General features: G+C 64.2%; 41 protein-coding genes and 6 tRNA genes. 25 read left to right on the top strand and 22 right to left on the bottom strand.

Annotation, left to right across the window (positions count from 1 at the left end; translation table 11 throughout):
- Positions 1 to 64: 64 nt before the first annotated feature.
- From KVP70_RS31400 to rnr, 4 genes are all read right to left on the bottom strand, one after another.
- Entirely contained in the window at positions 65 to 742 is a 678-nt protein-coding gene (locus KVP70_RS31400) for a YceH family protein (protein ID WP_020706131.1), read from the bottom strand.
- An 11-nt stretch (positions 743 to 753) separates the two neighbouring features.
- Positions 754 to 1,500, bottom strand: coding sequence for a serine O-acetyltransferase (cysE, locus tag KVP70_RS31395; RefSeq protein WP_217946302.1), 747 nt, complete (start codon positions 1,498 to 1,500; stop codon positions 754 to 756).
- 135 nt (positions 1,501 to 1,635) lie between these two features.
- Positions 1,636 to 2,382 carry a 23S rRNA (guanosine(2251)-2'-O)-methyltransferase RlmB gene (gene rlmB / locus KVP70_RS31390; protein ID WP_070359161.1) on the bottom strand — a complete coding sequence of 249 codons (747 nt, stop codon included), beginning with the start codon at positions 2,380 to 2,382 and terminating at the stop codon, positions 1,636 to 1,638.
- Positions 2,383 to 4,896 carry a ribonuclease R gene (gene rnr, locus KVP70_RS31385; RefSeq protein WP_217946301.1) on the bottom strand — a complete coding sequence of 838 codons (2,514 nt, stop codon included), beginning with the start codon at positions 4,894 to 4,896 and terminating at the stop codon, positions 2,383 to 2,385. It abuts the gene before it with no gap.
- Positions 4,897 to 5,239: 343 nt separating this feature from the next.
- Here rnr and KVP70_RS31380 point away from each other — a divergent pair.
- Positions 5,240 to 5,324 (top strand) — tRNA-Leu (locus KVP70_RS31380).
- Between the two features lie 90 nt (positions 5,325 to 5,414).
- Here KVP70_RS31380 and KVP70_RS31375 read toward each other — a convergent pair.
- Together KVP70_RS31375 and KVP70_RS31370 are read right to left on the bottom strand one after the other, a co-directional pair.
- The gene (locus KVP70_RS31375) at positions 5,415 to 6,518 is read right to left on the bottom strand and encodes a serine hydrolase domain-containing protein (RefSeq protein WP_229225219.1); all 1,104 of its coding nucleotides are present in this window, start codon (positions 6,516 to 6,518) and stop codon (positions 5,415 to 5,417) included.
- Positions 6,519 to 6,644: 126 nt separating this feature from the next.
- Positions 6,645 to 8,249 (bottom strand): ATP-binding protein, encoded by a 1,605-nt coding sequence (locus tag KVP70_RS31370; protein WP_217946300.1) that lies wholly within the window; start codon positions 8,247 to 8,249, stop codon positions 6,645 to 6,647.
- Positions 8,250 to 8,447: 198 nt separating this feature from the next.
- On the opposite strand from KVP70_RS31370, the gene KVP70_RS31365 reads away from it, so the two are divergent.
- The 3 genes from KVP70_RS31365 to KVP70_RS31355 all read left to right on the top strand — a co-directional run bounded on the left by KVP70_RS31365 (position 8,448) and on the right by KVP70_RS31355 (position 9,056).
- A tRNA-Leu gene (locus KVP70_RS31365) sits at positions 8,448 to 8,532 on the top strand.
- Between the two features lie 175 nt (positions 8,533 to 8,707).
- Positions 8,708 to 8,792 (top strand) — tRNA-Leu (locus KVP70_RS31360).
- 179 nt (positions 8,793 to 8,971) lie between these two features.
- Positions 8,972 to 9,056, top strand: a tRNA-Leu gene (locus KVP70_RS31355).
- A gap of 78 nt (positions 9,057 to 9,134) precedes the next feature.
- On the opposite strand, the gene KVP70_RS31350 is transcribed toward KVP70_RS31355, so the two are convergent.
- Positions 9,135 to 9,983: an NmrA family NAD(P)-binding protein gene (locus KVP70_RS31350; protein WP_217946299.1), complete on the bottom strand. Its 849-nt coding sequence runs from the start codon at positions 9,981 to 9,983 to the stop codon at positions 9,135 to 9,137.
- A gap of 125 nt (positions 9,984 to 10,108) precedes the next feature.
- Between KVP70_RS31350 and KVP70_RS31345 the strand changes: the two genes are divergently transcribed.
- The 11 genes from KVP70_RS31345 (at position 10,109) to KVP70_RS31295 (ending at position 21,247) form a co-directional block, all read left to right on the top strand.
- A complete protein-coding gene (locus KVP70_RS31345) occupies positions 10,109 to 10,546 on the top strand; it encodes a winged helix-turn-helix transcriptional regulator (protein ID WP_217946298.1) in 438 nt (145 codons plus the stop codon).
- A gap of 63 nt (positions 10,547 to 10,609) precedes the next feature.
- Positions 10,610 to 12,805 carry an ATP-binding protein gene (locus KVP70_RS31340; protein ID WP_217946297.1) on the top strand — a complete coding sequence of 732 codons (2,196 nt, stop codon included), beginning with the start codon at positions 10,610 to 10,612 and terminating at the stop codon, positions 12,803 to 12,805.
- A 134-nt stretch (positions 12,806 to 12,939) separates the two neighbouring features.
- Positions 12,940 to 14,061, top strand: coding sequence for a GGDEF domain-containing protein (locus KVP70_RS31335; RefSeq protein WP_217946295.1), 1,122 nt, complete (start codon positions 12,940 to 12,942; stop codon positions 14,059 to 14,061).
- A 3-nt stretch (positions 14,062 to 14,064) separates the two neighbouring features.
- The gene (locus tag KVP70_RS31330; protein ID WP_217946293.1) at positions 14,065 to 14,274 is read left to right on the top strand and encodes a hypothetical protein; all 210 of its coding nucleotides are present in this window, start codon (positions 14,065 to 14,067) and stop codon (positions 14,272 to 14,274) included.
- 68 nt (positions 14,275 to 14,342) lie between these two features.
- On the top strand, positions 14,343 to 14,906 hold the full coding sequence (locus KVP70_RS31325; RefSeq protein ID WP_217946292.1) for a phasin family protein: 564 nt from the start codon (positions 14,343 to 14,345) through the stop codon (positions 14,904 to 14,906).
- A 60-nt stretch (positions 14,907 to 14,966) separates the two neighbouring features.
- Positions 14,967 to 15,734 carry a hypothetical protein gene (locus KVP70_RS31320; protein WP_217946291.1) on the top strand — a complete coding sequence of 256 codons (768 nt, stop codon included), beginning with the start codon at positions 14,967 to 14,969 and terminating at the stop codon, positions 15,732 to 15,734.
- Positions 15,731 to 15,967, top strand: coding sequence for a hypothetical protein (locus KVP70_RS31315; protein ID WP_217946290.1), 237 nt, complete (start codon positions 15,731 to 15,733; stop codon positions 15,965 to 15,967). Before KVP70_RS31320 ends, KVP70_RS31315 begins: the two co-directional genes overlap by 4 nt.
- Before the next feature lie 218 nt (positions 15,968 to 16,185).
- The gene (locus KVP70_RS31310) at positions 16,186 to 16,899 is read left to right on the top strand and encodes a hypothetical protein (protein WP_217946289.1); all 714 of its coding nucleotides are present in this window, start codon (positions 16,186 to 16,188) and stop codon (positions 16,897 to 16,899) included.
- A gap of 103 nt (positions 16,900 to 17,002) precedes the next feature.
- Positions 17,003 to 18,643 carry a VRR-NUC domain-containing protein gene (locus tag KVP70_RS31305; RefSeq protein ID WP_217946288.1) on the top strand — a complete coding sequence of 547 codons (1,641 nt, stop codon included), beginning with the start codon at positions 17,003 to 17,005 and terminating at the stop codon, positions 18,641 to 18,643.
- Entirely contained in the window at positions 18,640 to 20,973 is a 2,334-nt protein-coding gene (locus tag KVP70_RS31300) for an ATP-dependent DNA helicase (protein WP_369698899.1), read from the top strand. Before KVP70_RS31305 ends, KVP70_RS31300 begins: the two co-directional genes overlap by 4 nt.
- Before the next feature lie 91 nt (positions 20,974 to 21,064).
- A complete protein-coding gene (locus tag KVP70_RS31295; RefSeq protein WP_217946286.1) occupies positions 21,065 to 21,247 on the top strand; it encodes a hypothetical protein in 183 nt (60 codons plus the stop codon).
- On the opposite strand, the gene KVP70_RS31290 is transcribed toward KVP70_RS31295, so the two are convergent.
- From KVP70_RS31290 to trhA, 7 genes are all read right to left on the bottom strand, one after another.
- Positions 21,237 to 21,986: a LytR/AlgR family response regulator transcription factor gene (locus KVP70_RS31290; RefSeq protein ID WP_217946285.1), complete on the bottom strand. Its 750-nt coding sequence runs from the start codon at positions 21,984 to 21,986 to the stop codon at positions 21,237 to 21,239. The genes KVP70_RS31295 and KVP70_RS31290 overlap by 11 nt on opposite strands.
- A 3-nt stretch (positions 21,987 to 21,989) precedes the next feature.
- A complete protein-coding gene (locus KVP70_RS31285; RefSeq protein ID WP_217946284.1) occupies positions 21,990 to 23,069 on the bottom strand; it encodes a sensor histidine kinase in 1,080 nt (359 codons plus the stop codon).
- A gap of 2 nt (positions 23,070 to 23,071) precedes the next feature.
- Complete coding sequence (locus tag KVP70_RS31280) at positions 23,072 to 23,779, bottom strand: LiaF transmembrane domain-containing protein (protein WP_217946283.1); 708 nt, start codon at positions 23,777 to 23,779, stop codon at positions 23,072 to 23,074.
- A gap of 8 nt (positions 23,780 to 23,787) precedes the next feature.
- Positions 23,788 to 24,165: a LiaF transmembrane domain-containing protein gene (locus KVP70_RS31275; RefSeq protein WP_217946282.1), complete on the bottom strand. Its 378-nt coding sequence runs from the start codon at positions 24,163 to 24,165 to the stop codon at positions 23,788 to 23,790.
- 105 nt (positions 24,166 to 24,270) lie between these two features.
- Positions 24,271 to 24,429 (bottom strand): hypothetical protein, encoded by a 159-nt coding sequence (locus tag KVP70_RS31270; protein WP_217946281.1) that lies wholly within the window; start codon positions 24,427 to 24,429, stop codon positions 24,271 to 24,273.
- 143 nt (positions 24,430 to 24,572) lie between these two features.
- Positions 24,573 to 25,454, bottom strand: a complete 882-nt coding sequence (locus KVP70_RS31265; RefSeq protein ID WP_217946280.1) for a LysR substrate-binding domain-containing protein — start codon at positions 25,452 to 25,454, stop codon at positions 24,573 to 24,575.
- A 40-nt stretch (positions 25,455 to 25,494) separates the two neighbouring features.
- Positions 25,495 to 26,112, bottom strand: a complete 618-nt coding sequence (gene trhA, locus KVP70_RS31260; RefSeq protein ID WP_217946279.1) for a PAQR family membrane homeostasis protein TrhA — start codon at positions 26,110 to 26,112, stop codon at positions 25,495 to 25,497.
- Between the two features lie 277 nt (positions 26,113 to 26,389).
- On the opposite strand from trhA, the gene KVP70_RS31255 reads away from it, so the two are divergent.
- The 5 genes from KVP70_RS31255 (at position 26,390) to KVP70_RS31235 (ending at position 33,012) form a co-directional block, all read left to right on the top strand.
- Positions 26,390 to 26,785, top strand: a complete 396-nt coding sequence (locus KVP70_RS31255; RefSeq protein ID WP_217946278.1) for a BlaI/MecI/CopY family transcriptional regulator — start codon at positions 26,390 to 26,392, stop codon at positions 26,783 to 26,785.
- The gene (locus KVP70_RS31250) at positions 26,782 to 28,386 is read left to right on the top strand and encodes a M23/M56 family metallopeptidase (RefSeq protein ID WP_217946277.1); all 1,605 of its coding nucleotides are present in this window, start codon (positions 26,782 to 26,784) and stop codon (positions 28,384 to 28,386) included. The genes KVP70_RS31255 and KVP70_RS31250 overlap by 4 nt, the downstream gene beginning before the upstream one ends.
- A gap of 87 nt (positions 28,387 to 28,473) precedes the next feature.
- The gene (locus KVP70_RS31245) at positions 28,474 to 30,597 is read left to right on the top strand and encodes a TonB-dependent receptor plug domain-containing protein (RefSeq protein ID WP_217946276.1); all 2,124 of its coding nucleotides are present in this window, start codon (positions 28,474 to 28,476) and stop codon (positions 30,595 to 30,597) included.
- Between the two features lie 17 nt (positions 30,598 to 30,614).
- Positions 30,615 to 31,727 (top strand): acyltransferase family protein, encoded by a 1,113-nt coding sequence (locus KVP70_RS31240; protein WP_217946275.1) that lies wholly within the window; start codon positions 30,615 to 30,617, stop codon positions 31,725 to 31,727.
- Positions 31,728 to 31,890: 163 nt separating this feature from the next.
- Entirely contained in the window at positions 31,891 to 33,012 is a 1,122-nt protein-coding gene (locus tag KVP70_RS31235; protein WP_229225217.1) for a patatin-like phospholipase family protein, read from the top strand.
- Here the strand turns inward: KVP70_RS31235 and KVP70_RS31230 are convergent, their stop codons facing one another.
- Both KVP70_RS31230 and KVP70_RS31225 read right to left on the bottom strand, forming a co-directional pair.
- The gene (locus KVP70_RS31230; RefSeq protein ID WP_217946274.1) at positions 33,013 to 34,707 is read right to left on the bottom strand and encodes an FAD-dependent oxidoreductase; all 1,695 of its coding nucleotides are present in this window, start codon (positions 34,705 to 34,707) and stop codon (positions 33,013 to 33,015) included.
- 59 nt (positions 34,708 to 34,766) lie between these two features.
- A complete protein-coding gene (locus KVP70_RS31225; RefSeq protein WP_217946273.1) occupies positions 34,767 to 35,114 on the bottom strand; it encodes a hypothetical protein in 348 nt (115 codons plus the stop codon).
- Between the two features lie 145 nt (positions 35,115 to 35,259).
- On the opposite strand from KVP70_RS31225, the gene KVP70_RS31220 reads away from it, so the two are divergent.
- Complete coding sequence (locus KVP70_RS31220) at positions 35,260 to 36,348, top strand: type II asparaginase (protein ID WP_217946272.1); 1,089 nt, start codon at positions 35,260 to 35,262, stop codon at positions 36,346 to 36,348.
- On the opposite strand, the gene KVP70_RS31215 is transcribed toward KVP70_RS31220, so the two are convergent.
- Positions 36,342 to 36,977, bottom strand: a complete 636-nt coding sequence (locus KVP70_RS31215; RefSeq protein WP_217946271.1) for a flavin reductase family protein — start codon at positions 36,975 to 36,977, stop codon at positions 36,342 to 36,344. The genes KVP70_RS31220 and KVP70_RS31215 overlap by 7 nt on opposite strands.
- Before the next feature lie 86 nt (positions 36,978 to 37,063).
- Between KVP70_RS31215 and KVP70_RS31210 the strand changes: the two genes are divergently transcribed.
- The 4 genes from KVP70_RS31210 (at position 37,064) to KVP70_RS31195 (ending at position 42,065) form a co-directional block, all read left to right on the top strand.
- The gene (locus KVP70_RS31210) at positions 37,064 to 37,792 is read left to right on the top strand and encodes a substrate-binding periplasmic protein (protein WP_217946270.1); all 729 of its coding nucleotides are present in this window, start codon (positions 37,064 to 37,066) and stop codon (positions 37,790 to 37,792) included.
- 132 nt (positions 37,793 to 37,924) lie between these two features.
- Positions 37,925 to 38,311 (top strand): GNAT family N-acetyltransferase, encoded by a 387-nt coding sequence (locus KVP70_RS31205; RefSeq protein WP_262311816.1) that lies wholly within the window; start codon positions 37,925 to 37,927, stop codon positions 38,309 to 38,311.
- 216 nt (positions 38,312 to 38,527) lie between these two features.
- Complete coding sequence (locus KVP70_RS31200) at positions 38,528 to 39,961, top strand: aldehyde dehydrogenase family protein (protein ID WP_217946268.1); 1,434 nt, start codon at positions 38,528 to 38,530, stop codon at positions 39,959 to 39,961.
- 169 nt (positions 39,962 to 40,130) lie between these two features.
- Positions 40,131 to 42,065: a CocE/NonD family hydrolase gene (locus KVP70_RS31195; protein ID WP_217946267.1), complete on the top strand. Its 1,935-nt coding sequence runs from the start codon at positions 40,131 to 40,133 to the stop codon at positions 42,063 to 42,065.
- 451 nt (positions 42,066 to 42,516) lie between these two features.
- Here KVP70_RS31195 and KVP70_RS31190 read toward each other — a convergent pair whose 3' ends face one another.
- From KVP70_RS31190 to folP, 5 genes are all read right to left on the bottom strand, one after another.
- Positions 42,517 to 43,221 (bottom strand): hypothetical protein, encoded by a 705-nt coding sequence (locus tag KVP70_RS31190; protein WP_217946266.1) that lies wholly within the window; start codon positions 43,219 to 43,221, stop codon positions 42,517 to 42,519.
- Between the two features lie 173 nt (positions 43,222 to 43,394).
- A tRNA-Arg gene (locus tag KVP70_RS31185) sits at positions 43,395 to 43,469 on the bottom strand.
- Between the two features lie 81 nt (positions 43,470 to 43,550).
- Positions 43,551 to 43,627: transfer RNA gene (locus KVP70_RS31180), tRNA-Pro, on the bottom strand.
- Positions 43,628 to 43,698: 71 nt separating this feature from the next.
- A complete protein-coding gene (gene glmM / locus KVP70_RS31175; protein ID WP_217946265.1) occupies positions 43,699 to 45,048 on the bottom strand; it encodes a phosphoglucosamine mutase in 1,350 nt (449 codons plus the stop codon).
- Between the two features lie 12 nt (positions 45,049 to 45,060).
- Positions 45,061 to 45,912 carry a dihydropteroate synthase gene (gene folP, locus KVP70_RS31170; RefSeq protein ID WP_217946264.1) on the bottom strand — a complete coding sequence of 284 codons (852 nt, stop codon included), beginning with the start codon at positions 45,910 to 45,912 and terminating at the stop codon, positions 45,061 to 45,063.
- Positions 45,913 to 46,055 lie beyond the last annotated feature (143 nt).

Raw genomic sequence — 46,055 nt, 5'->3', positions numbered from 1 at the left:
CAAAGAGTGCGGTTGGGACTGCGGATTTTTGCAGCCCAGCTCGGTTCAGACTTGACCCCCGACGTTATTCGAACTGTTGGCGGAATTGCGCGAACTGCGCGCTCAGGTCTTCGACCTGCTGGCGCAGTTGCTGGACTTCCTGCTCCAGCGCGGCGACGCGGCCGCCCTGCCCGGCCACGCTGACCGAACCGCCCATGCTGGCGGCGGTTTCTTCCCTCGCCAGCGCCTCTTCGCCACCGAGCAGCTGGCCGTAGCGCGGCTCCTTGGTGCCGGGCGCCAGCGCCAGCTTCGACACCAGTGGCGGATATTTGTCGATCAGGAATTGCAGCGCCTGCTCGACGTCGGCCACCGACTTGAAATCATGCAGGCGGCCGGTGCGGGTGCGGATCTCGCCGGCGGTCTGCAGGCCGCGCAGCATCAGGATGCTCAACACGGCCAGCTTGTCCTGCTCCAGCGACCATTTGATGCGCATCCGGTGCTCGTACTTGGTCACGCGCGCGCCCGCCTGCGTGATGCCGTTGACGTATTTGCGCTGCATCAGCCGCTGCAGCACCTCAGCCACCGTCTCTTCCGACAACGCCATCACCGGGTCGCGGCTCGACAACTGGTTGCAGCCGTTGACCAGCGCGTTCAGCGACAGCGGATAGTTATCCGGCGTCAGCGCTTCCTTCTCGGCCAGCACGGCCAGCACGCGGATTTCAAACGGGTCCAGCACTTCAACGCCATCGGGCGACGATTCCATAAGCGGCTTCCTTATTCAACAAGCTTGTTGAGTTGGTCTGAGTTCAATTTATCACATTCGGGCACGCCCTGACAGTGCAAGCCCGCCGCCTTCATGGTGGCGAGGATGCGTTCGATCTGCTCTTCCTGTTTCACCGCATGGCTGATCAGGCCGTGCAAGGCCTTCGACAAGGGATCGTCGCCGTTCGGCGTGACGCCGTAGGCGCTGAACAGGTTGGCGGTGGCGCTGGCCGCCGAGGCCGGCTCCTTCTGGACGATGTGGGCGGGATTGCCGACCGCCGTGGCGCCCGCGGGCACCGGCTTGAGCAGCACGGCGTTGGAGCCGACCTTGGCGTACTCGCCCACCGTGAAGCCGCCCAGCACCTTGGCGCCGGCGCCGACGATGACGCCGCGCGCCAAGGTCGGATGGCGCTTGGCGCCGGTGTGCAGCGAGGTGCCGCCCAGGGTCACGCCCTGGTAGATGGTGCAGTCGTCGCCCACCTCGGCGGTCTCGCCGATCACCACGCCGAAGCCATGGTCGATGAACACGCGGCGGCCGATGCTGGCGCCGGGATGGATCTCGATGCCGGTGACGATGCGGGCCAGGTAGGAAATGAAACGGCCCAGCCATTTCATCTTGTGCGTCCAGCACCAGTGCGCCCAGCGGTGCATGACGATGGCTTGCAAGCCGGGGTAGCAGGTCAGCACCTCCCAGGCGTTGCGGGCCGCAGGATCGCGTTCGATGATGCTGTTAATGTCTTGGCGCAGGCGATGGAACATGGATGGTCAGGAGTGCAACGGAAACGCTCATGGTAGCGTATTCGGTCGTGGGTTGCTGGGAAGCGGCTTGCAGGGAGGGGAGTCAAGGCTGAGCCCCGGCAGCCCTCGTCGCAGGCCGCCGGGTAATCGTATCGCTTAAATGTCTTTGGCGATGCGCTGGCGGCGTGCCTCGTACAGACAGACGCCGGATGCGACCGAGACGTTCAGGCTCTCAACCGAACCGAACATTGGAATGCTGACCAGCATGTCGCAGGTCTCGCGGGTCAGGCGGCGCATGCCCTCGCCTTCCGAACCCATGACCAGCGCGGTCGGGCCGGTGAAGTCGGCTTCGTACAGGCCTTTTTCGCCGTCGTCGGAGGTGCCGATCAGCCAGATATCGCGGTCCTTCAAGTCGCGCAGGGTGCGCGCCAGGTTGGTGACGGTGATGTAAGGCACGGTCTCGGCCGCGCCACTGGCGACCTTGGCGGCGGTGGCGTTCAAGCCCACCGCGCGATCCTTCGGCACGATCACCGCGTGGGCGCCGACACCGTCGGCCACGCGCAGGCAGGCGCCCAGGTTGTGCGGATCGGTGATGCCGTCCAACACCAGCAGCAACGGCGGGCCTTCGATGGCGTCCAGCAGCTCGTCCAGGTTACGCGCCAGCGCCAGCTGCGACGCGAAGGCGATCACGCCTTGATGGCGGCGGGTGCCGACGATCTTGTCCAGGCGGGCCGAATCAACCGGCATCACGCGCACGCCGGCGGCCTTGGCGTTGGCGACCAGGTCCTTCATGCGGCGGTCGTCGCGACCGATGTCGACAAAAATCTCTTCCACGGAGCTCGCTTCATGACGCAAACGCGAGGTCACGGCGTGGAAACCAAAAATCATTTTATTCTTACTCATTTATCGCTTCTTTTTACTTTTTGAGACAGTCTTCGCTGCTCGGGGTGCTACCGGAGCAGCCGCCCCGGCATTAGTCTTGCGGCCACCGCGCGCCTTGGAGGCGGGCTTGGCGGCGGTCTTCGCCGCGGCCGGCTTGGCTGCGGCAGGCTTGCCGGCGCCAGTCCTGTCGGACTGGCCCTTGGCGACGGCCTTGAGCGGCTGTGCTTTCGGCACGCCCGGACCCGGCTTGATGTTGCTCTTGCGGTCCTTGGACTGCGCATCGGACTTGTCGGCGCGTGGCGGCGGCGCGTCGGCCCCGGCCAGGCGCAGATCGATCTTGCGCGCTTCCAGGTCCACGCGCACCACTTGCACGCTGACGCGGTCGGTCAACTGGAACTTCTTGCCGGTGCGGTCGCCGCGCAGTTCGTGGCGGGCGTCGTCGTACTGGAAGTAGTCGGCGCCGAGGTCGGTGATGTGCACCAGGCCCTCAACGAACAACTGGTCCAGCTGCACGAAGATGCCGAAGGTGGTCACGCCGGTGATGATGCCGGTGAACTCCTCGCCCAGCTTGTCCTGCATGAAGTAGCACTTCAGCCAGGCTTCGACATCGCGCGACGCTTCGTCGGCGCGGCGTTCGTTGGCCGAGCAGTGCACGCCCAGCGCGTCCCACACGGTCAGGTCGACGGTTTTTTTCTCTTTGCCTTCGGCCTTGTCCTTGGCCTGCTGCTTGCGGGTGGCGTTCGAGACGTTGGTGTTGAGCACGCTGGTGCTGGCCACTTTCGGCTCGTACTTCTTACCCAGCAGGATGGCCTTGATGGCGCGGTGCGTCAGCAAGTCCGGATAGCGGCGGATCGGGCTGGTGAAGTGGGCGTAAGCCTCATACGCCAGGCCGAAGTGGCCGATGTTGTCGGGAGAGTAGACCGCCTGCTGCATCGAACGCAGCAGCATGGTTTGCAGCAGCGACGCGTCCGGGCGCTCCTTGACCTGCTTCATCAGCACGGCGTAGTCGTTGGCGGCCGGCTTGTCGCCGCCATTCAGCGTCAGGCCGACCTGTTTGAGGAAGGTGCGCACCTGCTTGAGCTTTTCAGCGGTCGGGCTGGCGTGGATGCGGTAGGTGCCGGGATGCTTGTGGCGGATCAGCAGGTCGGCCGCGCAGACGTTGGCGGTCAACATGCATTCTTCGATCAGCTTGTGGGCGTCGTTGCGGGTGCGCGGGATGATCTTCTCGATCTTGCCGGACGGGTTGCAGACGATATAGGTCTCGGTGGTCTCGAAGTCGATCGCGCCGCGTTCGGTGCGCGCCTTCAGCAAGGCGTGGTACACCTCGTACAAATTCAGCAGGTGCGGCACGATGCCCGGACGGCGCGCGGCCTCGGGTCCCTTGGTGTTGCCGAGAATGTCGGCCACTTCGGTGTAGGTCAGGCGCGCGGCCGAGTGGATCACGGCCGGATAGAACTGGTAAGCCTTGATCTCGCCCTTGGCGGTGACGACGGCGTCGCACACCAGGGTCAGACGGTCGACCGCCGGGTTCAGCGAGCACAAGCCGTTGGACAGCTTCTCCGGCAGCATGGGAATCACGCGGCGCGGGAAGTAGACCGAGGTGCTGCGTTCCAGCGCGTCGGCGTCGAGCGCGTCGTTCGGCTTGACGTAATGGCTGACGTCGGCAATCGCGACCAGCAGACGGTAGGCGTTGGTGCGGCCGATCTTGACCGGTTCGCAGTAGACCGCATCGTCGAAGTCGCGCGCGTCTTCACCGTCGATGGTAACCATCGGGATGTCGCGCAGGTCGACGCGGTCGGCCAGGTCGGCGTCGCGCACGTGGTCCGGCAGCTTGTCGGCCTGCTTGAGCGCGCCGTCCGAGAACACATGCGGCACGCCGAACTTGCGCACGGCGATTTCGATTTCCATGCCGGGGTCGTCCAGCGAGCCCAGGATTTCAACGATCTTGCCGACCGGCTGCTTGAAGCGCATCGGCTGCTCGGTCAATTCAACGCTGACGACCTGGCCAGCCTTGGCCTTGCCGATAGCACCTTCGATCAGGATGTCCTGGGCGATGCGCTGGTCTTCCGGCGCGACGATCCAGGCGCCGTTCTCGTTCAGCAGGCGGCCGATGATGTGGGTGTTGGCGCGGGTGACCACCTCGACGATGGTGCCTTCCGGACGGCCGCGGCGATCGACGCCGATGACCTTGGCCAGCACGCGGTCGCCATGCAGGACTTTCTGCATTTCCTTTTCAGGCAGGAACAGGTCTTCGCCCGGCTCGTCCGGGATCACGAAGCCGAAGCCGTCCTTGTGGCTGGCGACGCGGCCGGCGATGAAGCCGGTTTCGGTGGCCAGCGAGAAGTGGCCGCTATCGTCGGAGACGATCTGGCCGTCGCGCTGCATGGCGTTCAGGCGGCGCGACAACACGGCCTGGGCCTCGGTCGCGACCTTCAGCGACTTCGACAGTGCGCGCAGATCGAGCGGCGCCTTGGCGCTGCGGAAGATGCCGAGAATTTCCTCCCGGCTGGGAATGGTATGGGTAGATTGGTTCAAAAGTATTTCTGTAGTTATTATTGACAGTGTTCAGAGGAAATCCGGCCTGGCAAAATCGTCAGGTGCATATATATGACACGACGACAGGCGTAGTGTACTTGGAAACGCCCTGATTGACTAATTTGCGACCGGTTTTGCGAATTCAAGCGGATTTTTTATGTTGTGGCGTTTGACTTCCCGCAAAATTCCTCTATAATCTTGGTCTCTCGCAGCGACAATGTTGAAAAACAGCGGCAAAGTGAGAAACTGCTAGACAGGGTTGATGTGCAGTAAGGAGCGAAAGCTCATCTGGCGCAAAACTCTCCCCGTCGTTATAATAGCAGAGTTGTTGAGAAGCATCAGTGCCCACGTGGCGGAATTGGTAGACGCGCATGGTTCAGGTCCATGTGCCGCAAGGTGTGGGGGTTCGAGTCCCTCCGTGGGCACCACAAAATTCCGCAAAAAAGCCTCCCATCAGGCAGAACGCGCTCAAGATCGCGCTCTGTCCAGATGGGAGGCTTTTTTCATTGTGCATGCTTTTACAGCTTGGACAGGAAGCGCCCGATCAGGTTAAAGATCAGCATTTCATTCGCCCCACCCTTGTCTATCGGCAGGTCCCACAGCGCGGCCGTGGCGATGGTCATGCGCAAGTCCGGCACCAGCATGGCCAACTGCCCGCCAAAACCGTAGGCGGTGATCACCTGGTGGCCACCTAGCATGCCGCGCCACCACAAATAGCCATAGCCGACATCGCTCATATCCCCGATCGGGCCGATATGCACATGATTGGTAAAACTCTCGGCCAGCCAGGCGGCCGGCACCACGGATTTACCCTGCCACATGCCGCCGTCGAGCGCCATCCACGCCAGCTTCATCAGATCGCGCGCCCGCAGTTGCAAGCCGAAGGAGCCGAGTACCGTGCCGGTGGCGTCGCGCTGCCAGGCCACCTGGCGGATGCCGAGCGGCGCGAACAGGTTGCGCGTGGCGACCGCCAGCGTGTCCTCGCCATACGCATCGGCGACGATGGGCGACACCAGATGCGAGACGGCGCTGTTGTAGTTCCAGTACGGTCCGTTCGGCCCCAGCGGCGCCACCGGCAGGCTCAGCGCCAGGCTGGTGAGGTCGGGGGTATGCAACAGCTCCTGCATATGGACGTCCTCATCCCACTCCAGCCCGCTGCGCATGCGCAGTACCTGGGCCAGCGTGATATTGCCCGCAACGGAGCCAGGAATCTTGGCCAGCTCCCTGGGCAGCAACGCACCCAGCGTGGCCGTGGCGCCGCGTATCTTGCCGTCGCGGATGGCCTGCCCGGCCAGCAGGCTGCCGACGGTCTTGGTGGCCGAGCGGATGTGGCGCAGGTCGGAGGATTTGCCGCCGGCGTAGTAGCGTTCGCCGATCAGGCTGCCGTTGCGCACCACCAGCAGGCTGCGCATCTCCGGAATCTGCGCGCCCTCGGACAGCAGGCTTTGCATCGCGGCCGCCGCCACGCCCTCGCTCTCCGGCGCCGCCGTGCGCCAGTCGTCCTCGACGATCGCCGAGGCGACCACATTTTCCCGCCCGCCGCCGGCATTGCCGCCGCCCCCACAGGCGCTCAGCAGGGGCGCGCCCAGGCCCAGCATCATCACATCGCGTCGCGTAACCATATCCGCCCATCGAAAAAGTGGGACCGCCGCGTGTGTCGCATGCGGCGAGTCGATGGGAACGATGCTATGTCAGCGGCGCGGCGAACAGAGAGTGCCGGAAGTCATGTATGGCGGCCCCGGCAGGAATCATTCCGGCGCCGTACTCCATTCCAGCTTGAGGTGGACGCCGATCTCGCGCAGCAGCTCAAGCTCGTCGACCGGCTTGCTGAGGAAGCCGTTGGCGCCCACCTGGCGCGAACGCGCCTCCTCTTCCGGGGTCGAGCTGGCGGAAATCATCAACACCGGCATGGTTCGGGTGCGGACGTCGGCACGCAGGCGGCGCGTGGTCTCGATGCCATCCATGTCCGGCATCACCATGTCCAGCAGCACCAGATCCGGCACGCCGGACTGCGCATGCAACAAGCCGTCGGCGCCGTTGTCGGCCTCCAGCATGCGGAAGTCCAGCGCGCCCAGCAGATCGCGCAGCAAGGCGCGGTTGGTGGCGACGTCGTCCACCACCAGGATGGTCTTGCGCGGCCCCAGGTAGCCGGTGGCGTTGTGGCCGTCGCTGTTGACGGAGGCAGGCGCCACCGCCAGCGGCATCGCCACATCGAACCAGAAGCGGCTCCCTGTTCCTGGCTTGCTTTCCACTTTCAGCTCGCCACCCATCAAGCGCACCAGCTGGCCGCTGATCGCCAGGCCCAGCCCGGTGCCGCCGGCGCGGCGCGACGCGTCGCCCACCTGCTCGAACGGACGGAAGATGGTGTCGAGTTGGTCGGCGGCGATCCCGATGCCGTCGTCGTGCACCTCGAAACGCAGCGTGGCGGTATCGGCGGCGGCGCCAGGCCGGGCAGGCAGCGGCAGCACGCGCAGGCGCACCGTGCCGCGGTCGGTGAACTTGACGGCGTTGCCCAGCAAATTCAGCAGCACCTGGCGCAGGCGGGTTTCGTCGACGCTGATCGCCTCCGGCAGGCCGGCCACCAGCTCCAATTCGAATCGCAGCTGCTTTTGTTCGGCGCGCACGCGCATGATGTCGGCCACCACCGACAGCAGGTCGGCCAGCACCACCGGCTTGGGATGGAAGTCCATCTTGCCCGCCTCCACCCGCGACAGGTCGAGCACGTCGTTGATCAGCGCCAGCAGATGCTGGCCGCCCTGCTGGATCGTGCCGACGCCGTTCTTCTGGGTCGGCGTCAAGCCCTTGTCGCGCTTGAGGATCTGGGTGTAGCCGAGGATGGCGTTGAGCGGCGTGCGCAACTCATGACTCATCGCCGCCAGGAAGGCGCTCTTGGCGCGGTTGGCCACTTCGGCACGCTCCATGGCGATGCGCAGCTCGGCATTGGCGCGCTGCAGTTCGGCGTTGACCGCCTCCAGCTGCGCCGGGCTGGGTATGCGCAGCGCCACCGGCACCAGCCGCACCAGTACGACGGCCGTCACCATCGAGGCGGCGGCGGTGATCGTCTTGAGTATCACCGACAGCCAGTAGTCCGGGTGCCAGATCACCCAGATGTCGGCCACGTGGGTGCTGCCGCAGGCCAGGATGAAAATGCCGAAGGCGATGAACATCCAGTCGAACGGCATGTCGCGGCGCTTGCGGATAAAGTACAGCAGCGTGATCGGAATGGTCAGGTAGGCCAGCGCGATCAGCGCGTCGGAAATCACGCTCAGCCACAGGATCGACGGCGTCCAAAGAAAACAGTGACCGTGCGGCATGAAGCCCTGGCTGCCGAACCAGCTGCTCAATGTATCCATCGCCTACTCCTTTGCCTAGATAACGGGGCCAGCATTCAGGAGCTTACGAAAGTGTGAGCAAACAAGCAAGCAGCAAATCAGGCGTGTGGTCCGGTGCAATCTTTATCAAAAATCAGCATTTCGCTCTTGACGGCAATGCGCCGCTCCCCTATGATTCTGGCCTCTGTTGCAGAACACGTAGCAGAGAGCAGTAACAGTGCCCACGTGGCGGAATTGGTAGACGCGCATGGTTCAGGTCCATGTGCCGCAAGGTGTGGGGGTTCGAGTCCCTCCGTGGGCACCACAGAATTCCGCAAAAAAGCCTCCCATCAGGCAGAACGCGCTCAAGATCGCGCTCTGTCCAGATGGGAGGCTTTTTTCATTTCTACGTCGGTTCGCAGTACCCCCTTGACGGCAGCGCCGCCATGCGGCATGATGCTGCCTCTGTTGCCGAACACGCAGCAGAGAGCAGTAACAGTGCCCACGTGGCGGAATTGGTAGACGCGCATGGTTCAGGTCCATGTGCCGCAAGGTGTGGGGGTTCGAGTCCCTCCGTGGGCACCAAAAAATTCCGCAAAAAAGCCCCCATCGAGCTGAAAAGCAGATGGGGGCTTTTTTCATTGTCCTCGCGGGGAATTATTTCATAAAAGCACGAAAACGCTATTGACGAGGTGCCAGCCCTCCTTTAAGATTCGGGCCTCTGTTGCAGCACACGTAGCAGAGAGCAGCAAAGCAGTAACAGTGCCCACGTGGCGGAATTGGTAGACGCGCATGGTTCAGGTCCATGTGCCGCAAGGTGTGGGGGTTCGAGTCCCTCCGTGGGCACCAAAAAATTCCGCAAAAAAGCCTCCCATCAGGCAGAGCGCGCTCAAGATCGCGCTCTGTCCAGATGGGAGGCTTTTTTCATTACAGCGCCGCTTTGACAGCCTGCGCCAGCGTGATGGTCGGACGGCCGATCAGCCGGCCCAGCGTGCCGCTGCGGTCATCCAGCGCGCCCTTGGCGGCCTGCGCATCCGAATCGGCGATCAATTCTGCCAGCGGCGCCGGCAAGCCCACACCCACCAGCATCTCCCGATACTCCTGCTGCGGCAGGTTGTGGAAAGGGATGTGCTTGCCCGACTGGCGCGACACTTCGTCCGCCAGCTCACCCAGCGTGAAGCCGTGATCCCCCGCCAGCTCGTACACCTGCTCGACCGCCTGCGTGCTGGTCAGCACGGCCGCCGCCGCGTCGGCGTAATCGGCACGGGCCGCCGCGGCGATCCGCCCTTCCCCCGCGCCGCCGGCCAGCGCACCATGCGCCAGCGCCCCGCCCAGGCCGCCCGTGTAATTTTCCACGTACCAGCCGTTGCGCAGCAAGCTGTACGGCAGGCCCGAAGCGCGCACCGCCGCCTCGGTCTCGCGGTGCTCGGCGGCCAGCGCCAGCGTCGAGGTATCCGCATGCAGCACGCTGGTGTAGGCCAGCAGCCCGGCCCTGGCGCGCACGGCGGCGTCGATGACGTTGCGGTGCTGCGGCACGCGCCGCCCCAGTTCGCTCGACGAGATCAGCAGCACTTTGCTCGCGCCATGGAAGGCGGCATCCAGCGAGGCCGCATCGCTGTAGTCGGCACGCCGCAGCTGCACGCCTTGCGCGGCCAGGTCGGCCGCCTTGGCGACATTGCGCACGGCGGCGACAATGTGCGCGGCGGGGACGGTTTTCAACAGGCGGGCGATCACCAGACGGCCCAGTTGGCCGGTTGCACCAGTAACGATAATCATGTTGTTTCCTTCGAATAGGCTGCCACGGGGAGGTTTCCGCGCGGTTGGGTCTATAATAAGACCTATACTTACGAATTGTAAGTACGTACAATTTGGTAAGTACCCCTGACCGGAGCAAGTACACTATGAACCAAACCAAATCCAGCCGTTCCCTGCGCAAGACGCTGGCCGGCAAGCTGGGCGACCCGCGCGCCCACGTGCTGGCGGCCGAATGTCCGTCGCGCCTCGTGCTCGGGCATATCACCAGCCGCTGGGGCGTGCTGGTGCTGGTGGTGCTGTTGGATGGCACCCACCGTTTCAGCCAGCTGCGCAGGGAGATCGGCGGCGTCAGCGAGAAGATGCTGGCGCAGACCCTGGACGCGCTGGCCACCGACGGCATGGTGCTGCGGGTGGCGCACCAGGTGGTGCCGCCGCATGTGGAATACAGCCTGACGCCGCTGGGGCGGCAGGCGGCCGAGCGGCTGGAAGTGCTGGTCGACTGGATCGAAGACAACTTCCCGTTGATCCGGCAAGCCCAGGACGAGGCTGCGCTGGCGGCGGCCCAGGCCAGTAGAAAGGCTTGACCCGGCCCGCCCATCCTGTGACACTGGCTGTTATCACGTACTGCGGAGCGGAAACCCTCACCCATGCAGCCGTCACTCCCCCATCAGCCCAACCTCGTGTTGGTCGCCACCAATACGAACTTCGATCTCGTCCTGCTCCGTATCATGCTGGCCCGCCACGGCTTGGGGGTCGAACTGGTGCGGCGCGGCGACGAGGCGCTGGCGCTGGCCGCCGGCGGCAAGGTCGCGCTGGCCTTGCTCGACGTCGCGCTGGCCGGCAGCGCGCGGCTGGAACTGTGCCTGCGCATGCGCGCCGCCTGCGGCGACAAGCTGCCGTTGTTCCTGCTGTCCGCCAGCCCCAGTCCCCACGAGCGCGAGCGCGCCCGCGAAGCCGGCGTCAACGCCTACCTGCCGCTGTCGCTGCCCACCGAAGACATCGCCGAACGCGTGCTGCTGGAGCTGAAGGCGATCTCGCCAGCCCCGCCGGCGGCCGACATGCCGACCATGGCGACGCTGGAAGTCAATTACCACCACATGCTGTCCGGCTCGCCGGACGCCATCCTGCTGATGCAGCGCGGCAGCAACCGCGTGCTGGACGTCAACCGCCAGACCCGCATCCTGTTCGGCGCCACCGAGACCGAGCTGGTGCAGGCGACCCTGCCCGCGCTGTGCCCGCCGCAGCAGCCCGACGGCCGCGGCTCGGCCGAAGCCTTCGCCGGCTATGTCGACCAGGTGATCGCCGGCGGGGTCCAGGTGTTCGAGCTGTCGGTGCTGCACAGTTCCGGCCGCGAGATCCCGTGCGAACTGCGCATGGTGCCGCTGAACACGCCCGAACACCGCCTGATGCATGTGCGCATCGTCGACATCACCGGCCGCAAGCTGTCCGAACAGCTGCGCGACGGCAAGAACCAGGTACTGGAAATGATCGCGCGCGGCGCGCCCCTGAGCGACACGCTGGAACGCCTGACGCTGCTGATCGAATCGCAGGCGCCGCCGGTGCTGTGCACGGTGATGCTGGTGGCGGCCGACGGTGTCACGCTGCTGAGCGCGGCCGGTCCCAACATGCCGGCCGAGTACATGGCGGCCATCCACGGCCTGGCGGCCGGTCCGGTGGCCGGCTCCTGCGGCACCGCCGTGCACCGCAAGGAAACCGTGGTGGTCAGCGACACCTACCACGATCCGCTGTGGGCGCCGTACAAGGATATCGCCGTCCAGTACGGCCTGCGCGCCTGCTGGGCCATGCCCATCCTGCTCGACCCCGGCACGGTGCTGGGCAGCTTCGCCATGTACTACCCCGAACCGCGCAGCCCGACCGAAGACGACCGCCGCCTGATCAAGGCCGCCAGCCACCTGGCCGGCATCGCCATCGCCAGCACCCGGCGCGAGGCCGAACTGCTGCGCCACCGCGAACACCTGGAAGAGCTGGTGCAAGCGCGCACCGCCGAACTGCTGCGCGCGAAAGAGGAAGCGGAGCACGCCAACGAAGAGCTGACCACGGCGCTGGACAACCTCAGCCTGACACAGGAAGAACTGGTGCGGCGCGACAAGCTGGCGGCGCTGGGCGCGCTGGTGGCCGGCGTGGCCCACGAACTGAACACGCCGATCGGCAACTGCCTGACCATGGCCGGCAGCATGAGCGAACGCACGGCCGAACTGCGGCGCGACCTGGGAGGCGGGCTGCGGCGCTCGGTGCTGGAAAGCTATCTGCAACAGGCGGCCGACGCCGACGCCGTGGTGCTGCGCAACCTGAACCGCGCCGCCGCGCTGGTGGCCGGCTTCCGCCGCATCGCGGTCGACAGTGGCAGCTCGCAGCGCAGCCACTTCGTGCTGGGCCACCTGGTGGCCCAGTTGCTGCAATCGACCCAGGCCGCGATCGAGCAGCATGGACTGGTGCTGGTCGAGGAGGTCGAACACTGGCTGGAGCTCGACAGCTATCCCGGCCCGCTGCTCCAGGCGCTGGAAAACCTGATCGACAACTGCGTCACGCACGGCTTCAACGGCCGCGGTCACGGCACCATCACGATCCGGGCGCAGGACGCCGGCAACGGCGAGATCGCCATGTCGGTGACCGACGATGGCGACGGCATCCCGAGCGCCAACCTGCCGCGCATCTACGACCCCTTCTTCACCACCCGGCTTGGCGCCGGCGGTTCCGGCCTGGGTTTGTACATTACACACAACATCGTCACCGGGGTGCTGGGCGGCCACATCGACGTCGTCAGCCAGCTGGGCGCCGGCACCACCTTCACCATGCGCCTGCCACGGGCGGCCCCACTGTGACCCGGGCTCAACAATTTTCCTTTGCGCAATTATTGCAGCCGTATAATAGGTTGTATCAGACCGGCAAACAGCCGGCGCCCAGCGGAGAGACTAGTCCCGTGCACCCACATCCTGCCCAGCCTGCGAAAACGGAGATGGCCACCCTGCGCTGCGAATTCAGCGACGCCGCGGCCGAACGCGCCTTCCTGCGCCACCACCTGGCGATGACGCAGGCGCAATTGCGCGTGACCTTTGTCTTCTGCTCCCTGTTCTACCTGTGCTTTGCCGCCACCGACGCGATCTGGCTGGGCTACAGCCTGCGCACGGCGGTGCTGGCCTGTGCGCGCCTGCTGGTGGCGGTCACCGCGCTGGGCGGCCTGGTGCTGCTGCGGCGCCGGCCCGATTCCCTCCCGGTCACGCGCGGCGTGGCCAGCGTGGTGGAGATAGCGGGCGCGGCCGGCTTCCTGCTGATCGCCGCGCTGCGCCCGGGCGAGTTCTCGCTGCACGCGATTTCGATGTCCATCGTCGTCATCGTGATCTACATCTACATTCCCAACCGCCTGCTGTACGCGGCCGCGATCGCGGCGCCGGCCACGCTGGGCTTCATCGTGCTGGCCGAGCAGCTGGGCGACCTGCGCCGGGTCGAGCTGGCCACGATGGCGGCGCTGCTGACGCTGACCAATGTGTTCGGCTACGTGGCCGCGCGCCGCTACCAGTTGCTGCTGCGCGACGAATACAGCGCGCAGACGGTGCTCAAGAACCTGTCGGTGCGCGATCCGCTGACCGGCTGCTACAACCGGCGCCACCTGCACGAGCAGCTGCTGGAAACGGAAATCTCGCGCGCCCAGCGCTACCGGCTGAGCCTGACGGTCATCATGAGCGACCTGGACCACTTCAAGGCGGTCAACGACACCTACGGCCACAACGGCGGCGACGCGGTGCTGCAACGCTTCGGCGCCCTGCTGCAATCGATGACGCGCGACAGCGTCGACAGCGTGGTGCGCTACGGTGGCGAGGAGTTCCTGCTGATCCTGCCGGAGACCGACCTGGACGGCGGCGTCCTGCTGGCCGAGCGCCTGCGCCACGCGCTGGCCGACACGCCGGTCGCGTATGATGGCCAGCAGATCCATATCACCGCCAGCTTCGGCGTGGCCAGCGTCGACTTCGCGACCTCCGCCCACGAAGCCCACCTCAACATGATCGCCTCGGCCGACGAATTGCTGTACGCTGCCAAGAACGGCGGCCGCAACCGCGTCTGCTCACGACAACTGGTATGAACTATGATCCACATCAAGCGCTATGCGCTGGCCGCCGCCTTGCTGGCCCTGTGCTGCAGCAGTCTCAACGCCGGTCCGGCGCCGTGGTACAAGTGGCGCAGCAAGATCGACAACTACCTCAGCTGCTCGCAGACGCCGCTGGGGCCGGGCTGGGAAAAAGACTCGGGCCCCTATAAAGATAGCCGTTGCGAAAAGTTGGTTCTTGCTAAATAATGGGGTCGCAATAACAGGGGGAACCCCGGGGCATTACTGGCTACATTTCATCATCTTGAGGAGACTGTATGTTTACAAATCCCGAACAATTTGCCAACGCCACCAAAGCACTGTTTGAATTTCAACTCGAAACCTTCAATAGCCTGACCAGCAAAGCCGTGCAAGGCGTCGAACAGGTCGTCGCCCTGAACATGGCCACCGCCAAAACCCAGCTGGAAGACGGCCTCGCCACCGGCAAGGAAATCAGCCAGGCCACCGATCCCAAGGCCGCCATGTCGCTGGCCGCCGCCAAGATGCAACCGGGCGTGGCCGGCGCCGCCGCCTACAACCAGCAACTGGGCAGCATCATCGCCGAGATCCGCGAAGAATTCACCCGCGCCGCCGACGCCCACATGACCGAAGCCAAGAGCACGCTCAGCGCCCTGATCTACGACGTCACCAAGAACGTGCGTCCCGGATCGGAGAACGCGGTGCAGATCGTCAAGACCGCGATCGACAACGCCTTCAGCGGCTACGAGCAGGTGACCAAGGCCACCAAGCAGGCGGTCGAAGCGGTGGAAACGCAAATCGCCAAGGCCAACGCCCTGGTCGATCAAAACACCGTCAAACCGGCCAAGGCCGCGAAAAAATAAGCTCGTTCAACTCCCCGCACCAGCCAGGCCCGCGCGCCTGGCTTTATATTTTCCGGATCCATGCATCCTGACCAACAGTTCGACGATCAGAACCTGATGCGCGCTGAGGCGATTCTGCTAGCACATGAGGTCGCACGCGACTACTTCCAGGGCGAACTCTACGATCGCCATAACAACCGTTTGCAAGGTATGACCCTTGAACGCCAGGCCGGCGACGTGCTGGATCTCGATGAAGTGACGGTTGGACGCTTGTTCATGATTCCTGACGGCTCCATAGTCTGGGCACTGAAGGTGGGCGAAAACGCCGATGCCCCGGCTGGTCTGGATATCCAGTCCAGCAATCCCTTTCTCGCCGAAGACGAAACCAATAGCGTGATTGCATTCCGTGACGAGATCGGACCTGCCATGTGGCTGGATGCGCTATATATTCGCCGGCTCATGCTCACGCACAATGCCCCCGAGCGTTTGGCGACAGTGTCGTTCGGACTGATGGCCATCACCGCATACCGACTGGGATTTCAACATATCAGCCTCTTCGCCGCCGGAATGGGGCCGCTTGAACCAAATGATCCCGACAGCTTCATCGGCTATGACGTATGGCCAAAATTCGGCTTTGACGCCCCCGTCATTCCTGCTGAATTGAACCGTTTCCCGATACGGGAATTGGACTCCGCTCACACGGTACAAGAAGTCATTGCAGCAGCGCCTGGATGGTGGGCAGCGCATGGCACAGGACGAAGAATGCAATTCGACCTGACCGCCGGGAGCCGTAGTTGGAACGTTCTGCTAAACTATCTGTACGAGGCATTGCAGGAGCAGCAGCCATGACAACCGCAAAGAAAGCCCAAAGCACCAGCTACAAGCTCGAAGCGGCTGTACGCCGCTCCAAACGGGCCGCCATGCATATAGTCCTTGAGCGTGAGGTCCAGCCGACGGAAGGCAAGATTCGCGTCGCACTGGGCGGAACTCCCATTCCCCGCGATATGCAGGAATCACTATTCAGCTCTTCGGCTATTAATATCCCGGAATTCGGTTTAGCTCGTAAAAAGTTGGGCAAATGAAGGTCTGGAGATACCTTCGGTAGCTGCTTCAGCCTTCACCTGCGGAGCCTCAGGTACCGCCGTTCATCTTGCGTCAAGCGGAAAATCATGTTCGCATTGTGAACGAATCCGCGCAGATCGCGGCTAAGAGCACAGTCCTTGAGACTCGCATATCCAGGCTCGGTGTCGCCAATGACCACTTGGCGCAACTAAAAGCGCTGTCTGCGAACTACCCTCGCATGCAAATCACTCGCCTTGCGCAGTTTGAACTCGACATCAAGAAAATCGAGGCGGAGGTTCGGGAGTTAGAGATGCTTCACCCTCTACAACGTGATGATCTACACGACGGTTGGGTCTACCGCGTGCCGCTGCGCTTTGATACTCCATTAAGGTTCCTGCTTCAACACGGCAACGAACATAATGATAAGACCCTGCATCCCGCTCACCTTCCGTCGGAACATGGCTATTGGCAGCCAAAGCTAAAAAGTTTTCGGGCTATGGGAATCGACATTGATGAAGGGCCGCAGTCAATGATGGCGTCACCTATCGGTCCCATTCCGCTGGATGGCGGCGCCTACCTAAAATTTCTGATCGTAGTCCGTTCGGCGGCCGAAGCCCAAGGGACCATTCAACAGCGCCGGGAGCTAATCACGGCAGAACTAACGCGACCTCAGTGGGAGCAATTCATTGCACACCCCGGCCATCACGTCGATCAAATTTGCGATTACTACTTTCCGAGCTTTCTTGCTACAGTTCCTAGTCTCCCCCGAGATACTGCGACTGCGATGTGGGAAGTTGCAATGAATACTCCCGAAAAAATCGAACTGGCGACAGACGAGCAGCTACTGGCGTTCAAGGGCATTGGGCCGGCCGTCCTGCGCAAGTTGAGAGCCAGATGCAGAGAGGTCACCAAGCACCGCAACGAGCCCAGAGGCGACGTGGTAAATCAATAAAGACGATTCAATAGATCGCCCAACTTTTTATTTTGCTGGGCAAGCGGCGCCGAACACGATACACTGTACATAAACACAGCTATCGCGGCAGCTTATTCCGGCAATGATCAAAGTTCTAGAAAATCCCTTGTACTACCTGGACAACTTCCATCAGGTACTGACGTGGATAGGCGACCGCTACGACGACTTGCTGACCGCCGAGGAGCGCGACTTCCTGGCCGCCTTCCCCGCCCTGCCGCAAGCGTCGCGCGCGCTGTTCGTGCGCATGGTGATGCGCAAGGGGACGGTGTTCCGCGCCAGCAAACTGGTGTACGCCGAGATCGGCAGCACGCATGAGGCGGCCCGTCCGCTCGTTGCCTTGGGCCTGATCGAGGAAGACCCGGCGCTGGACCTGGACCAGCTGTTCGAACTGCTGCAAAAACCCGAGATCGGCAAGATCTTCCAGCTGCCCCCGCACCTGCGCCAGCTGCGCAAGGCCGACCAGCTGGAAGCGCTGCGCGCGCAGTACGAAGGCGAGCACCGCTACTCCGGCTGGTACCAGGGCTCGGGCGACCACTGCTACCGCAACCTGACGCAGGAACTGTGCGACCGCCTGCGGCTTATTTTCTTCGGCAACTACCACCAGGACTGGACCGAGTTCGTGTTGTCCGACCTCGGCATCTACCAGTACGAAAAGGTCGACTTCTCGCCGGCCGCGCGCGGCTTCCGCAGCCGCCGCGACATCGACGACTTCCTGGCGCTGCACCGCTGCCATGAACGCTTCATCGAAGGCGAAGCGCCGGCCGACGTGATCCGCGACCTGCCGCCCTGCCCGGCCGACAACGAATGGCTGCGCAGCCGCCGCGACAAGCTGACCTTCCAGATCGCCCAGCACCTTGAAAAGCTGGCCGACTGGCCGGCCGCGCACGCGCTGTACGCCAGCTGCAACTACCCCGGCGCCCGCGCGCGCGCCGTGCGCGTGCTGGAAAAAAACGAACAGCCGCGCGCCGCCTTCGAGCTGCTGCAAGCGGCGCTGCAGGCGCCGGAAAGCGAAGCCGAACGCCAGCAACTGCTGCGCATGCAGCCGCGCCTGGCGCGCAAGCTGGGCCACGCCAAGCCGGCGCCGCACGCGCCCGCGCAGCCGCTGCGCATCGACCTCAGCCTGCCGCCGCCGCCGCAAGCGAACTACGTCGAGTTCGTCGTGCGCGACCACCTGACGCGCGCCGACGCCCCGGTCTACTACGTCGAGAACGCGCTGATCAACTCGCTGTTTGGCCTGCTGTGCTGGGACGCCGTGTTCAGCCCGATACCGGGCGCCTTCTTCCATCCCTACCACCGCGGCCCGGCCGACCTGCACAGCGCCGATTTCCAGCGCCGCCGCGCGCAGCAGTTCGCCGCCGCGCTGGCGCAGCTCGACGGCGACCAATACCGCGCCACGATACGCGCCAACTTCGCCGCCAAGGCCGGCATCCAGTCGCCCTTTGTGTATTGGGAGGCGCTGGACCCGGCGCTGCTCGACCTGGCGCTGGACTGCATCCCGGCGCTGCACCTGAAGCGCGCCTTCGAGCGCATCCTGGCCGACATCAAGGCCAACCGCAGCGGCTTCCCCGACCTGATCCAGTTCTGGCCGGCCGAGCGCCGCTACAACATGATCGAAGTCAAAGGCCCGGGCGACCGCCTGCAGGACAACCAGCTGCGCTGGATAGCCTACTGCGCCACGCACGACATGCCGATCTCGGTCTGCTACCTGCAATGGGCGGCTTGAGCGTGCCTCGCTACACGATCGCCGTGCGCGCGCTGTGCGAGTTCACCGCCAAGACCGGCGACCTCGACCTGCGCTTCACGCCGTCGCCGACGGCGCAGGAAGGCATGGCCGGCCACGCCGTCGTGACGGCGCGGCGCGACGACGATTACCAGACCGAGCTCGCGCTGTGCGGCGATTTCGGCCCGCTGCACGTGCGCGGCCGCGCCGACGGCTACGACCTGCGCGCCCGGCGCCTGGAGGAAATCAAGACCTACCGCGGCGACCTGAAGAAGATGCCGGACAACCAGCGCCAGCTGCACTGGGCGCAGGTCAAGATCTACGGCCACCTGCTGTGCGCCGACCAGGGACTGGACCAGGTCAACCTGGCGCTGGTCTACTTCGACATCGGCAGCCAGAAGGAAACCGTGCTGCAGGAAGAGCATACGGCCGCCGGGTTGCAGGCCTACTTCGCGCAGCAATGCACGCTGTTCCTGCAGTGGGCACAGCAGGAAATGGCGCACCGCGCCGAACGCGACCTGCAACTGAAGGCGATGCGCTTTCCGCACGCGGACTTCCGCTCTGGCCAGCGCCAGCTGGCCGAGGCGATGTACAAGGCCAGCAAACGCGGCGTGTGCCTGCTGGCGCAGGCGCCCACCGGCATCGGCAAGACCGTCGGCAGCCTGTTCCCGATGCTCAAAGCCAGCGCCGAGCACGGCGTCGACAAGCTGTTCTTCCTGGCCGCGAAAACCTCGGGCCGGCAGATGGCGCTGGACGCGGTCGAGGTGATCCGCAGCGGCGCGCCGCTGCTGCCCTTGCGCACGCTGGAGATGGCGTCCAAGGCCAGCGCCTGCGTCAACCCGGACCAGGCCTGCCACGGCGATTCCTGCCCGCTGGCCAGGGGTTTCTACGACCGCCTGCCGGCCGCGCGCCAGGCCGCGCTGGACCTCATGCTGCCGCCCGCGTCCGCTGACTCCGCCCCCACCCTGCTCGCGCTGGACCGCGACACGCTGCGCGCGGTCGCGCTGGCGCACCAGGTCTGCCCCTACTACCTGAGCAGCGAGATGGCGCGCTGGTGCGACATCGTCATCGGCGACTACAACTACTACTTCGACCTCAGCGCCATGCTGCACAGCCTGACCTTGCTCAACGACTGGAAGGTCAACGTGCTGGTGGACGAGGCGCACAACATGGTCTCTCGCGCGCGCAAGATGTATTCGGCCGACATGGAGCATGCCGCGCTGCGCCTGCTGCGCAAGCTGGTCCCCGAAGAATTGAAGAAGCCGCTGGACCGTGTGCACCGCCAGTGGAACCAGCTGGAAAAAGACCAGTCGGCCGAATACCAGTCCTACGCCGCGCTGCCGGAAAAATTCATGGGCGCGCTGCAGACGGCGGCCACCGCCATCTCCGACTACATGGCCGACCATCCGTCGTATGTCGACGCCGATCTGCAGGCCTTCTACTTCAACGCGCTGCTGTTCACGCGGCTGGCCGAGAGCTTCGGCGAGCACGCGCTGTTCGATATCGAAAAGTCGGAAGGCGCGCGCGCCAGCCATTCCAACTCCGTGCTGTGCCTGCGCAACATCGTGCCGGCGCCCTTCCTCAAGCCGCGCTTCGAGAGCACCCACAGCACCGCGCTGTTCTCGGCCACGCTCAGCCCCTGGAACTACTTCGGCGACATGCTGGGCATGCCGGACACCACGGCCTGGGTCGACGTCGAATCGCCGTTCGTGGCCGAGCAGCTGTCGGTGCAGGTGGCCGCCCACATCTCCACGCGCTACCAGCACCGCCAGCAATCGCTGCGCCCGATCGCCGAGCTGATGGGCGAGCAGTACCGCCGCCAGCGGGGCAACTACCTGGCCTTCTTCAGCAGCTTCGACTACATGGACAAGGCCGCCAATCAGTTCGCCGAACGTTATCCCGAGGTGCCGGTATGGCGCCAGTCGCGCCGCATGGACGAGGCGGAACGGGCGCAGTTCCTGGCCCGCTTCACGCTCGACAGCGAGGGCATCGGCTTCGCCGTGCTGGGCGGCTCCTTCGGCGAGGGCGTCGATTTACCGGGCGCGCGCCTGATCGGCGCCTTTGTCGCCACGCTGGGCCTGCCGCAGATCAACCCGGTCAACGAGCAGATCCGGCTACGCATGGACGCCATCTTCGGCGCCGGCTACGACTACACCTACACCTTCCCCGGCATGCAAAAGGTGGTGCAGGCCGCCGGCCGCGTGATCCGGACACAATCGGACCGCGGCACCGTGTACCTGATCGACGACCGCTTCGGCCGTCCCGAAATACAACAGCTGATGCCGGCCTGGTGGCGCATCGATGTCGCGGGCGCAGCATCGCCGCCGCCATGATGATAGCAATATGCAATCAACAGTGACTAGCATGTCTGCTATATTGGCTTGAACGCGCTAGCGGGAAGCCGACATGAGACCACGGGAAAACATGCGCCTGTCGAAGGCCATACAACAAGCCGTCGTCATCGACGCCACCAAGGGCGCGGCCTTTGCATGGGCTTATCTTTCCTCGTTTGAAGTCCCCAGCGCCACCATTTTGCGGGTACTCTCCGGCGCCCGCAAACGGCGCGAAACCGACCCTTTGCCGGAACGTCGGGTGACTACTGAATGACCGCGCGTATCTTCTGGTAGCCGCTGCGGCTGACCGGCACCCTGCCGCCGTCCTTGAGGATGGCGACATAGCTGTCCTTGGTGGCCTGCTCGATGCGGTCCACGCAGGCGATGTTGACGATCCATGAGCGGTGGATGCGCAGGAACTGCTGCGCGTCCAGCTGCTCTTCCAGCTCCGCCATACGCTGGTTCTTCAGGTAGGACCTGCCCTCCGAGCGTATCTGCACGTAGTCGTCCTGCGCCTCGATAACCTCGATCTTGTCGCTGTTGATGACGTGGACCTTGGCGCCGTCGCGTATCAGCACACGGCCCAGCGGCTTGTTGCGGCCGGCCGCCTCGCGCACCATGCTGGCCAGCGCGGCATCTCCCTCGGCCTTGCCCACGCCTTGCTCCAGGTTCGCGCGCGCGTGCGCCAGCGCCTGGTCGAAGCGCTGCTGGCTGAAAGGCTTGAGCAGGTAGTCGAGCGCATGGAACTCGAAGGCCTTGATCGCGTACTGGTCGAAGGCGGTGGCGAAGATGTAGCGCGTTTTCCCGCCCGCCAGCTCGGCCACCTCGAAGCCGTCCAGCTTGGGCATCTGGATATCCAGGAACACCAGGTCCGGCGCCAGCTCGGTGATCGCCTTGACCGCCTCGAAGCCATTGGCGCATTCGGCCACCACCTCCACGTCCGGGTGCTCGGCCAAGTACTCGCGCACCACGCCGCGCGCCAGCATTTCATCGTCGACGATAATCACACGCATGCTCTACTCTCCCTCTTCGCCTGTGTGCGCGGGCATTGCGATGTCCACGCCAAAGCTGTTGTCGATACGTCCCCAGTGGATGCTGGCTTCGTGTTTGTAGGCGCCGGACAAACGCTGGCGCACATTGCTCAGGCCGATGCCGTGGCCTTCGCTGCGGATGGACGCCATGTCGGCGTCGACCGGATTGTCGACGCGGATGTGCAGCATCGAACCGGCGCGCCGCGCCGTCACCCGTATCGTGCCGCCGTCCGGCATATTGCAGATGCCGTGCTTGACGGCGTTCTCCACCAGCGGCTGGATGATCATCGGCGGCACCAGGCAGGCGGCGGCCTGGTCCTCGACCTGCTCCTCCACCTGCAGGCGCGCGCCGAAGCGTACCTGCTCGATCGCCAGGAAGTGGCGTATCAGCCGCATCTCCTCGCCCAGCGTGACTTTTTTATGCGCCTCCATACCCAGGCTCTGGCGGAAGAAGCTGGCCAGTTCCAGCGTCATGCGGCGCGCCGCCTTCGGGTCCTGCGAGGTCAGCGCGCTGATCGAATTGAGGCTGTTGAACAGGAAGTGCGGATCGATCTGCGTGCGCAGCATGCGCAACTCGGCCTCCTGCGCCATCAGCAGCGATTCCAGCTCGCGCTGCTCGGCGCCCTTGGCGCGCACGAATTCGATCACCAGGTAATGCACCGCCGCCGCGAAGCCGTACAGCAGGATGCCCAGGCCGACGATCAGCGCCGACAGCTGCGGGCTGAAGGCGATGCCGGCCCAAGAAACACCCAGCATCAGACAGGCGCCGTTCCAGGCGCGTCCCACCGCCAGCCACAGGAAGCCAGACACCACCGCCGCCACCGTCAGCACCAGCGCGGTGGCGGCTGGCCTGCTGCCGCCCAGCGGATAGGCGCGGCACAGGTAGTAGGACGAATAGCCCGCCGCGAATGCGTACAACAGGTTCAGCGGAATCGCGAACATCATGGCGTTGGCGGCCGGCGCGTCGTTCGCCAACGCGATCACGCCGCCCAGCGCGATCCCCAGGAACAGCCACACCAGCAGGTAGATGGTGATGCCGCGCCGGCTGGAGGCAATCTCCTGCATGCCTAGTTACGCACTTCCAGGCCGCCCATGATGGCGTAGCCGCGCACGATCAGGCGCTTGTTCGGCGCGGCGGGCGGCACGGTCTTTTCTTCGAAGCCGCCCATGATGGGCGTGCCCTGCAGGACCACGGTCCAGTCGATCGGCACCTTGATGGTGATCCCGCCAAACATCGAGAACACGTTCAGCACCGCCTCGCCATTGATCGAACTTTGTCTCAGGTCCAGGTCGCAGCCGCCCATCACCGTGGTGATCTCGCCGCCGCGGAAGTCCGGCGACGTGATGCGGCGCTTGAAGCCGCCCATGACGGCCGTGATGTTGACGACGGCGTCGTCGCTGGCCGTGTCCAGCATCTCGCCGCGCTGCTCGAACAGCCAGCGGCTGTTGGGGGAACGGAACACCACCGACAAGCCGGCGGCGATCAGCAGCAGCGGCCACAACGAGCGCCAGCTGATGGAAATGAAGCCGGTTTCCTTCAGCAGCATCATGCCGCCGACCAGGATCAGCGCGCCGCCGACGATGGCGCCGGACGACGAGCGGGTTTGCAGCACCTTCAGGATGCCGAAGAAAATCAGCGCGGTGGGCCACAGGTGCAGCGTGAATTCCAGGTCCAGCCAGCCGAGGTTATCGAGCAGGAAGATCATGCCCATGGCCACGACGAACAGGCCGACGACCATCTGCGAGGCCGGATTCCTTTGACGCTTCTCTCTCATTCTGTCTCTCATTTCGACTCCCTGTTCGCTGCGAAGATATTGTCCAGCAAAGGCCGCAACAGCATGCCGACGCCGGTGGCCACCACCAGCGCAGGCCAGGTTTCGCCAAAGCCCCAGCCCCAGATGTGGTTGAACGATACGTACCACCAGCCGGCGAAGAAGATCTCCCACAGGCCGCTCAGCAAATAGCGCGGCGTGGTCGGCGGGATGATCTTGGTGAGGCCGGAAATGACCAGCAGCCACGGCCACCAGCGCCAGAAGTTCATCGGGTTGAAATCGAGCTCGATGATGTCGGCGCGGTCCAGCAGCAGCAGGCAGCCGGCGACGATCAAGCCGGTGCCCCAGACGATTTGCTGGCGCCAGCGGTAGGCGGTGTAGATACTCATGTCAGTCCCCCAAGTCGGTATGGGATAACAATACCGGGGAACGGCTGGCGGGGAAACCGCTATTCGGCGAACAGCGGATAAGGGACGGTGAACGGCGAAAGCGAGTCAGGAGCGGCCGTTGCCGACCTTTTGCTCGAACATCAGCATGCCCCAGCCCAGCTGACGCCGGATCTCCTCCGGCGTGGGCGGCGGCTTGGTTTCATGCGAGCGCCGCTTCAGGTAGGCGCGCACCAGATATTTGGATGGATGAGTAGTCTGCGACATGATGGCCTCCTGATGGCGGCGACGCGTTGTTGGTGCCGATACTTGAGGCTATCGGCTCACCTGCTGCCCGATTGCTCAAGCACGCAGGGCCAGTGTAGCGCCGCACCGGAGGGCAATCTGTACGGCGCCGCACACTGAAAACCTCAGAGCTTTTGCTGCAGGAACTCCAGGAAGCAGCTGATGCGCTGGGCCAGCTGCGTGTTGCGATAGTAGACCGCGTGAATCTGCTGGCAGTAGCCGGTGTTGGCGTCGACCAGGATGGGCACCAGGCGGCCCGCTGCGATGTCGGCGCGGGTCATGAAGTCCGCCAGGCACACCACGCCCTGGCCGGTCAGCGCCAGCTGGCGCAGCGTCTCGCCGCTGGAGGCGGCGATCGACGGCGTGATCGGCAGGCTGTTGCCGGCCGCATGGCGCAGCGGCCAGTTGTTGCCCTGCTCGTACTGGGCGAAGCCGATCAGCGAATGGCGCGCCAGGTCCTGCGGCGTTTCCGGCGTGCCGTGGCGGCGCAGGTAGTCCGGGCTGGCCAGCACGTGCAGCGGGCTCGACGTGAGCGCGCGCGCATGCAAGGTCGAATCGGTCAGCGTGCCGATGCGGATGGCGATGTCGGTGCGGTGCTCGATCAGGTCGGTGATCTGGTCGTTGCTGCTCAATTCCAGCTTGATCTCCGGGTACAGCGCGCGGAACTCGGCCATGTGCGGTACCACGCAATGCAGCATGAAGGGCGACGCGGCGTCCACGCACAGGCGTCCGGCCGGCTTCTGGCGGCGGATGCGGATCGATTCCTCGGCTTCCTCCATGGCGCCGAGGATGGCGCGCGCGCGTTCGAGGAACAGGTGTCCCTCTTCGGTCAGCTCCATGCGGCGCGTGGTGCGCGTCAGCAGCGACGTCGCCAGCTTGTCCTCCAGCCGCGACAGCGCGCGGCTGACGCCGGACGTGGTCTGGCCGAGGTGGACCGAGGCGGCACTGAGGGTGCCGCTGTCGATCACGGTGATAAATGTTTTCAGGTCGTCGGAATTAATATCCACTGGTGCTCTACTCTCGAAATCCAACAGTTGTACAGATGCTTCACGCTACATACAGCAAGACCGCGCCGAAATGGCAAGCGCTGCCGCCCAGCACAAACAAGTGCCAGACGCCGTGACCGTAACGCCATTTATGGTCGGTGACAAAGAAGGCGATGCCCACCGTGTACACCACGCCACCGGCCGCCAGCCAGGCGAATCCGCTCCAGCCCAGCGCGGCGATCAGCGGGCTGGCGCCGATCACGCCCACCCACCCCATCGCCACGTAGATGAGCAGCGAGAGGACGCGCGCGCCCTTGGCAAACCAGATTTCCTGCATAATGCCGATCAGTGCCAGGCCCCAGACCACGCCGAATAGCGACCAGCCCCACGGTCCACGCAGGCTGACCAGCGTGAACGGCGTGTAGCTGCCGGCGATGAGCAGGTAGATGGCGCAGTAGTCCATCTGCCGCAGCACGTCTTTGGCGCGGCCGCGCAGGCTGTGGTACAGCGTCGACGTCAGGTACAAGCCCAGCAGTGTGGCGGCATAGATGCTGAAGCTCACCACTTTCCAGGCGTCGCCGCTGCGCGCCGCCAGCACAATCAGCAAGGTGCCGCCGATTGCCGCGAGCGCGGCGCCCACGGTGTGAGTGATGCTGTTGAAGCGCTCTCCGTAATACATATGTGTTTCCAATACAGTGAGGCAGCGGCGGGAAGCTGCGGCCCCAAGCATTGTATAGCGCATTTCATCACGGTGCCGCCGGTTTCCAGCGAAGACCCACACCACGCCACCTTGCAGACTGTCCGGCACGACCGTACAGAATTAGCAATTAGCAAAAACTTAATCGTAACATATAAAGAATTAATATAAAGCAATGTTACAAATTTTTAGACAACAGATTGACGGACGTGCGACATATGTCGCATAATCATCCCATCTGTCGCAAAGAGGCCAAGCCATGTCCACGTCCATTCCCATCCCGTCCGTCAGCGAGCTGACCCTGCTCAAAGCACTATGGAAACTGCAGCCGCTGAGCGCGCGCGAGCTGCACGACGCCGTCGCCGACGAACTGGGCTGGTCGTTCTCCTCCACCCGCAAAACGCTGGACCGCATGCTCGACAAGCAGATGCTGGCCCAGCACACGGCGCACGGCGTCAACGTCTACAGCGCGCGGCTGGAAAAAGTCGGCACGCTGGCCGCCTTCGCCCGCGACTTCGGCACCCGCGTGATGGAAATGGCGGCGCCGCTGCCGGTCACCATGTTCACCGGCAGCAAGCTGGTCGATCAGGCTGAACTGGCGCAGCTGGAGCAGATGCTGCAGGACTGGCCGTCCGACGAGGCCGGCAAGCCATGATGCTGGCCTATGTGTTGCTGTTCAAATGGATGCTGGCCAGCGTCAGCTGCCTGCTGGCCGGCGCACTGGTGTGGGCGCTGCTGGCGCTCGCGCTGCGCCGCTGGCCGGCCTTGCTGCCGCGGCGCGCGCTGTGGCTGGCGGCGCAAGCCGTGACGGCCGGCGCCGCGCTGCTGGCATTGCTGCCGCACAGCCCGCAACACAGCCTGGCGCCGACGGTGACGCTGAGCGCGGCCGAATCCTCGGCCATCCGCGCCGGGCTGCCGGCGCTGGCGGGAGATCGCAACTCCGCCGCCCGGTCGGGCGACATGATGTCCGGCGCCGACGCGGCGGAGCCCGATGCCGGCGCCGGCGATCACGACCTGCCTCCGCTCACCCTGCTCCTGCCCGCGCTGTGGACCTTGGTCTATGCAGCCGGCCTGGCGTGGATGCTGGCCCGCCGGCTGCGCGCGCGGCGCGTCTGGCGCGGCTTGCTGGCCGCCTCGCAGCGCCTGTCGCCGCAGGATTTGCTGGCGCACGGCGCGTTCGACAACGCCCAGTTGGCGGACATCGCCCGCCACCGCCTGGCCGTGATGGAAACCGACGCCGCCATTTCGCCGATGCTGGTCGGCGTGCGGCGCCCGGTGCTGCTGCTGCCGCGCCATCTGCGCGGCTTCAGCGCCGAGCAGCAGCACATGGTCATCGCCCACGAGCTGCATCACTGGCGCGCGCGCGATCCGCTGTGCCTGGGCGTGGCGGCCCTGCTGCAGACGGTCTTCTGGTTCAATCCGGCGCTGCGCTGGATGAACGACAAGATGGAATGGGCGCTGGAGCTGATCTGCGACCAGCGCGTGCTGGCGGGCCGCCCGCAACAGCAGCGCAAACAATACGCCGCCGCCCTGCTGCTGCAATGGAAAGCGCAAACGGCCGCCATGCCGACCGGCGGCGTGGCGTTCGGCGGCGTCGATGGCGCCACCGCCGCCGCGCGTATCCGCCAGATGCAGCAGGCGGCGCTGCCGGTGCTCAGCGGCGCGGTCGCCTGGAGCGTCGCGGCCTTGATGGTCGCCGTGCTGGCCTGCGGCGCCATGCTGCAACCGCCGCTGGCCTTCAACACCGGCCAGCAAGCGCACGGCGCGCCCTCGCCCGCCGATCCGCCGCCAGTAGCAACGCCCACCGAAGCCGCCTGGCGCTACCCGCTCGACAAAATGCGCGTCACCGGCCTGTTCGGCGTGCGCCGCGCCGTGCTGGTAACGCCGCACAAAGGCATCGATATCGCGGCGCCAAGCGGCACGCCGGTGCATGCGGTGGCCGGCGGCGTGGTTGTCAGCGCCGGCGTGTTGATCGAAAACGCCGGCCGCTATGGGAAAACGGTGATCCTGCAGCACGGCGCCGAGCGCACCCTGTACGCCCACCTGACCAGCATAAACGTCAAAGCCGGCGCCACGGTGGAAGCCGGGCAGCAGATCGGCACCGTCGGCGAGACCGGCTTCGCCACCGGCCCGCACCTGCACTTCGAAGTCCGGCAGGGCGAGGAATTCATCAACCCGGCCACCAAGCTGGCCAACCTGGACGCCTACACCACCAAACGCGCCCTGCGCCTGCGCCAACAGCAGCAAGGCTACTAACCCAACGCCGCCGATGTCCACCAGGCCGCAGCCCCCACGCTGCGGCCTGGGGAACTGTCGCCCGCGTTTTTGAAGACAAGGAAAAATATGCAGCTACACCATATCGCCGGCGGCCTGCTGCTGGTTGCCGCCAGCGCCCACGCCGCCGACAGCGAGCCGCAGCAAGTGAAGGTCAGCGGCCAGCGCGCCGACCAGCGCCAGCGCGAAACCACCACCAGCATCACCGTCAACCACGAGGACATCGTGCGCCAGGGCGACCAGACGCTGGCCGACGTGCTGAAACGCCTGCCCGGCATCAGCATCACCGGCGTGCCCGGACGGGGCGGCACGATCAGCATGCGCGGCCTGGGCAACGGCTACACGCAGATCATGCTGAACGGCGAGCCTGTGGCGGCAGGCTTTTCGCTCGATACCATCGAACCCGAGATGATCGAACGAATCGACATCATGCGCAGCGCCACGGCGGAATTCAGCAACCAGGCGGTGGCCGGGTCGATCAACATCATCCTCAAGAAAGCCATCCGACGCGGCCAGCGCACGGTGAGCGCCAGCCTGGCGCGGCACGCAGGCGTCGATACGCCGGCGCTGTCGGCCACGCTGTCGGACCAGGACGGCGGCTACTCCTACAGCCTGGCCGCGACGCTGACGCGCAACCGCAGCGCGGCGACGTTCAACGACCTGGAAGAACTGAGCAATGCGGGCGGTACCCTCATCGAACAACGGCGCACGGCCAAGGAGGAATCCGGCCGCTCCGACGCCCTCACCGTCACGCCGCGCCTGAACTGGACCTTCGCCGGCGGCGACACGCTGACCTGGCTGGGCTTCGCCAATCTGCGGCGCGTCGACAAGATGCATAGCGAGGACGAGACCGCGCTCGTTGGTCCGCACAGCGAGTATCCGCGCAGCCTGCAGCATTTCGCGGCCAACTTCAGCATGCTGCGCAGCGACCTGAATTGGACGCATCTGCTGGAGGGCGGCGCCAAGCTGGAAACCAAACTGGGATTGAGCGACAACCGCCGCAATGGCACCTTCGACTTCAACGGCATGGACGCCGACGGCAAACCCGCCGGCCGCCATCACGTCGACTCGGGACCGTCGGAGACCAGCGTGACGGCCAGCGGCACCTACCGCCATCCGGTCGGCGAACGCCATGCGATTGCACTGGGCTGGGATGCCAGCCACGCCGTGCGCAACGAAGACCGCAGCGAAACCCTGTTCGACGCCAGCGGCGCACAGACCGGCAGCAACAACGCCGACTACCGCGCCATCGTCAATCGCCTGGCCTTGTTCGCGCAGGACGAATGGCAGGTCACCGAGCGCTATTCGCTGTACCTGGGCCTGCGCCACGAAAGTCTGTCCACCTCCAGTCGCGCCAATGCCGCCAATGCGCCCGACGCGCTGGACTTGCGCTCGCAGGTGTGGAGCCCCTCGCTGCAATCGCGCTACCAGTTGCCGAACAAGGACGTGCTGCGGCTTGCGCTGAGCCGCACCTACAAGGCGCCGCCACTGGCCCAGCTGGTGCCGCGCCGCTACACCAACGACAACAACAATAACCAGACCAATCCCGATGAACAGGGCAATCCCAATCTGCGGCCGGAGCTGGCCTGGGGCCTGGACGCGGCTTACGAACACTATCTCGGCGCGGGCGCGCTGCTCAGCGCCAGCACCTATATGCGGCGCATCCGCGACGTGACCTTGACCCGTTTGTTCCAGCAGGACGGCGAGTGGGTCGAAGCGCCCTTCAACAGCGGCAACGCCAGCGTGCGCGGCATCGAGCTGGAAGCCAAGCTGCCGCTGTCGCCCAGGCTGGACCTGCGCGCCAACCTGACGCGCAACTGGTCGCGGCTGGATAGCGTGCCGGGGCCGAACAACCGTCTCGAAAACCAGGTGCCGTTCACGGCAAACCTGGGCGCCGACTATCGCCTGCCCGACGCGGCTTGGACGTTCGGAGGAAACCTGAACTACCAGGCCGGCGGCCCGGTGCGGCAATCGGCGCTGGTGCAAATGAACACCAGCCCGAAACGCGAGCTGGATCTGTACGGGCTGTGGAAGATGGATGCAAAGACGCAGCTGCGCTTCTCGGCCAGCAACCTGCTGCGCCAGCAGTCCAGCGAATCGCACGAATATGTCAATGAGGACGGGCGCCGCTACCGCATCTCGCAAACGCCGACCAGCGCCACGCTGCGCATCCTGCTGGAACACCAACTTTGAACGGAACCATCCAACCAATGAGAAACAAGCATATCGACACCCTGCGCGGCGTCGCCATCATGTGCGTGCTGGTGCTGCACTTTACGCTGGCTTTTGGATTGAAGAATAGCCCGCTGGGCGACATCCTGCCCACCTGGCTGCTGCGCGCGGCGCTGCAGGGGAACTTCGGCGTGACGATGTTCTTCACCGTATCGGGCTACCTGATTACGTCGACATCGCTGCGGCGCTGGGGCAGTCTGGCGCAGATCGATATCCGTACATTCTATTTATACCGTTTCGCGCGCATCATGCCTTGCCTGCTGCTGGCGTTGGCGATCATCGTGGTGCTGGGCAGTTTCGATGTGCCGTTCTTCTCCAACTCGGACGGCGATGTGGACCGGCCGGCCAGCTACTTCTTCATCGCCGCCGGTTCGGTGCTGACGTTCTGGCACAACCAGCTGATGCAAACCGCGGGCTACTTCAACTACTGTCTCAATGTGTACTGGTCGTTGTCGGTCGAGGAGATGTTCTACCTGCTGCTGCCCCTGTCATGTCTGCTGTTGCGCCGCGACTGGCTGATCGTGCTGCTGTGCTGCGCGGCCATCGTCGCCGGGCCGATTTACCGCAGCGAGCATACCGACAACGAGATCTTTTTCATGTACGGCTACCTGGCCTGCTTCGACGCCATCGCCATCGGCTGCCTGACGGCGCTGCTGGCGCAACGTGAAGTGCCGAACGCGCGCCAGGGACGGGGGCTGCGCATCGCGGGCGGCATCGCGCTGGCGGCGCTGTACCTGCGGGGCATCGACGGCCACCAGATCTTCGGCTTCACGCTGGTTGCGCTGGCGAGCGGGGTTTTCCTGCTGGGCAGTTCGGCAAAGGTGACGGCGGCTGAACGCGCGCCGCGCCGCTCGGTGCTGCGCTGGTTCGGCCAGCATAGCTACGAGATCTATCTGTTCCACGTCATCGTCCTGGCGGGCATGCGCAACGTGGTTGACAAGGCGCACCTGAGCTACGGTGCCAGGCTGCCATGGCTGCTGCTGTTCCTGTGCCTGACGGCGCTGGCCGCCGCCCTCGTCGCCCGCTACGTCTCCGAGCCGGCCAACGCAGCGCTGCGCAGCCGATCACCTAGTGAACGTTACGCGCGATGAAATAGACTGCGGCCGTCAGCGCGGGGCAAACCACGGTCATCCAAGAAATCAGCTTCCAGGTCTGCGCCTCGATGGCTTTATGGAATTCCACTCTGGCGCGCGCTGCCGTCAATCGGTGTTCGCGCGCGATTTGGCCTGGATCATCTGTGGTATGGTTCGGTTTATGACGCAAGCACAAATTCAATCTTGGCAACAATCGTATAAACCGTATAAACGCTGCATGGTGCTGGGCGGGGGCGGTTTCCGTTTTGGCATCTACATCGGCATGTACGCCGCGTTGCGGCAGGCGGGGCGCGCTCCCGATGTGCTGCTGGCCAGCTGCGGCGGCGCGATCGCCGCCACCATCATCCACAACCTGCCCGAGCCGCAAGCGCAGCGCGACTGGCTGTCGTCGCCGGAGATGTACCAGTTCTGGTGCAGCCTGAAATCGACCCAGCGCGCGGACCTGATGGGCAGCTTGATGCGCGCCGCCAAGCGCAAACTGTCGACCGCCCGCGCGCCCGTGATCCCCGACCTGTTTGGCGATTATCTGTTCGAGATTCCGTCGCACCTGCCCTTCCCTCCCGCCACAGGCACGCCGGAGGTGGATGTGGCCATCATCGGCGGCAAGCTGCTGTTCAACGAATCGCAGGTCGGCCAGCCGCGCGCGGGACGCAAGCTGTTTGCGCAAACGGTGTTCTGCGGCGAACAGGCCGCGGCGCTGCTGCACAACATGAAATCGCCGCTGAGCGACACCCGCTGGGGCCAGCACGCGGTCGCGCACGACCTGCTGGTCGACGGCAGCGTGCCGCTGACCGACGCCGCCCGCATCTCCATCGCCGACATGATCTACTTCCGCTGCCAGCAGCATCGCGGCCAGGAATACATCGGCGGCGTGCTGGATCTGTTCCCGGTGGAGATCGCGCGCCGGCTGGGCGCGGAGGTGGTCATGGAGTTCAAGGAAGCCTTCGACCAGGTGTTTGCGATTCCCGCCTGGCGCTCGGTGCTGGGCATCGACGGCAATGCGCGTCTGCGCTACGCCAACACCCACCTGGCCGACATGCGCATCGACACCTCGGACGTGTCGCTGGTGCTGGCCAAGCAGCAGTTGCAGCAAAAGTTGGACTGGCGCCGCAACCGCATCGAGCTGGCGATGCCGCCGACCTACGACACCTTCGTCCAGCACATGAACGACCAGTGGCAATACGGCTACGACCGCGCACTGGAGGCGCTGTCGCACGCGCCGGGCAAACACCCGGCGATCCGCCGCGCCACCCGCAACAGCAAGCCGCTGCGCAGCGTGTGATCAGTCGGAGGCCAGCACCTGGTGCAGCGACTGCACCGCCGCCGAGCCTTCGCCCACCGCCGCCGCCACCCGCTTGACCGAGCCGCTGCGCACGTCGCCGACCGCGAAGATGCGCGGCCGGCTGGTTTCCAGGAAGTGCGGGCCGCGCTCCAGCGGCCACGCCGTCGCCGGCACCTGCGGCCCGGTCAGCACGAAATGCTTGTCGTCCAGCGCCACGCAATCGCCCAGCCAGGCGGTGTTCGGCTCGGCGCCGAGGAACAGGAACAAATGGCGCGCCGGCGCGGTCTTCACTTCGCCGCCGGCCGTTTGCCAGCAGATGTGTTCCAGCGTGTCTTCACCCTGCAGTTCGACGATCTGCTTGCGCGTGTGCAGCGTGATGTTGGGCGCGGCCTCGATGCGCTGGATCAGGTAGCGCGACATGCTGGCGGCCAGGCCGTCGGCGCGCACCACGATGTGCACGTGCTTGGCGTGCGCGGCCAGGAACACCGCCGCCTGTCCGGCCGAATTGCCGCCGCCGACAATCACCACTTCCTCGTTGGCGCAGAAGGTGGCCTCCATGAACGAGGCGCTATAGTAGACGCCCCGGCCTTCAAAGCGCTCCAGTCCCGGCAAGTCCGGCTTGCGGTAGCGCGCGCCGGTGGCGACGACGATGGATCGCGCCCGCAGCCGTTCGCCGCTGTCGATGGCGATCTCGAAATCCTGGCCCTCGCAATCGACTGAGCTGACGCACGCCGGCACCGCCACTTCGGCGCCGAACTTGCGCGCCTGCGACAGCCCGCGCCCTGCCAGCGCCTGGCCGGAAACGCCGGTCGGAAAGCCGAAATAGTTTTCGATCTTGGAGCTGGAGCCGGCCTGCCCGCCGGGCGCCTTGGCATCGAGCACCGCCACGCTCAGCCCTTCCGACGCCGCGTACACGGCCGCCGCCAGTCCGGCCGGGCCGGCGCCGACCACCACCAGGTCGAAGGTGCGGCCGTCGATGTTGTCGGAACTGAGGCCGATGCCGTCGGCCACCTGGCGCAGGGTCGGCTGGCGCAGCACTGCGCCGGACGGCGTGACAACGGCCGGGATGTCGGCTTCGGTGACGCCGAAGCGTTCCATCAGCGCCGCCGTTTCGGTGTGCAGTTCGACGTCGAAGTAGGCGGTGGGCTGGCCGTTGCGGGTCAGGAAGTGGCGCAGCACCAGCGTCGGCTGCGAGTGGCGGGCGCCAAACACCACCACGCCGCCGGCCTGGTCCTGCATGTAGGCCACGCGCCGCAGGATGTAGGCGCGCATGATGGTTTCGCTCAGCGCCGCTTCCGAGATCACCAGCGTGCGCAAGGATTCCTCGCTGATGACGATCATCTCGCTGTCGGCGGTGGCGCGGCCGGTGGCGACGGCCGCGCGGCCGGCCAGCGTGCCCATCTCGCCGGTGAACATGCCGGGGCCGTGGGTGCTGAGGATGGCCGTGCCGAGCGCCGAGGCGCGCTCGATCTCCAGCGCGCCGGTGATGATGACGTACATCGAAATGTGACGGTCGCCCTGCTTGAACAGGATGTCGCCGGCCTGGAAGTGTTGGCGCTCGCCGTAGCGGCTGAGCAGTTCGAATTCCGCCGCGCTCAGCGTCGGCAGGATCTGGTGCAGGCGGTTGGCGATATCGGTCGATACCGCGATCGGGAGTTCGCCCTTGCCTCCCGCGCTACTTGGTTCCATGCCCATGCGTGTCCTCAGTCAGTATCCGGCCATGATAGCGCCAATTGCGCAAGGCGGCAGACCGGCTAGCGGCACAGCTGGTTCCAGTTTTGCTCGAACTCGGCCGGCGACACGTCCTGCGCCAGCAAGGTCAGGTCGCGCGCCACCGAGATGTAGCGCTGGTAGCCGATGTAGGCGCCGAAGGCGTCCTTGGCGTTGAATTCGCCGCAGGTGGCGCCCCCCTTGCCGACCACCTGGTTGCGGAACATCGCCGTCGACGGTTCGCGCACTTTTTCCTTCACATACTTCTCGCCCAAACTGGTCAGCGTCGCGGCTTCTTCCTGCCGCTTTTCCGCCGCGCTCTTGCCGCAGGCGGCCAACACGGCCATCAGCGCCAGCACCGCGACCCTGCGCGTGGTGTTAGCAAAAATCATAATATTTTCTCTTTTGTAATTATCTTACAGCAATTATCTATCTCAGCATCATCTCACACCCCCCATAACGCGGCAACGGTACGCATTGTTGACAGCCGGGCTATTTGTTACTATCCCAAGCTTAACGACTAGATCAGGAGATCGCATGACGCACCCTATCCCCGCACGGTTCCTCAAAGCAATGTTGGCTTGCGCGATGTTGCTCAGCGCCTATGCCGGGGCAGCTGAAAAAGCCGCCGCGCCGCTGGCGCATGTGACCATCCTGGCCACCGGCGGCACCATCGCCGGCAGCGGCGCCACCAGCACCACCACGGTCGGCTACACCGCCGCCACGGTCGGTGTCGAGCGCCTGATCCAGGCCGTGCCGGAACTGGCCAAGGTGGCGCAGGTCAAGGGGGAGCAAGTGTTCCAGATCGCCAGCGAAAACATGAGCAACGAGCATTGGCTGACCCTGGCCAAGCGCGTCAACGTGCTGCTGGCCCAGCCGGACGTCGACGGCATCGTCATCACCCACGGCACCGACACCCTGGAAGAGACCGCCTATTTCCTGGACCTGGTCGTCAAGAGCAAGAAGCCGGTGGTGCTGGTCGGCGCCATGCGTCCGGGCACCGCGCTGTCGGCTGACGGCCCGATCAACCTGTACAACGCCGTGCTGCTGGCCGCCAGCCAGGAAGCCGTCGGCAAGGGCGTGCTGGTCGCGATGAACGACCAGATCCACGGCGCCCGCGACGTCACCAAGACCAACACCTCGACCCCGGACAGCTTCAAGACGCCGGAACTGGGCATGCTGGGCTACTTCCAGGGCAACAAGCCTTACTTCTACCATGCGTCGACCCGCAAACACACGGTCGACACCGAGTTTGACATCAGCAAGCTGGACGCGCTGCCGCAAGTGGACATCGTCTACGGCTACGCCAACGTCAGCCCGGTGGCGCTGAACGCAGTGGTGGCGGCTGGCGCCAAGGGCATCATCCACGCCGGCGTCGGCGACGGCAGTCTGGCGTCGAAGGTCTTGCCTTCGCTGACCGCGGCCCGCAAGCAAGGCGTGCTGATCGTGCGCTCGGCCCGTGTCGGCCAGGGCATCGTGGCGCGCAACGGCGAAGCCAACGACGATGAGCTGGACTTCGTGGTGTCCGATACGCTGAACCCGCAAAAGGCCCGCATCCTGCTGATGCTGGCCCTGACCAAAACCAGCGACAGCAAGGAAATCCAGCGCATGTTCTACACCTACTGATCGGCTTTGGGATAGCCTGGCCGCCGCATGCGGAACAGGCTGTCCCGTGTGATCTCGAAATAATCGGCCGGGCCGCCGCCACGCAGTATGGTCTGCGAGCCCGCCGTGTCGTACACGCCATCGCGCAGCGAACTGCGCGCGATGTGCACCCCCACCACTTCCCCCATGATCAGCCAGCCGTCGGTCGGCGCGCCGGACGCGTCTTGCAGGCGGATGATCTGCGTACATTTGCATTCGAAGGCCACCGGACTTTCCGCCACGCGCGGCACGCCGACCATGGTCGACGCGGCCGGCGTCAGGCCGGCCAGCGCGAACTCGTCCACTTCCGGCGGCGCCGGCGCGCAACTGGCGTTCATCGCCTCGGCCAGCGGCCGCGTGGCCAGGTTCCACACAAACTCGCCGGTCTGCTCGATGTTGCGCAGCGTGTCCTTGCGGCCCTGGCTGGAAAAGCCGATCAGCGGCGGTGTGTAATTAAAAGCGTTGAAGAAACTGTAGGGCGCCAGGTTCAGCGCCCCATCGGCGCCGCGCGAGGAGATCCAGCCGATCGGGCGTGGTCCGACGATGGCGTTGAAGGGATCGTGCGGCAGGCCGTGGCCCAGCGCGGGTTGGTAGAAATAACGGTCTTCCATGGTGGCTCCAAAAGACGCTGGCGCGCCGGTGGAACATTTTCGCACACGGCCGCCGCCCCTGCCCAAGCACCCGGTATGATAGCCCTATGCGATTGATTACCTTATTTTTCACCAGCCTGCTGCTGGCAGCCCCGGCCCGCGCAGAGGAGTTGGTCTACGTGGTCTCCATGGGCAGCGCGATGCCGATGACGGACTTCCGCGACGGCGTCCTGGTGGGAGGTCTGCTCAAGCAGTTCGGCGATGCGCTGGCGCGCGAGCTGCACCGCACGCCGCGCTACCTGGCCGTGCCGCGCAAGCGGGTGGAGACGCCGCTGGCCGGCGGCCAGGCCGACATCCTGTGCGACCTGCGGCCGGAATGGCTAGACCGCAAGGACTGGCTGTGGTCGGAGGCGATTTTCACCAACAACGAGATCATCACCACGCGCATCGATACGGCGGCCGTGCGCCGCGTGAGCGAGTTGCGGCGGCAGCGCATCGGCACCATACTCGGCTACCGCTATGCCCACCTGGAACAGCCGCTGGGCGAAGAATTCCTGCGCGACGACGCCGCCAGCGACGACCTCAACCTGTCCAAGCTGTTGCGCAAGCGCTTTGTCTACATGCTGACCAATTCCTTGTATTTCGATTATCAGCGCAAGGTGCACCCTGAACGGGCCCTGCTCAATCCAGTGGCGTTCAAGGTGACGTCCTTCGACACCTACTGCGCCCTGCCGCAGCGAGGCAAGCTGAACCTGCCGGCGCTGGACAAGGCGATCCAGGCCTTGAAACGACGCGGAAAAATCCAGGCCATGCTCGATCGCTTCCGCCCCGACTGACGCAACAATTTATACAAATTATTGCTTGCATTCCAATCGTGCGCGCCTCAAGCTAAGTGATACCCTTAGCCTGAAACATTTATGCCCCTGGAATTACAATTCGTCCCACTCAAGTCAGCGATCCGAGCCAAAGTGCTGCATGCCTACCGCCAGGACGCCAACTGGCCGTCGAGCCCTGAATTGCCGCATGACCCGCGCGGCAAGGTCGTTTGGGTCAGCGTGGAAACGAGCGGCAAGCAAATCGCCATCGCCCGGCTGGAGCTGGCGCCGCCTGAATTCTGCGCCGTCAGCGAGGTCATCGTCCTCAGCAAATACCGCTCGCAAGGGGTGGGCCGCTGGTTCATGCATCGCATCGAACAATATTGCAACGGCTTCGGCATACGCCGCCTGGTCTTGCAGGCTGCCAACGGCACCGAGAAATTCTACGAATCCTTGTCCTTTCACAACGATCCCTACCTGCCGACGTTGCTCAAAAAAGACATTAGTCCGCTGCTGCCAAAGATGTTCATGGCGCGCTGATCAACGCTTCAGGCGGGCCCCGCAGCCGGCGCGCGTGCGGCCAACAGCCAGCCCAACACCGGTCCCAGCAACAATGCACGCGGCGTCTTCATACGCCGCATTGTAGGCCGTTTGGACGGCGCGCCACGCCCGATAGATCATACTAATCAAGCGCTTGCTTGCTATAAAAATTGCAGCAATAATGGTCCTCCAACATAACAGACGGGGACAACGGCGATGAACGAAGCGGACGTGCAGCAGATCAGGACGGCGTTCGACGCGCAGCAGGCCACCGCGCTGCGCTGGCGCGAATCGAGCGCGGCCGAGCGTATCGCCCGCGTCAAGCGTTTGCGCGACGCCTTGATGGCGCAGCGCGAGGCGTTCTACGAAGCGTTCCAGCGCGACTACCGCAAGTCCCCGGCCGAAGTCGAAGCCTCCGAATTGCTGCCGGTGATGGAGGAAATCCGCCAGGTGCTGGGCGCCCTCAAGCGCTGGATGAAGCCGCGCCGCCACTGGCCCACCACCACCATGCTGGGCACTTACGCCGCGGTGCAATACCAGCCGCGCGGGCGGGTGCTGATCATCGCGCCGTGGAACTATCCGCTCAGTTTGTGTTTCGGTCCGCTGGTGTCGGCGCTGGCCGCCGGCAACACGGCGATCATCAAGCCGTCCGAGATGACGCCCGCCGTGTCCGCACTGATGGCGCGCATCATCGCCGACGTGTTCAAGACCGACGAGGTGGCGCTGTTCGAAGGCAGCCAGCCGACCTCGCACGCCCTGCTCCAGCTGCCCTTCGATCATATTTTCTTCACCGGTTCGCCGTCTGTGGGCAAGCTGGTGATGACCGCCGCCGCCCAGCACTTGGCCAGCGTGACGCTGGAACTGGGCGGCAAGTCCCCGACCATCGTCGATGACACCGCCAACGTGAAGCTGGCGGCGGAAACGCTGATGTGGGGCAAATTCCTCAACAACGGCCAGACCTGCGTGGCGCCCGATCATGTGTATGTGCACGCCAGCGTCAAGGCCGAGTTCGTCGCCGCTTGCCGCCAGGTGCTGCAACAGCGCTACGGCGCCGACGCGGCGGCGCAAAAGCGCAGCCCCGACCTGACCCGCGTGGTCAACCAGCGCCATACGCAGCGGCTGGCCGGACTGCTGGCGGACGCGGTGCGGCGCGGCGCCGTGGTGCACACCGGCGGCGAGGTCGACGAGGCGCAATGCTATATCGCGCCGACGCTGATCGAACAGATTCCGGCCGGCGCGGCCATCCTGTCGGAGGAAATCTTCGGCCCGCTGCTGCCGATCATCGAATACCGCGAACTCGACCAGGTGATCGCCGCCATCAACGCCGCGCCCAAGCCGCTGGCCTTGTATGTGTGGAGCACGCGCCAGGCCAACATCGACCAGATGCTGAAGCAAACCAGCTCGGGCGGAGCCTGCGTCAATCACTGCGTCGCGCATTTCGCGCACGGCAACCTGCCTTTTGGCGGCGTCAACAATTCCGGCATGGGCAGCGCCCACGGTGAATACGGATTCAAGACGTTTTCGCACGAACGCGCGGTGCTGCGCGCATCGCCGCTGATGCTCATCAAGCTGTTCTTCCCACCCTACACGCAAGGCCGCTTGCGCCTGATAAGGCTGGTGGTCGACTCGTTGAAGCTGCCGATGCTGTGAAGGCGGGGTTGTTAACAAATTCTGTGGATAAGCCTGTTAACAAGCATCAAGCGCGGTAGCCAAGTGGCTGTTTAGAAAGGGAAAACCTTCGCTGCGCAAATTTGTCGCAGTAAAAGTTATCCACTGGCACTACACTGAGCGGGTTTGACTTCTCATTCACAAGGAAATCATGAAACCCCGTCTCACTGCCCTTGCCCTCGCCCTCATATTGGGCGGGCTTTCCTGCCACGCCGGCGCCGCCGATGCCGCCGCCGCCGCCGCCAAATACAGCCTGCGCGAACACTACACCAAGTACGAATTCCGCATCCCGATGCGCGACGGCGTGCGCCTGTTCACCGCCGTCTACGTGCCCAAGGATGCCGGCAAGCGCTATCCCTTCCTGGTCCAGCGCACACCGTACAGCGCGGGCGTGCCGTCGGGCGGCGAGTTGCACTACGGCGTGGATTTCTACCCCGAACACATCGGCCCCTCGCAGGACTTCGAGGACAGCGGCTACATCTTCGTCAAGCAGGATGTGCGCGGCCGCTACATGTCCGAAGGCAAGTGGATCGAGATGACGCCGCACGTCAATCCCAACCGCGCCAAAGGCCAGGGCAATGAAAGCGAGGACATGCACGACACCGTCGAGTGGCTGCTGAAGAACGTCGCCAACAACAACGGCAAGGTCGGCATCCTGGGCACGTCCTACCCCGGCTTCTACACGTCGGCCAGCATCATCGATTCGCATCCGGCGATCAAGGCGGCGTCGCCGCAGGCGCCGGTGACCGACCTGTACATGAACGACGATTCCTATCACGGCGGCGCCTTCATGCTTGCGGGCAATTTCGATTTCTACTCGGCCTTCGTGGAAGCGGAAAACCCGACGCCGTTGCCGAAGACCTGGGACCATTTCGACTATGGCACCGCCGACGGCTACGAATTCTTCCTGTCGCACCTGACGCTGTCCAATATCACCGCCACCATGATGCCGAAACAGCGCGCCCTGTTGCTGCCCACCATCGAACACTCGACCTACGACGAATTCTGGAAAACCCGCAACATCGGGCCGCACCTGAAGAACATCAAGGCCGCCGTGCTGACCGTGGGCGGCTGGTACGACGCCGAAGACCTGCAGGGCCCGCTGAGCACCTACAGCAGCATCAAACGCAACAATCCCGGCATCTACAACGGCCTGGTGATGGGGCCGTGGTCGCACGGCGCCTGGGGCCGCGCCGACGGCAAGAGCCTGGGCTATGTCAAGTTTGACGCCAAGACCGGCGAACAGTTCCGCAGCAACATCCTCTACCCTTTCTTCGAACAGCACCTGAAAGGCGCGGCCAACAAGAATGTGTCGGAAGTGTATGCCTTCGAGACCGGCAGCAATGTGTGGCGCAACTACGCCGCCTGGCCGCCAAAGCAAGCCCAGCCGCACACGCTGTTCCTCGGGCCGAACGGCACGCTGGCCTGGAAACAGCCCGCCGCCGGCGAGGCCTACGACGAATATGTGGCCGATCCGCGCAAGCCGGTGCCGTTCACGGCCTATCCTGCGCAGGGGGCGCCCAAGGAATACATGGTCGGCGACCAGCGCTTCGCCTCGTCGCGGCCGGACGTCCTGACCTATCGCAGTGAGGTGCTGGAAGAGGACGTCACGCTGGCCGGCCCGGTCAAGCCCAAGCTGTACGTTTCCACCACCGGCACCGACGCCGACTGGGTGGTCAAATTGATCGACGTCTATCCGGCCGCCTACCCGGGCGCGGGCGAGGACGACGAGCGCGGCCCGGACGTGCCGAAGCCGACGTTGACGATGGCAGGTTATCAACAACTGGTACGCGGCGACCCGCTGCGCGGCAAGTTCCGCAACAGCTTCGAGAAGCCGGAACCTTTCACGCCGGGCAAGGTGGAAGCGGTCAACTATGCGATGAGCGACATCAACCACACCTTCCGGCGCGGCCACCGCATCATGGTGCAGATCCAGAGTTCATGGTTCCCGCTGGTGGACTTGAATCCGCAGACCTTCGTGGATATTCCAAAGGCCAAGCCGGAGGACTTCCACAAAGCGACGCAACGCGTATATCACGCGCCGGCCATATATTCCGGTGTCGAAGTGCAGGTATTGGGAAAGTAAAACTCAACGGTCGGCCGGTTGTTAACAAATTCTGTGGATAAGCTTGTTAACAAGCCCGGCCGCCGCAGGCTAAGTGGTTGTTTCAGATAAGAAAAACGACGCTGCGCAAAATTGTCGCAGCGTCGGGTTATCCACTACGGCGGCGTTCCAGCAGTTCAAATATCCTCACCCGATCGATTTTAAGGGCAAGGTTGTTTTACGGCGGCCGGCATAAGAAAATGCCAGGAAACCCTCAGCGATTACCCGGCCCATCACGAATATCAGCGATAGATCCCAGTTCCCGTCAAATCCCGAGCAAACAATAAACCGCACAGAAAAGAGATAATCATAATATGTGCAGTATTAAATGAACGCTGACCAGGGCGTGAAATTCAGGCTATCGACGATCATGCGCAGCTCCCACGGCTACGTGCCAGAAGGCGGCGCGAACAAGCCAATTGTTGGCATAATTTCACTCTCCCAACAGGGCAAGTGACTCCAACCATGCGGCTTTCCAGGGACGCAGGTCCGGCTGGGTGGCGAACGCCTTCTTCAGATGCGACATCGGCACCCGATAGACATCGTTCAATCCCAGCGCCAACGTGACCGGATTCCACAAATGGATGTTCTTCCCAGCGCGGGAATTCTTTCTCACCCGGGCGCCGTCATCGCCGAATATACCGATACCGCTGAGCAGCGATTTCTCCAGGTCCAGCTTGGCCATGCCTCCGAACACGCGCAGCACTTCGTCTTTGGTGATTCCTTTCAGAATCTCCTTCGGCGGCGGTGCGACGACCTCCTCTTTCGGATTTAATATGTTCTCCAATAGAGCGGCGACATCCCTTTGAAAGAAACGCAAAGCGTCCAAAGGCATGGTAATACCCGGTGGTTTGAGCTTAAAGGAAATCCGGTCCGAATCCCGTGTCATGCGGATTAATACATCGCCGCTGCCGGCGATGAGCCGCTGCGTATCTTCAACAAAGAATATCGGCGCCGGATAGCGGGTAATTCCCTCAGCAAACAGGCCGGCATGTTCTTCCGAATAATCCAGCCATACATGAGGTGTTAATCCCGCTTCCAGCAAGCGCGCCAGATTCCACGGCGTGCCGGTCTGCTCACTTAACCATGAACAAGTCTCGTCGGTCGTTGCATTATTAGGAAGTGTGCCGGTGGTCATTTTCTTCTCTCAGAATTTTCGGATGCCGCAGTGTACCAATAATACGCGCGGCTTAACGCCGCACCTATCCACGCGCAAAACTTGCTTCGCATGTATATTGGGAATAGCAGCGCTGCGGGAGATAATGGGATGACACGGGAGGATGCGGCCATGACGGCCTGGAGGGGTCTGAATGGTCCGCCCGGAGGGAATCGAACCCCCATGATCGCTTTAGAAGAGCGAGGTCCTATCCGTTGAACGACAGGCGGTTTTCATGTAGTCAGTATTCTAACCACTAGCGGCACATATGAAAAACGGGCTGTCTTTCGACAACCCGTTTTAAAAGTTCTTGGTCGGAGTACAAGGATTCGAACCTTGGACCCCCTGGTCCCAAACCAGGTGCGCTACCGGGCTGCGCCACACTCCGAAGACAGTATTCTAACGCTTGGCTCTCGCTACGTCAATGACAGGCCAAGGAATTATTACACTGCTGAAATTTTACGCAGCCAGCTGGGCTTCGACCTTGTCCGCAATCCGGCGCGCCATCGACTGCGCATCGCTGGCGTTACGTGCTTCGACCATCACGCGTATCAAAGGTTCCGTGCCGGAGGCGCGGATCAGCACGCGGCCGCTGTCGCCCAGCTCGCGCTCGACCATTTCCTTCTCTGCAACCATGGCCGCGTTCTTGGTCCAGTCGAAACCTGGCGAGACGCGCACATTGACCAGCGTCTGCGGGAAGATCACCAGCTCGCCGGCGCACTGCTCCAGCGACTTGCCGGCGCGCTTCAGCGCCGACAGCACTTGCAGCGCCGAGATGATGCCGTCGCCGGTGGTGTGTTTGTCCAGGCACAACAGGTGACCGGAGCCCTCGCCGCCCAGCAGCCAACCCTTGTCCTTCATCACTTCCAGCACATAGCGGTCGCCGACCTTGGCGCGCGCAAAGCCGATGCCCTTCTCCTTCAACGCCACCTCGACCGCCATATTGGTCATCAAGGTGCCGACCGCGCCGGCCACCGGGCCGGTCGCCAGGCGATCCATGACCATCAGGTACAACAGCTCGTCGCCGTTGTACAGGCGGCCGTTGGCGTCGCACATGATCAGGCGATCGGCGTCGCCGTCCAGCGCGATACCGAGGTCGGCGCCGTGGGCGCGCACGGCGGCTGCCATGGCTTCCGGCGCGGTGGCGCCATGATCCAGGTTGATGTTGAAGCCATCCGGCTTGTTGCCGATGGCGATCACTTCAGCGCCCAGTTCGTGGAACACGTGCGGGGCGATGTTGTAGGCGGCGCCGTGGGCGCAATCGACCACCAGCTTCAGGCCGCGCAGGTCCAGCTCGTTCGGGAAGGTGCTCTTGCAGAATTCGATGTAGCGGCCGTGGGCGTCGTCCAGGCGCTTGGCGCGGCCCAGTTTTTCCGACGCCACGCAGTCCATCGGCACGTCCAGCGCGGCCTCGATCTCCAGTTCGACCGAATCAGGCAGCTTGGTGCCCTGGTCGGAGAAGAATTTGATGCCGTTGTCCTGGAACGGGTTGTGCGATGCCGAAATCACCACGCCGGCCGACAGGCGCAACGCGCGCGTCAGGTAGGCGATGGCCGGGGTTGGCATCGGGCCGGCCAGCATGACGTCGACGCCGGCGGCCGAGAAGCCCGCCTCCAGCGCCGCTTCCAGCATGTAGCCGGAAATGCGGGTGTCCTTACCGATCAGGACGGTCGGGCGCACCGAGCCGCTGCGGGTCTTGGCCAGTACCTTGCCGGCCGCATAGCCGAGGCGCATGACGAAGTCCGGCGTGATCGGCGATACGCCCACCAGGCCACGGATGCCATCAGTTCCAAAATATTTACGTGACATTGTGTATTCTCTTTATCGTTGTAGGTTAGTTCCTGCCTGCCATACTTTTAGCGCATCCACCGTTTCCGCCACATCGTGCACGCGCACGATCAGCGCGCCCTGCGCCACCGCCGCCAAGGCGCCGCCGACGCTGCCGGCCATGCGTTGCTCGACCGGCTTGCCGGTCACCGCGCCCACCATCGATTTACGCGACAGGCCGGCCAGCAGCGGCACGCCCAGTTCGGCGATCAGCTGTCCGGTGGCTTTCAACAAGGCGTAATTATGCTCCACAGTCTTGCCAAATCCAAAACCTGGATCGATGCAGAGTCGACGCGGATCAATGCCGGCCGCCGTCAGCGCCTCGATGCGCTCGCGCAGGAAGGCGGTGACTTCGGCCACCACATCGCTGTAGCTGGGCGCCAGCTGCATGTGCTGGGGGTCGCTTTGCATGTGCATGATACACAGGCCGCAGTCGCTGTCGCGCACCGCAGCGATGGCGCCGGGCGCGCGGAAGCCGTTGATATCGTTGATCATGTCGACCCCGGCGATGATGGCTTCGCGCATCACCTCTGGCTTGTAGGTATCGACCGAGATGGCCGGACCCTGGTCGCGCAGCGCATACAGCACCGGCATCACGCGTTGCAGCTCCTGCGCCAACGGCAGCGGCGGCGCGCCGGGGCGGCTGGACTCGCCGCCGACGTCGATGATGTCGACACCGTCCAAGATCATCTGCTCGGCATGGGAGATGGCGAACTCCAGCGACTGATGCTGGCCGCCGTCGGAGAACGAATCGGGGGTGACGTTGAGGATGCCCATCACGCGGGCGCGGACGCGATCGCCCCGCCACGGATAGTTGAAACGGCCGAACTGTAATGTAGATCGCATGGAGAACCGGAAGAAAAATCGAGTAGGGGGTGAAGTTGCCCTCACCGCCCTCTCACACCACCGTACATGCGGTTCCGCATACGGCGGTTCATTAAACAAACTGGAAACGCCGCTGAGTGTCCAGCAGCGAAACCAACCCTAAT

It is taken from the genome of Duganella violaceipulchra (genome assembly GCF_019166075.1).
GTDB classification, from domain to species: Bacteria; Pseudomonadota; Gammaproteobacteria; order Burkholderiales; family Burkholderiaceae_D; genus Rugamonas; species Rugamonas violaceipulchra.
The sequence above is the reverse complement of the archived record's forward strand: the minus strand, read 5'-3'. Positions and strand labels throughout refer to the sequence as shown.

Bases quoted from the DNA above. Each gene is read 5' to 3' on its own strand.
- KVP70_RS31345 (WP_217946298.1), top strand. From the start codon at position 10,109: ATGAACCAAACCAAATCCAGCCGTTCCCTGCGCAAGACGCTGGCCGGC.
- KVP70_RS31320 (WP_217946291.1), top strand. From the start codon at position 14,967: ATGCATCCTGACCAACAGTTCGACGATCAGAACCTGATGCGCGCTGAG.
- KVP70_RS31200 (WP_217946268.1), top strand. From the start codon at position 38,528: ATGAACGAAGCGGACGTGCAGCAGATCAGGACGGCGTTCGACGCGCAG.
- KVP70_RS31375 (WP_229225219.1), bottom strand. From the start codon at position 6,518: ATGGTTACGCGACGCGATGTGATGATGCTGGGCCTGGGCGCGCCCCTG.
- KVP70_RS31325 (WP_217946292.1), top strand. From the start codon at position 14,343: ATGTTTACAAATCCCGAACAATTTGCCAACGCCACCAAAGCACTGTTT.
- KVP70_RS31400 (WP_020706131.1), bottom strand. From the start codon at position 742: ATGGAATCGTCGCCCGATGGCGTTGAAGTGCTGGACCCGTTTGAAATC.
- glmM (WP_217946265.1), bottom strand. From the start codon at position 45,048: ATGTCACGTAAATATTTTGGAACTGATGGCATCCGTGGCCTGGTGGGC.
- KVP70_RS31315 (WP_217946290.1), top strand. From the start codon at position 15,731: ATGACAACCGCAAAGAAAGCCCAAAGCACCAGCTACAAGCTCGAAGCG.
- KVP70_RS31330 (WP_217946293.1), top strand. From the start codon at position 14,065: ATGATCCACATCAAGCGCTATGCGCTGGCCGCCGCCTTGCTGGCCCTG.
- KVP70_RS31285 (WP_217946284.1), bottom strand. From the start codon at position 23,069: ATGCAGGAGATTGCCTCCAGCCGGCGCGGCATCACCATCTACCTGCTG.
- KVP70_RS31305 (WP_217946288.1), top strand. From the start codon at position 17,003: ATGATCAAAGTTCTAGAAAATCCCTTGTACTACCTGGACAACTTCCAT.
- KVP70_RS31335 (WP_217946295.1), top strand. From the start codon at position 12,940: ATGGCCACCCTGCGCTGCGAATTCAGCGACGCCGCGGCCGAACGCGCC.
- KVP70_RS31255 (WP_217946278.1), top strand. From the start codon at position 26,390: ATGTCCACGTCCATTCCCATCCCGTCCGTCAGCGAGCTGACCCTGCTC.
- KVP70_RS31350 (WP_217946299.1), bottom strand. From the start codon at position 9,983: ATGATTATCGTTACTGGTGCAACCGGCCAACTGGGCCGTCTGGTGATC.
- KVP70_RS31295 (WP_217946286.1), top strand. From the start codon at position 21,065: ATGCGCCTGTCGAAGGCCATACAACAAGCCGTCGTCATCGACGCCACC.
- KVP70_RS31340 (WP_217946297.1), top strand. From the start codon at position 10,610: ATGCAGCCGTCACTCCCCCATCAGCCCAACCTCGTGTTGGTCGCCACC.
- rlmB (WP_070359161.1), bottom strand. From the start codon at position 2,382: ATGAGTAAGAATAAAATGATTTTTGGTTTCCACGCCGTGACCTCGCGT.
- cysE (WP_217946302.1), bottom strand. From the start codon at position 1,500: ATGTTCCATCGCCTGCGCCAAGACATTAACAGCATCATCGAACGCGAT.
- KVP70_RS31230 (WP_217946274.1), bottom strand. From the start codon at position 34,707: ATGGGCATGGAACCAAGTAGCGCGGGAGGCAAGGGCGAACTCCCGATC.
- KVP70_RS31280 (WP_217946283.1), bottom strand. From the start codon at position 23,779: ATGAGAGAGAAGCGTCAAAGGAATCCGGCCTCGCAGATGGTCGTCGGC.
- KVP70_RS31275 (WP_217946282.1), bottom strand. From the start codon at position 24,165: ATGAGTATCTACACCGCCTACCGCTGGCGCCAGCAAATCGTCTGGGGC.
- KVP70_RS31310 (WP_217946289.1), top strand. From the start codon at position 16,186: ATGCAAATCACTCGCCTTGCGCAGTTTGAACTCGACATCAAGAAAATC.
- KVP70_RS31220 (WP_217946272.1), top strand. From the start codon at position 35,260: ATGACGCACCCTATCCCCGCACGGTTCCTCAAAGCAATGTTGGCTTGC.
- trhA (WP_217946279.1), bottom strand. From the start codon at position 26,112: ATGTATTACGGAGAGCGCTTCAACAGCATCACTCACACCGTGGGCGCC.
- KVP70_RS31215 (WP_217946271.1), bottom strand. From the start codon at position 36,977: ATGGAAGACCGTTATTTCTACCAACCCGCGCTGGGCCACGGCCTGCCG.
- KVP70_RS31195 (WP_217946267.1), top strand. From the start codon at position 40,131: ATGAAACCCCGTCTCACTGCCCTTGCCCTCGCCCTCATATTGGGCGGG.
- KVP70_RS31210 (WP_217946270.1), top strand. From the start codon at position 37,064: ATGCGATTGATTACCTTATTTTTCACCAGCCTGCTGCTGGCAGCCCCG.
- KVP70_RS31225 (WP_217946273.1), bottom strand. From the start codon at position 35,114: ATGATTTTTGCTAACACCACGCGCAGGGTCGCGGTGCTGGCGCTGATG.
- KVP70_RS31250 (WP_217946277.1), top strand. From the start codon at position 26,782: ATGATGCTGGCCTATGTGTTGCTGTTCAAATGGATGCTGGCCAGCGTC.
- folP (WP_217946264.1), bottom strand. From the start codon at position 45,912: ATGCGATCTACATTACAGTTCGGCCGTTTCAACTATCCGTGGCGGGGC.
- KVP70_RS31240 (WP_217946275.1), top strand. From the start codon at position 30,615: ATGAGAAACAAGCATATCGACACCCTGCGCGGCGTCGCCATCATGTGC.
- KVP70_RS31245 (WP_217946276.1), top strand. From the start codon at position 28,474: ATGCAGCTACACCATATCGCCGGCGGCCTGCTGCTGGTTGCCGCCAGC.
- KVP70_RS31190 (WP_217946266.1), bottom strand. From the start codon at position 43,221: ATGACCACCGGCACACTTCCTAATAATGCAACGACCGACGAGACTTGT.
- KVP70_RS31290 (WP_217946285.1), bottom strand. From the start codon at position 21,986: ATGCGTGTGATTATCGTCGACGATGAAATGCTGGCGCGCGGCGTGGTG.
- KVP70_RS31370 (WP_217946300.1), bottom strand. From the start codon at position 8,249: ATGGATACATTGAGCAGCTGGTTCGGCAGCCAGGGCTTCATGCCGCAC.
- KVP70_RS31235 (WP_229225217.1), top strand. From the start codon at position 31,891: ATGACGCAAGCACAAATTCAATCTTGGCAACAATCGTATAAACCGTAT.
- KVP70_RS31270 (WP_217946281.1), bottom strand. From the start codon at position 24,429: ATGTCGCAGACTACTCATCCATCCAAATATCTGGTGCGCGCCTACCTG.